This window comes from Rhodococcus ruber (genome assembly GCF_016804345.1).
In the GTDB taxonomy this organism is placed as follows: Bacteria; Actinomycetota; Actinomycetes; order Mycobacteriales; family Mycobacteriaceae; genus Rhodococcus; species Rhodococcus ruber.
Map to the genome: position 1 here is coordinate 115,344 of NZ_CP044212.1, position 50,050 is coordinate 165,393.

The 50,050-nt window shown below is 68.4% G+C and carries 45 protein-coding genes and 1 pseudogene (1 of these 46 running past the window's edge); 15 read left to right on the forward strand and 31 right to left on the reverse strand.

Features of this window, described 5'->3' with window-relative positions; translation table 11 throughout:
- The 3 genes in view from F1734_RS25745 to F1734_RS25755 are tightly spaced (at most 44 nt apart) and all read left to right on the forward strand, a layout consistent with a single transcriptional unit that may run on beyond the window.
- Positions 1 to 436, forward strand: partial view of a hypothetical protein gene (locus F1734_RS25745; RefSeq protein ID WP_203012023.1) — the 3' portion only. Its footprint begins 137 nt before the window's first position; the window shows 436 of its 573 coding nt (coding positions 138-573); its start codon lies off the left edge, out of view; the stop codon is at positions 434 to 436.
- 13 nt (positions 437 to 449) lie between these two features.
- On the forward strand, positions 450 to 1,019 hold the full coding sequence (locus F1734_RS25750; RefSeq protein ID WP_006553202.1) for an HNH endonuclease: 570 nt from the start codon (positions 450 to 452) through the stop codon (positions 1,017 to 1,019).
- A 44-nt stretch (positions 1,020 to 1,063) separates the two neighbouring features.
- Entirely contained in the window at positions 1,064 to 1,234 is a 171-nt protein-coding gene (locus F1734_RS25755) for a hypothetical protein (protein WP_017681369.1), read from the forward strand.
- 138 nt (positions 1,235 to 1,372) lie between these two features.
- On the opposite strand, the gene F1734_RS25760 is transcribed toward F1734_RS25755, so the two are convergent.
- The 5 genes from F1734_RS25760 to F1734_RS25780 all read right to left on the reverse strand — a co-directional run bounded on the left by F1734_RS25760 (position 1,373) and on the right by F1734_RS25780 (position 6,268).
- On the reverse strand, positions 1,373 to 2,371 hold the full coding sequence (locus tag F1734_RS25760) for a DUF4192 domain-containing protein (protein ID WP_006553201.1): 999 nt from the start codon (positions 2,369 to 2,371) through the stop codon (positions 1,373 to 1,375).
- 558 nt (positions 2,372 to 2,929) lie between these two features.
- Positions 2,930 to 3,547 (reverse strand): recombinase family protein, encoded by a 618-nt coding sequence (locus F1734_RS25765; protein ID WP_006553200.1) that lies wholly within the window; start codon positions 3,545 to 3,547, stop codon positions 2,930 to 2,932.
- A gap of 128 nt (positions 3,548 to 3,675) precedes the next feature.
- Entirely contained in the window at positions 3,676 to 4,212 is a 537-nt protein-coding gene (locus tag F1734_RS25770; protein ID WP_006553199.1) for a PaaI family thioesterase, read from the reverse strand.
- A 22-nt stretch (positions 4,213 to 4,234) separates the two neighbouring features.
- Positions 4,235 to 4,684 carry a universal stress protein gene (locus F1734_RS25775; protein ID WP_006553198.1) on the reverse strand — a complete coding sequence of 150 codons (450 nt, stop codon included), beginning with the start codon at positions 4,682 to 4,684 and terminating at the stop codon, positions 4,235 to 4,237.
- A 12-nt stretch (positions 4,685 to 4,696) separates the two neighbouring features.
- On the reverse strand, positions 4,697 to 6,268 hold the full coding sequence (locus tag F1734_RS25780; RefSeq protein ID WP_039583601.1) for an MFS transporter: 1,572 nt from the start codon (positions 6,266 to 6,268) through the stop codon (positions 4,697 to 4,699).
- A gap of 129 nt (positions 6,269 to 6,397) precedes the next feature.
- On the opposite strand from F1734_RS25780, the gene F1734_RS25785 reads away from it, so the two are divergent.
- Positions 6,398 to 7,066, forward strand: coding sequence for a TetR/AcrR family transcriptional regulator (locus F1734_RS25785; protein ID WP_006554624.1), 669 nt, complete (start codon positions 6,398 to 6,400; stop codon positions 7,064 to 7,066).
- A gap of 23 nt (positions 7,067 to 7,089) precedes the next feature.
- On the opposite strand, the pseudogene F1734_RS25790 reads toward F1734_RS25785, so the two are convergent.
- From F1734_RS25790 to F1734_RS25825, 8 genes and pseudogenes are all read right to left on the reverse strand, one after another.
- Positions 7,090 to 7,659: pseudogene (locus F1734_RS25790) on the reverse strand (Tn3 family transposase); the annotation flags it as partial.
- A 441-nt stretch (positions 7,660 to 8,100) separates the two neighbouring features.
- A complete protein-coding gene (locus tag F1734_RS25795) occupies positions 8,101 to 8,574 on the reverse strand; it encodes an ATP-binding protein (RefSeq protein ID WP_006554626.1) in 474 nt (157 codons plus the stop codon).
- Between the two features lie 208 nt (positions 8,575 to 8,782).
- Positions 8,783 to 9,877 (reverse strand): recombinase family protein, encoded by a 1,095-nt coding sequence (locus tag F1734_RS25800; RefSeq protein ID WP_006554627.1) that lies wholly within the window; start codon positions 9,875 to 9,877, stop codon positions 8,783 to 8,785.
- A gap of 182 nt (positions 9,878 to 10,059) precedes the next feature.
- Positions 10,060 to 11,421: a dihydrolipoyl dehydrogenase family protein gene (locus tag F1734_RS25805; protein ID WP_006554628.1), complete on the reverse strand. Its 1,362-nt coding sequence runs from the start codon at positions 11,419 to 11,421 to the stop codon at positions 10,060 to 10,062.
- A 78-nt stretch (positions 11,422 to 11,499) separates the two neighbouring features.
- Positions 11,500 to 12,492, reverse strand: a complete 993-nt coding sequence (locus tag F1734_RS25810; RefSeq protein ID WP_006554629.1) for a cytochrome c biogenesis CcdA family protein — start codon at positions 12,490 to 12,492, stop codon at positions 11,500 to 11,502.
- Positions 12,489 to 13,034 (reverse strand): TlpA family protein disulfide reductase, encoded by a 546-nt coding sequence (locus tag F1734_RS25815; protein WP_006554630.1) that lies wholly within the window; start codon positions 13,032 to 13,034, stop codon positions 12,489 to 12,491. Before F1734_RS25815 ends, F1734_RS25810 begins: the two co-directional genes overlap by 4 nt.
- Entirely contained in the window at positions 13,031 to 13,357 is a 327-nt protein-coding gene (locus tag F1734_RS25820) for a hypothetical protein (RefSeq protein ID WP_006554631.1), read from the reverse strand. Before F1734_RS25820 ends, F1734_RS25815 begins: the two co-directional genes overlap by 4 nt.
- 22 nt (positions 13,358 to 13,379) lie before the next feature.
- Positions 13,380 to 13,763 carry an ArsR/SmtB family transcription factor gene (locus F1734_RS25825; RefSeq protein ID WP_039958748.1) on the reverse strand — a complete coding sequence of 128 codons (384 nt, stop codon included), beginning with the start codon at positions 13,761 to 13,763 and terminating at the stop codon, positions 13,380 to 13,382.
- A 121-nt stretch (positions 13,764 to 13,884) separates the two neighbouring features.
- On the opposite strand from F1734_RS25825, the gene merA reads away from it, so the two are divergent.
- From merA to F1734_RS25845, 4 genes are all read left to right on the forward strand, one after another.
- Positions 13,885 to 15,321 carry a mercury(II) reductase gene (gene merA, locus F1734_RS25830; protein WP_006554633.1) on the forward strand — a complete coding sequence of 479 codons (1,437 nt, stop codon included), beginning with the start codon at positions 13,885 to 13,887 and terminating at the stop codon, positions 15,319 to 15,321.
- 45 nt (positions 15,322 to 15,366) lie between these two features.
- Positions 15,367 to 15,765, forward strand: coding sequence for a MerR family transcriptional regulator (locus F1734_RS25835; RefSeq protein ID WP_006554634.1), 399 nt, complete (start codon positions 15,367 to 15,369; stop codon positions 15,763 to 15,765).
- Between the two features lie 70 nt (positions 15,766 to 15,835).
- Positions 15,836 to 16,477 (forward strand): organomercurial lyase MerB, encoded by a 642-nt coding sequence (gene merB / locus F1734_RS25840; RefSeq protein WP_006554635.1) that lies wholly within the window; start codon positions 15,836 to 15,838, stop codon positions 16,475 to 16,477.
- 64 nt (positions 16,478 to 16,541) lie between these two features.
- Positions 16,542 to 16,904 carry a hypothetical protein gene (locus F1734_RS25845; protein WP_238424193.1) on the forward strand — a complete coding sequence of 121 codons (363 nt, stop codon included), beginning with the start codon at positions 16,542 to 16,544 and terminating at the stop codon, positions 16,902 to 16,904.
- Here F1734_RS25845 and F1734_RS25850 read toward each other — a convergent pair.
- The 3 genes from F1734_RS25850 to F1734_RS25860 all read right to left on the reverse strand — a co-directional run bounded on the left by F1734_RS25850 (position 16,873) and on the right by F1734_RS25860 (position 19,331).
- Positions 16,873 to 17,880: a tyrosine-type recombinase/integrase gene (locus tag F1734_RS25850; RefSeq protein WP_019290687.1), complete on the reverse strand. Its 1,008-nt coding sequence runs from the start codon at positions 17,878 to 17,880 to the stop codon at positions 16,873 to 16,875. The genes F1734_RS25845 and F1734_RS25850 overlap by 32 nt on opposite strands.
- 131 nt (positions 17,881 to 18,011) lie before the next feature.
- On the reverse strand, positions 18,012 to 18,362 hold the full coding sequence (locus tag F1734_RS25855; RefSeq protein ID WP_019290688.1) for a DUF3703 domain-containing protein: 351 nt from the start codon (positions 18,360 to 18,362) through the stop codon (positions 18,012 to 18,014).
- Between the two features lie 45 nt (positions 18,363 to 18,407).
- Complete coding sequence (locus F1734_RS25860) at positions 18,408 to 19,331, reverse strand: sterol desaturase family protein (protein WP_019290689.1); 924 nt, start codon at positions 19,329 to 19,331, stop codon at positions 18,408 to 18,410.
- 274 nt (positions 19,332 to 19,605) lie between these two features.
- On the opposite strand from F1734_RS25860, the gene F1734_RS25865 reads away from it, so the two are divergent.
- Positions 19,606 to 21,582, forward strand: a complete 1,977-nt coding sequence (locus F1734_RS25865) for an N-acetylmuramoyl-L-alanine amidase (protein ID WP_238424195.1) — start codon at positions 19,606 to 19,608, stop codon at positions 21,580 to 21,582.
- A 25-nt stretch (positions 21,583 to 21,607) separates the two neighbouring features.
- Here the strand turns inward: F1734_RS25865 and F1734_RS25870 are convergent, their stop codons facing one another.
- The 6 genes from F1734_RS25870 to F1734_RS25895 form a co-directional block, all read right to left on the reverse strand.
- Positions 21,608 to 22,294, reverse strand: a complete 687-nt coding sequence (locus F1734_RS25870) for a helix-turn-helix transcriptional regulator (RefSeq protein ID WP_050993551.1) — start codon at positions 22,292 to 22,294, stop codon at positions 21,608 to 21,610.
- A gap of 177 nt (positions 22,295 to 22,471) precedes the next feature.
- Entirely contained in the window at positions 22,472 to 23,062 is a 591-nt protein-coding gene (locus F1734_RS25875) for a cadmium resistance transporter (protein ID WP_019290692.1), read from the reverse strand.
- A 93-nt stretch (positions 23,063 to 23,155) separates the two neighbouring features.
- Positions 23,156 to 24,733, reverse strand: coding sequence for a DHA2 family efflux MFS transporter permease subunit (locus F1734_RS25880; protein ID WP_037217581.1), 1,578 nt, complete (start codon positions 24,731 to 24,733; stop codon positions 23,156 to 23,158).
- On the reverse strand, positions 24,684 to 25,214 hold the full coding sequence (gene lspA / locus F1734_RS25885; protein ID WP_019290694.1) for a signal peptidase II: 531 nt from the start codon (positions 25,212 to 25,214) through the stop codon (positions 24,684 to 24,686). Before lspA ends, F1734_RS25880 begins: the two co-directional genes overlap by 50 nt.
- On the reverse strand, positions 25,211 to 27,175 hold the full coding sequence (locus F1734_RS25890; RefSeq protein WP_019290695.1) for a heavy metal translocating P-type ATPase: 1,965 nt from the start codon (positions 27,173 to 27,175) through the stop codon (positions 25,211 to 25,213). The genes lspA and F1734_RS25890 overlap by 4 nt, the downstream gene beginning before the upstream one ends.
- The gene (locus F1734_RS25895; protein ID WP_019290696.1) at positions 27,172 to 27,561 is read right to left on the reverse strand and encodes an ArsR/SmtB family transcription factor; all 390 of its coding nucleotides are present in this window, start codon (positions 27,559 to 27,561) and stop codon (positions 27,172 to 27,174) included. Before F1734_RS25895 ends, F1734_RS25890 begins: the two co-directional genes overlap by 4 nt.
- Before the next feature lie 115 nt (positions 27,562 to 27,676).
- On the opposite strand from F1734_RS25895, the gene F1734_RS25900 reads away from it, so the two are divergent.
- The gene (locus F1734_RS25900) at positions 27,677 to 29,932 is read left to right on the forward strand and encodes an MMPL family transporter (protein ID WP_050993554.1); all 2,256 of its coding nucleotides are present in this window, start codon (positions 27,677 to 27,679) and stop codon (positions 29,930 to 29,932) included.
- Positions 29,933 to 30,220: 288 nt separating this feature from the next.
- On the opposite strand, the gene F1734_RS25905 is transcribed toward F1734_RS25900, so the two are convergent.
- A complete protein-coding gene (locus F1734_RS25905) occupies positions 30,221 to 33,232 on the reverse strand; it encodes a Tn3 family transposase (protein WP_039586110.1) in 3,012 nt (1,003 codons plus the stop codon).
- A 174-nt stretch (positions 33,233 to 33,406) separates the two neighbouring features.
- Positions 33,407 to 34,648 (reverse strand): LGFP repeat-containing protein, encoded by a 1,242-nt coding sequence (locus F1734_RS25910; RefSeq protein ID WP_238424196.1) that lies wholly within the window; start codon positions 34,646 to 34,648, stop codon positions 33,407 to 33,409.
- A 151-nt stretch (positions 34,649 to 34,799) separates the two neighbouring features.
- Between F1734_RS25910 and F1734_RS26625 the strand changes: the two genes are divergently transcribed.
- Both F1734_RS26625 and F1734_RS25920 read left to right on the forward strand, forming a co-directional pair.
- Positions 34,800 to 35,369, forward strand: a complete 570-nt coding sequence (locus F1734_RS26625) for a hypothetical protein (RefSeq protein WP_420803917.1) — start codon at positions 34,800 to 34,802, stop codon at positions 35,367 to 35,369.
- A 404-nt stretch (positions 35,370 to 35,773) separates the two neighbouring features.
- On the forward strand, positions 35,774 to 36,769 hold the full coding sequence (locus F1734_RS25920) for a hypothetical protein (RefSeq protein ID WP_155621928.1): 996 nt from the start codon (positions 35,774 to 35,776) through the stop codon (positions 36,767 to 36,769).
- Between the two features lie 103 nt (positions 36,770 to 36,872).
- Here the strand turns inward: F1734_RS25920 and F1734_RS25925 are convergent, their stop codons facing one another.
- The gene (locus F1734_RS25925; RefSeq protein ID WP_155621927.1) at positions 36,873 to 37,511 is read right to left on the reverse strand and encodes a hypothetical protein; all 639 of its coding nucleotides are present in this window, start codon (positions 37,509 to 37,511) and stop codon (positions 36,873 to 36,875) included.
- A 12-nt stretch (positions 37,512 to 37,523) separates the two neighbouring features.
- Positions 37,524 to 38,585: an LGFP repeat-containing protein gene (locus F1734_RS25930; protein WP_238424197.1), complete on the reverse strand. Its 1,062-nt coding sequence runs from the start codon at positions 38,583 to 38,585 to the stop codon at positions 37,524 to 37,526.
- 13 nt (positions 38,586 to 38,598) lie between these two features.
- On the opposite strand from F1734_RS25930, the gene F1734_RS26375 reads away from it, so the two are divergent.
- The gene (locus tag F1734_RS26375; RefSeq protein WP_238424198.1) at positions 38,599 to 39,045 is read left to right on the forward strand and encodes a hypothetical protein; all 447 of its coding nucleotides are present in this window, start codon (positions 38,599 to 38,601) and stop codon (positions 39,043 to 39,045) included.
- Between the two features lie 385 nt (positions 39,046 to 39,430).
- Entirely contained in the window at positions 39,431 to 40,072 is a 642-nt protein-coding gene (locus F1734_RS25935) for a ScbR family autoregulator-binding transcription factor (RefSeq protein ID WP_203012026.1), read from the forward strand.
- A gap of 728 nt (positions 40,073 to 40,800) precedes the next feature.
- On the opposite strand, the gene F1734_RS25940 is transcribed toward F1734_RS25935, so the two are convergent.
- Positions 40,801 to 41,430: a DUF6338 family protein gene (locus F1734_RS25940; protein WP_059175190.1), complete on the reverse strand. Its 630-nt coding sequence runs from the start codon at positions 41,428 to 41,430 to the stop codon at positions 40,801 to 40,803.
- 544 nt (positions 41,431 to 41,974) lie between these two features.
- Here F1734_RS25940 and F1734_RS25945 point away from each other — a divergent pair.
- Positions 41,975 to 43,195: a hypothetical protein gene (locus F1734_RS25945; RefSeq protein ID WP_059175191.1), complete on the forward strand. Its 1,221-nt coding sequence runs from the start codon at positions 41,975 to 41,977 to the stop codon at positions 43,193 to 43,195.
- Positions 43,196 to 43,992: 797 nt separating this feature from the next.
- Here F1734_RS25945 and F1734_RS25950 read toward each other — a convergent pair.
- The 4 genes from F1734_RS25950 to F1734_RS26385 all read right to left on the reverse strand — a co-directional run bounded on the left by F1734_RS25950 (position 43,993) and on the right by F1734_RS26385 (position 49,074).
- Positions 43,993 to 44,199, reverse strand: a complete 207-nt coding sequence (locus tag F1734_RS25950; RefSeq protein ID WP_059175192.1) for a hypothetical protein — start codon at positions 44,197 to 44,199, stop codon at positions 43,993 to 43,995.
- A gap of 113 nt (positions 44,200 to 44,312) precedes the next feature.
- Positions 44,313 to 44,561, reverse strand: a complete 249-nt coding sequence (locus tag F1734_RS25955) for a hypothetical protein (protein ID WP_203012043.1) — start codon at positions 44,559 to 44,561, stop codon at positions 44,313 to 44,315.
- 86 nt (positions 44,562 to 44,647) lie between these two features.
- Positions 44,648 to 45,679 carry a hypothetical protein gene (locus tag F1734_RS26380; RefSeq protein WP_238424199.1) on the reverse strand — a complete coding sequence of 344 codons (1,032 nt, stop codon included), beginning with the start codon at positions 45,677 to 45,679 and terminating at the stop codon, positions 44,648 to 44,650.
- Positions 45,673 to 49,074 carry a helicase-related protein gene (locus F1734_RS26385; protein WP_238424200.1) on the reverse strand — a complete coding sequence of 1,134 codons (3,402 nt, stop codon included), beginning with the start codon at positions 49,072 to 49,074 and terminating at the stop codon, positions 45,673 to 45,675. Before F1734_RS26385 ends, F1734_RS26380 begins: the two co-directional genes overlap by 7 nt.
- Positions 49,075 to 50,050: the final 976 nt, after the last annotated feature.

A 50,050-nucleotide genomic window follows, 5' to 3' on the forward strand; every position in this document is an offset into this window, starting at 1 on the left:
CAATGACGCTGCCGCGAAGCTGGCGAAGCTCGATGCGGTGCTCGAGTCCCGGGCGGCCACACCGCGGCGCAAGATCGAGCAGCTGGAGAAGGCACGCGATCGGCGCGTCGCGAAGATCCAGCAGGAGTACGCCGCCAAGATCGAGGCCGTGAAGGCGGAAGCAGAGTCGGCCGGCGTACACCTGACGCCGGAGGAACAGGCGCAGGAGTCGTCGTTGCTACGCGAGTACGCCCTCGCGATCGTGGAGTTCGGCAAGAACGCCTCGGCCGGTGAACTTGCCCCGCTGCTGGGTGTGAGCGCGCGGGAGGCGAAGAAGATCATCGAACAGGCGAAGAGCGACCTGGACACGCCCGACATCCCCGCCTCGCCTGCGGCGTCTGCGCCGGCCTCGGCACCTGGTGCCGGCGACACACAGCCGGTGACCGCAGCATCGTGACGCTGCGCCGGTCATGAGCACCGACAGCGAGCCGTCGCTCGACTTCGGGTTCCCCGAGTGCGACGTCGAATACGTCGCGCCGCAGTCGTCCGACCAACCGCGGCGGGTGCGCGTGGTCGACAACTCGCTCACTCCATCACGGGCGAACGTCGCGGCGTTCTGGGCGAAGGTCGTCAAGTCACCGACGTGCTGGTACTGGGTCGGTGCGATCAGTGCACCCGACGGATACGGGCGATTCAACTTCCAACGCGAGAACCGGCAACGCACGATGCTCGCGCACCGCTTCTCTGTGGAGCTGGTGCACGGGCCCCTCGACCCGAACGTGGTGTGCGAGCACAAGTGCAACGAACCGTTGTGCGTACGCGTCGGCCACGATCACCTCGTGCAGTCCACCCACAGCGAGAACGTGCGCTACGCGATCGCGCTCGGGCGGCTGTCGGGGCACTCACTGCTCGACGGTCAGGGGCGCTCACGCTACGAACGGTCGCTGGCGATCCGTGAGGCGTTGCGGGGCGGGTACGACGAAGATGCACTGTTTCACGCCAAGACCAACCCGGGTGACTGGCAGGGGACACTGTTCTGACAGCAGAGCCGGCCTCGACGGTCGGCGACGGAGAAAGGGCACCGATGGTCCAGCGGTCCGAGGTGGAGAAGCAGTTGTACGACGCGACGAAGCATCTGCACCGGCCGAGTGAGGGTGATCTCGACGCGATCGTCAACGGTGAATGCCCGACACGCCCGGTCCGCGATCGGATCGATGTGGGGTTTGCGACGGACACGGCCGGTGATGTGTGGTGACGGTACGCGCCCGGTTATGGTGGTCGCTGTGAGTCGTGCGTGAACGTCGTCCAGGCTCGATGCCTGAACGACGTTTCTGCGCAACGGGCGAGGCCCCCGGAACTACGGATTCCGGGGGCCTCGCTGTGTGTTGTGCCGTCAGAGCCAATCACTGCTCGGGGCGGGCAGCTCGACACCGAACTTCTCGCGGGCGATGCCGACTCCGGTGCCGGACAGCGTGCGCATCTGCCTCGGGTGCAGCCCCGTCGAGAGTGCCTGCTCGACCAGTCCGAGCAGACGCGTGTCGGACAGGGGATGCCGGGCGGCCTCCTCGCGGGCTGCCTCGAATGCGCACCCGGCGTCCGGTCCCTGGAAGTTCACGTACGCGAAGAACCCGGCGACCGTCAGGGCCGCCACCCGTTCGGCCCCGTACAACTTGCGGGCGACGGCCGCCATCGTCTCGGCCGCGGTGGCCGGGTCGATCACTGCCAGTCCGAGGATCGCATCACGCGCCGTGATGTCGGTGGTGACGAGCAACCCGACTCGCGCTGCGAGTGCGGCCGTCGGCTCCTGGCGCTCGCGGACGGCGTCGGCCAGCTCGCTGATGACGCTGCGCGGGAAGTTCTCCCCCATCACCTCCTTCGTCTTCCGTGCCCGGCGGCGGTCGGTCATCGTCGCGTCGTCACGCCGGTAGCGGGCCACGATCTCCTCGCGGGTGCGGGTGAACTGCTTGCCGGTGAAGACGGTCGCGGCGGCAGCCGCGGTCGTGGCCGGATCGACCACCGTGCCGGTCCCGAACGTCTGCATGTCGGTCCATGTCTGCCCGCCCTCGATACTCGGGGTGTAGTAGATCCCCTGCACCTCGACACCCAGCCCGAGCATCGTCGCGTTCACGCGGTCGCCCTCTGCGATCACCTCGCGGAAGGTGCGTCCCTTCGCCACGACGACGACGATCACTGCGTCGGACTCGCCGCTCCGGGCAATCGTCTCGGCCGTCAGTAGGCGCCCACCCGTCCCGAAGTCGGTGCGGACCATCCATGTGATGCGGCCCGCGCTCGAGAAGACCAGCACGATGGACTGCTCAGGTACGAACGACAGAACGGTTGGGACAGCAGCGATGAGTTCGCCGATTCCCTCGATGTGAATGCGGTCGGACATGGCCTCTCCTCACGGTCGCGGCGGACCTGCGCGGCCCGCCTGATCTTTTGCCCTTCTGGCATGGAGATAACGACCGGCCCAAGGACGCGGAGTGCAACCCCTGGGACGAAAAGTCTCGGGGGAGCGAAGCGGAGGAGAGAGTTTTCGGGCCGTCAGGCCGCGGAGCGCCCAGGGGTTGCGCGCAGCGGCCGGCCGGTCATGATCGGAAGGCCAGAAGGGGAAAGAGAGAGTTCTTTTCAGGGCGGAGCGCAGCGGAGCTCGATTCGGTGGACACCGAAGGTGGCCCGCGAAACCTCCGCGTTCCACCGTCGAGGGGGTAGCCGTAGCATTTGCCGAAAATCGGGCGGATATGGCGTAGTGCCCGGTCGGTGATCCGCTCGGCCTGTTGGGTCGAAACGATCGTCTGTCTCGCCACCGGCTCCTGGCGGGCGCGGCGTATCCGCCCAGCTCGCCGACGATCCGATTCGGGCCAGAACTCGTGTGGGACGTAAGGGCCCGCAACCCAAGGTTGTCAGGAAGTGCAAAGTAGCGGGATCCTGACGACAGGCTGGTGAATTCTCAGGCTCGTGGTGCAGCACTGCTGACGATGCGGTGGATGGTGGAGCGGCCGACGCTGTATTCCTCGGCCAGGTCCGCCAGGCTCGCGTCGTCGGCGGGGTCGTGGTAGCGGCGGTGGATTGTTTTCCGTGCCGTGAGAGGAAGTTTCGGCTGCTTGCCCTTGAGCCTGCCTTTCGCGCGGGCCTTGGCCATGCCCTCGCGGGTGCGTAGGTGGTTGAGGTTGGCCTCGAATTCGGCGACCATGGCCAAGGTTTGCAGGAAGAGCTTGCCGAACGGGTCGTTCCAGTCGTAGATCGAGCTCCCGAGTCCGAACAGCACCTCGCGCTCGCGCAGTTCGGTCAGGGTCTGGCCTGCTTCGGCCATGTTGCGTGCGAATCGGTCGAACTTCGGCGTGGTCAGCACTACCTGTCGCCCGTCGATGGCCGCCGCGGCGGAGGTGACGGCGGCGAGTGCGTTGTCGAGCCCGGCCCGGTTCTTGCGGGTGGTCCCGGAGAACCCTTTGTCGATGAAGATCCGCTCACGCGGCACTCCGAGCGCCAATAGCTGCTCGGTTTGGATCTCGACGTCTTGTTCGTCGGTGGAGCAGCGGCAGTATCCGACGCGGAACGGCTCACCCATGCCGAAAGTGTTCCAGATAGCGGGGGTTGACCGGCACAGTCAGCGGAACACCTCTACGGAACACCGGTGAGCTGGGCCGACGTTGGCTCTGCGTGGTGTTCCGGTGGCCGATCCGGTTACGGAACAGGTCAGGGGGTGTTATCGGTGTGTGGGGGTGTGTTGTGGGTGAGGAAGTGGTTGACGTCGACGGTGAGGAACAGGGCGGTGGCGGTGGTGATCACGTGGGCGTGGTCGTTTTCGATGGTGGCTTGCAGGTGGAGTTTGCGGCCGTCGCGGGCGTGGATGTGGGCGCGGAGGGTGTAAGGGGTGTCGAGCAGGATCGGGGCGAGGTAGTCGATGGCAAGGTGGCGGGTGACCGCGGGTTCCCCGACGGTGTAGAGCAAGAGTCCGAACAGTTCGTCGAGGACGGTGGCGACCGCGCCGCCGTGGGCGATCGCGGGGGCGCCGACGTGGCGAGAGTCGAAGCGGTGGTGGGCGTGGACGCCGTGTGCGTCGCGGCGGGCGCGTAGCTGGTGGCCGTGGGGGTTGGCCGGTCCGCAGCCGAGGCAGTGGTCGTGGTGGGGTGGCAGGTCGGCGGAGTCGGGTGCGAGCACAGGGAAGGCGGGAATCCAGTCCGGGACCTGTCGGGGCTCGGGTGTATGGGTGCTGGGTGTGTTCTCGGTCATGGGCGCTTTCTGTGGGGTGTGTCTACCGTGCGGTGGTGAAGAGGATGTCGCAGTGGGCTTTGCGGGCGAGCTCGATCGGTGGGGTAGTCAGCAGCCGGGCCAGCAGCGGTGGCCGGTGGGGATCGGCGGTGACAATGAGGTCGGCGCCGGTGGCGGCGGCCAGGTGCAGCAGCGCGTGCGGGGCGGGTTCGGACAGGATGTGGGTTTCGATGTCGGTGGCGCCGTGGGCGAGGGCGTGCTGGTGGGCGGTCCGCAGGATGGCCTCGGTGGGAGTGGTGCCGCGTAGCTGGTAGGCGTCGGGTCCGAGCCGGTCGAGGTCCGCCCCGAGCTCACGTGCGTCGATGTGGTGGCGGGCGCAGATGATCAGGAGCCGGGCGTGGGTGGCGTGGGCGAGTTCGGCGGCGTGGTCGACCACACGGTAGGAGCGGTCGGATCCGTCGGTGTCGACGATGATCGTGCGATAGGCCGTCATGACGGGCGTCTTTCACGAGAAGGGAGCGTGTTTTGCGGGGGAAATGGTCGAGATGTATCGGCGGCGTGGTGCGCGGCCGGGGGCCAGTACTGCCAGCACGATCGCCCCGACGGTGGTGAGGGCGGCCAGGGCGAGCGCGGCCTGGCCGCTGCCGTGCACGAACGCGGCCTTGGCGAACTCGGCCAGCGGTGCGGCCACCGGTCCGGCCTGGTCGGCGACCTGCAGCGCCGCGGCCAGGGAATCGGCGACCGGGCCGCGGGCGGGCTCGGGCAACTGGGGCAGGGCGGGCTGGATGCGGTGGGTGTAGCCGGCGGCCAGCACGCTGCCGGCCACGGCGATCCCGATCGCGGCGCCGATCTCGCGGGCGGCGTCGTTGACCGCGGCGGCGACCCCGTGTTTGGCCTCGGGGGTGTCGGCGACGATGGCATAGGTCGCCGGCGCGGTGCACAATCCCAGGCCCGCGCTCATGATCAGCAGCGGCCACAGCAGGTCGAGGTAGTGCGCGGCGAGTGTCAGCCGGCTCACCAGCACCAGCCCGGCGGCGATGGTGAGCAGGCCGGCCACGGTCATCACCCGTAACCCGACCAGGCTCGACAGCCACGGCGCGATCACCGAGATCACGACCAGCGGCACCACCATCGGCGCCAACGCCAGCGCCGAGGCCAGCGGCCCGTAACCGAAGACCAGCTGCAGGTACTGCACAAGCAGCAGGAATACCCCGAAGGTGACCAGGAACTGGATGGTCACCGACAGCGACCCGGCACCGAAACCACGGCGGGCGAACAACCGCACATCCAGCAGCGGCGCCGCCGAGCGCAGCTCGACGACCACGAAGGCCGCCGTCGCGGCCACGCCGACCCCGGCGGCGGCGGCGACGAGCGGGTCGGCCCAGCCGCGCGCGGGGAACTCGATCACGGCGAACACGATCGCCGCGACAGCGACCGCCACCGCCACCGCGCCCACCCAGTCCACCTGCGGATGCTCGCGCTGGCGGGACTCGGCGATGGTGCACGCCAACCCCGCCAGCACCGCCCCGGCCACGGTCAACCCTACGAACACCGATAGCCACGACCATCGTTCGAGCAGCACCCCGGCACCGAGAATCCCCAGTATCGCCCCGGATCCGGCGACCCCGGCCCATATCCCCACCGCCCGGCCGCGATGAGCGGGGGCGAACCCTGCAGTGAGGATCGACAGCGTCGAGGGCATCACCAGCGCGGCGCCTGCCCCGGCCAGCGCGCGCGTCGCGATCAACCAGGCCGGGTCGGACAGCAGCAGCGGCAGCGCCGAGGCGGCGGCGAACACCACCAACCCCACCACCAGCACCACGCGGCGCCCGTAACGGTCACCGACGGCGCCGGCGGGCAGCACCAGACACGCCAGCACCAGCGTGTAGCCGTCGACGATCCAGGTCAGCTGGGCTTGGGTGGCCCCGGTCGCAAGCGCGATCTGCGGCAACGCCGAATACAACGCCGCCATCGCCGCGACCACCAGCGCCACCGCCAGGCACGACACCGCCAGCATCCACCACTGGGCCCTGGTCCAGCGGGCGATCTCGACAGTGTCCGTTCCGGGTGTGGCCACCGGCACCTCCCCGACTTTGAAGACCAACGGTATCTGTACGAGACCATTCGTATCATAGTGGTTGGGGGGTGGGATAGAGTTCACCCATATCAAGAGTTCAACGACACGAATTCGGAGGAAGGCGCGTCCATGACCGACCCAGGCCCGGCGGCGACCGACCCGCTCGCCGCGGACGACGAGCAGGCCGATCCGCGACTGGCGCGCTCACGCAACCGGTTGCTCGACGCGGCCACCCATCTGCTGTCCACCGGCGGTGTCGAGGCGGTCACCGTCGAGGCGGTCACCCGCGTGTCGAAGGTCGCCCGCGCCACCCTCTACCGGCACTTCGGCAGCACCACCCAGCTGCTCGCGGCGACTTTCGAACGACTACTTCCCCAGGTCGACACACCGACCGGCACCGGGCCCGTGCGTGAGCGGCTCCTGGCGCTGCTCGCCAGCCAGGCCGACCTCATCGAACAGGCTCCGGTGCAGATGACCACCCTGGCCTGGCTGGCGATGGGTTCCATCGGCGAGGACCACCCCGACCCGGCCGCGGTCACCTCGCTGCGCGCGCGCGTCATCGAGCAGTACCGCCACCCGTTCGACCAGATCCTCACCAGTCCCGAGGCCCGCGCGATGCTCGGCGAGCTCGACACCACCTTCGCCATCATCGAACTCCTCGGCCCGATCGTGTTCGCCCGTCTCACCGGATTACGCAGCATCGACCACGACGACTGCACCCGGCTCGTCGACAACTTCCTCACCGCCCACCGAACACCCACGCCAGCAGACACCGCTATCGACATCGCCACGCCGTAACCACGGGCCCCGGTTCCGCGCGGTCAGAACAAGGTGTCGCGCACCCGCAGCGGCCGGTACCCGGTCGGGCCCAGCTGGGCCAGCTCGGCGTCGATGTCGACCTCGATCGCGCCGAAGAAGTTGATGTTGGCACTGTGGGCCGGGCTGATGTGGGCCAGGACCTCGTCATCGATACGCTGCCCGGTCCGGCGCATCTGCTCGACAGCGAACCCGTAATACTCTGTGGTCCAGGCGATCACAGCGTTGGTCGTCAAGGTCAGGCACCAGGCCTGCTCGGTCTGGTCCTCGAGGTGGCGCGCCCGGATCATCCCCTCATGGGCATAGAGCAGGTCGCGGCGCAGCGCGTGCAGCGACTCGCCCTTGTTGAGCTGCCGCGAGATCTTGCGCCGGTAGTCCGGATCGGAGAGGTATCTCGCGGCGTAAATGGTGCGCCGCAGCGCCCCGTACTCCTTGAGCGCCGCGGCCAGGGTGTTCTGCCGCCCCGACGCCGACAGCTTGCCGACCAACAGCGACGCGGTGGCGTGCCCGAACTTCAGCGATCCGGCCAACCGCAGCAGATCGTCCCAGTGCTCGGCGATCAAACCCAGGTTCGGCCTCGGGGAACAATGGAACAGCCGTTGGCGCTAAGGACTTGATCTTGGGCGAGGCCGGTCACGTCCGGGCCATCCAACGCAGGTAGATCGGGGGAACATCGGTACAGCGGTTAACGCCAAGCCGGTGATCTTGGTCCGGGGCTGACGGGTCGCCTGGCCGTGCTCGGAGCGTCCCGAAGGGAATCCGCCCAGGTGGTGTGGATGATGAGGCATGGCGTGCGACGAGGACCGTGGCTGGGCTGAGACCACCATCGCTGGGCTGCACGTTCGTGGTGACCGCGTCACCGGGATGCGGCTGCTGGGCTGGGAAGGTGTCCTGCCGCTCTCGGTGGTCAGGACGGTCGTGTCTGCCGACAGGGAAGGCCTTTCGACCTCCCCAGGTGCCATGGCCTTTCCCCGGTCGGCTCCGGATGGCTACCCGCTCGCTCCGGTCTCACGCCGTCATAGCTGACGGCCGGCGGCGTCTCCGCCGGGGTCGTCGGCCAGCACGATCGCGGTGGTGATCCGCTTGCCCACGGGTTCGCGGTGGATGGCGAAGCTCTGGCCGACGGCCATCACGATCTCCAGCCCATGCTGACCGATGCGGGTCGGGTCGGGCGCGAGGATCGCGGGCGGGGTGGGGTTGCTGTCCCAGACGGTCACCTCGATGGCGCCGCCGTTGATCTCCAGAGTGAGCAGGCAGGGGCCGGGCGCGTACTTGCGGGCGTTGGTGACCAGCTCGCTGACCACGAGCTGCACCATGCCCATCGCCCGTGCGGACACCGGCAGCCCGTGTACGGCCTGCACATCGGTGAGGAATCCACGGGCGAGGTCGCGGGCGACGGCGATGTCCTCGCTGCCCTCGAACGCGCCGGAGACCGAGATGACGTCCCCCAGCAGCGAGGGCCTGTCCTCGCCGTCTGCTGTCTGTTCCATGCCGCCCCGCCCCCCCCGTACTCAAACGCGCTGCGGCCCGTTTACCCCCGAACCTTCACATCAGGCGTGCGCGGGCTGGCCTGGGTGTCCCCGGGCGTGTCTGTCTCGTCGTCCTCGGTGCCGTCGGGCCAGCGGCCGAACGGCCCGGCCTGGCCGGGGCCTTGGGCGCCGAGTACGCCGGGCCCCTTCGTGCGGTGCGGCGTGCGGATCACGCGCCCTCCCCTTCGCGTCGGGCCTGCGCCAGCAGCGCCGCCACGACGTCGTCCGTCTGTTCCTCGCTCTGTTCAACGAGCGTGTCCAGCACGCCGTCGCCTTCGAGGACCTGCCGGGTGAGCCGTTCCATCAGCTCGGGGTCGGTGCCGCTGCCGGGGCCGGTGAGGTCCACCCGCATCGGGCGGCGCGGGGCGATGATCTCCGGCCCGGCCGGTTGGCCGGTCTCCTCGGCGTCGGCGAGCGCGCGGTAGACGGAGGCGACGGAGGGGTGCTGTCCGGCGTTCTTCCCGGTCTTGATGGTCAGCTTCTTGGCGATCTCGGGGACGGGCACGCCCTTGTCCTTGAGCGCGCGGGCGAACAGCAGCATGTCGTCGTCGATGACCTTCGGCCGTCCGCCGTGGTTGCCCTTGGTCGCGGCGGCGACCTGGCCTTCCAGGGTCTTCTCCCGGATGTAGTTGCGGTCGAGCTGGGCAGCGACGGCGAGGACGGCGAAGAACATGGCGCCCATGCCGTTGGGGTCGTAGATGCCGGTGAGGGGGCCGGTGAGGAGTTCGAGCTGGACGCCGGCCTTCTGGAGCTGGTTGGACAGGGTCATCAGCTCGGCGGCGTTGCGGGCCAGGCGCTTGAGCTCGTGGACGGTGAGGATGACCTCCTGGTCGGGGGCGGCCTCCTTGATGTCGTACGCCAGCTTCAGCGCCGCCTCCAGCTTTGGCCGCGTCTTCACGCGCGTGCTGATCTTCTCGGAGAAGATCCGCTTGCAGACCGGTTCGAGCGCATCCAGCTGGCTCTGCAACTCCTGCTGCGCGGTCGAGCAGCGCGCGTACCCGATCCGGATCGGCTTGGCCGCCGCGGCGGCCGGCAGAGCCTCGGCGGGCGGACCGGGCTTCCACGGCCGTCCCGGGCCGCGGTCCTCGGGCACGAGGACGTCGAGTTCCTCGCGGAGCGCGGGCACGAGGATGAAGCGGGCCGTGTGGTACTTCGTCGCGGTCTTCCCGCCGCGCGTGCGGCAGGCACTGCCCGCCGGGGCTTCACACTTCGGACAGTCGTTTCGTTCTACCGCGTTTGCGGCTTGATCGGGCGTCAGATCCACCCCGGAAGTCTGTCAGAACTGTCTCGCACAACGTGCGGGTTCTGAGAGGACTTCTGCGAACGGCGACCTGCGGAAACGTGATCCACTTCGGGCCTCTCGCAGAACTCTCGCAACTGTTCATTTATGAGAGACCCCCAGGGTGATCCTGCGCCGGCTGCCCAAGCCGAGCGCGGGCCGTCTCGCTATCGGGTGAGGTCACGGGTGAGGCGTTCGGCGGCTTGGGCGTACGCCTCGTTGTAGGTGGGGAACTGCGCGATGGACTCGGTGAGGGCCTCCAGGGGCAGGCGGTGGCGGATGGCCAGGGCTGCGGTGTGGATCCATTCGCCGGCCTGGGGTGCGATGGCCCAGGCGCCGATGAGGGTGCGGCGGTTGCGGTCGGCGATCAGCCCGAGGGTGCCGGAGGGGTCTTTCTGGTAGGTCCAGGGGCGGGCGATGGCGTCGGCGAGGGCGAGTTCGGTGGTGGCGGTGTCGATTTCTTGGTGGCGGGCCTGTTCGGTGGTGAGGCCGACGGCGGCGATCTCGGGTTCGGTGAAGATGACGCGGGGGACTGCGGTGTAGTCGGCGGGGCGAGGGGTGCCGAGGATGGCGTCGGTGACGATGCGGGCCTGGTACTTGGCGACGTGGGTGAACATCGCTACGCCGGTGACGTCGCCGAGCGCCCACAGTCCATCGGTCAGGCGGCCGTGTGCATCGACGGCGAGTTCACCGCGGGAGCCGGTCTGAACACCGGCATTTTCCAGGCCGAGTCCGCGGGTTCGGGGGGTGCGGCCGGCGCCGAGGACGATGACGTCGGTGCGCACGGTGGTGTTGTCGTCGAGTTCGACGACCGTGTCCGTGCCGTCGCGGCGGGCGGCGCGGGCCTGGGTGTTCAGGCGGATGTCGATGCCGTCCGCAGCCAGGTGCTCGGCGGCGATCTCGCCCAGGCGGGGCTCTTCGCGGCCCAGCAGCAGCGGGCCGCGCTGGACGACGGTGACCTGGGTACCCATGCGGGCGAGGAACTGGCCGAGTTCGGCGGCCACCGCGCTGCCGCCGATGATCAGGGCGCGCTGGGGTATGTCGGTAAGGGTGGTGGCCTCCCGGTTGGTCCACACCGGTACCGTCTCCAGGCCCTCGATGGGGGGCCGGGTGGCTTCGGAGCCGGTGGCAAGGATGATGTGTTCGGCAGTGAGCTGCCGGCCGTCGACGTCGACGTGGCCGGGGCCGGTCAGGCGGGCGGTGCCCTTGATGACCGTGGCGCCCTGCTTGCGGTAGCCGTCGGCCTGGGCGGAATCGTCCAGGTGGCGGATCATGTAGTCGCGGTAGTCGCGTACCTGCGGCCAGTTGAGGGCGGGCCGCTCGAGACCGGCGGTGTGGGTGGCTTCCGCGCGTGCCTCGGTGGGGCGGAGCAGGGTCTTGGAGGGGATGCAGGCCCAGTAGGCGCACTCTCCGCCGATCAGTTCCTGTTCGATGACGGCGACGCGCCGGTCTGCGGCCAGTAGCCGTGAGGCGGCTACCTCCCCGCCCGGCCCCATGCCGATCACAATGGCGTCGAAGTGCTCGCTCATGATCCTCCTCCGATCCGAGCGCCCGGCCCGGGTCTGGGCTGTGGTCCGTACGGTGGCGGCTTCCCGCCGGCGGGTGGGTCAGTGCCGGGTCCGGTGTTCAGCCTGGCCTGCTGTTTGCCGGGCCGCAGCCGGGAGGGTGCAGCAGGGTTCTTCGCCCGGGCGGCCGGCGGGCGCAGCGGCGGGGGCGGTGTCGTCGTTCGCCGTGCAGCAGCCGGAGGCGGGTTGTCGGGGTGCGGGGACGCGCCGGTGGTGGCGCCAGTAGGCGGTGATCACGGCCAGCACCGCGAGGGCGGCCAGGGTGGCCAGGATGGTGGTGTGGGCCTGGATGAAGACGGAGGCGGTGGCGGAGAAACCGGCCAGAGCGCCCGAGGTGGTGCTCATGGAGGTGCTGCCGGCGGTGGCGGGGGTCCACCAGTACCAGGTCAGATACGCGCCGGTCAGGACCAGGACGGCGGCGGTGACGCGAGGGCCGTAGCGGGCCAGCGCGGTGACCTTCCGGGTGAGGGCGGACCCCGCGGCCGCGGTGGTCAGGGAGATGAGCAGCAGGACGGTGGCGGATCCGGCGGCGTACACGGCGAAGAGCAGCAGGAGACCGGCGTAGCTGGCGGTGGCCTGGGCCTGGGCGATGACGGCGAGGAGCACGCCGAAGGTGCAGGACAGGGACGCGGCGGCGTAGCCGATTCCGAAGACGGCCATGCGGCGGGCGGTGGGCGGGCCTTCGGCCGCCCGGCCACCGGAGGCGGGCAGCCGGAGGGTCAGGGTCCGGCCGGTCAGCCCGGCCAGGCCGAGCAGCAGCAGGATGACGCCGGTGGCCAGCCCGAGCCAGGGGGCGGCGGAGATGAGGGCGCGGGCTCCGGCGCTGACGACGAGCCCGGCGGCGGCGAGCGTTCCGGCGAAGCCGAGGGTCAGCGCGACACCGGAGCGCAGCGCGCGGCCGAGGCGCACGGGCAGCGGTGAGGTGTCGGTGTCGCCGAGGGCAGAGGTGATCCAGGCGGGCAGCAGGGCGAACCCGCAGGGGTTGACCGGTGCGATCATCCCGGCGGCGAACGCGAGGGTGAGCAGGCCGTTCACTTGGCGCCCGCCTTCTCCAGGGCGGCCTGGATCGCCTCGGGGCCGGGGTCGGTGGCCCGGTAGGTGACCTTGCCGGCCGGGTCGACGACGATCAGCGTGGACAGCGCGGCGACCTGGTACCGCTGGGAGAGCGTGGCGTTCTTGTCGATGACCGCGGGCAGTTGGGGTGCCTTGATGTAGTCGAGGAACTGCCGGATGAGCTGGGGTGATTCGCCCGGGTCCATGTCCACCGCGAGGACGTTCGCCTTGCCGTTCAGCTCCTTGCCGGCCTTGGCCAGGGACTTGGCTCCTTCGGAGCATTCGCCGCAGCCGACGGAGAAGAAGAACACCGCGGTCGGCTTCTCGCCCGGCACCTGGATCTTCTCGTCGCTGATCGTGGTCACCTCGGTGCCGTCCTTGGACACCGACCCCTTGGCGGTGCCGCCTGCGGCGGTGGTCTTGGCCGGGGTGGTCCCGGTGCCGCAGGCGGTGGCGCCGGCCGCGAGGGCGGCAGTGGTGGCCAGGGCGAGGAGGGTGCGGCGGCGGGGCGGGAACATGGTCATCGGGAGCGGGGGCCTTTCTGGTCGGCCGGGGTGGGCGAGCGGTCCCGGTCGGCGGAGCGCGTGGTGGGCGGGCAGCAGGCACTGCGCCGTGCGCGGTGGCGGATGACGGCGGTCACGGCGGCGGCCAGGGCGAGGACCGCGGCGGCGATCACCCAGGGGTTGCCGAGGATGCCGCCGACCGCGCCGAGGGCGCCGGCGGCGATGAGGGCGGGCCCGGCGCAGCAGGCGATCATCAGCAGGGCGGCGCCGATCCCGGCGCCGGCCAGGCCGGCGCCGGAGGGCTCGGAGTTGTTCCGGCGTGGGGGCCGGTGGGTGGCGGGCATGGCGGTGGTGCTCCTTGCTGGGTCAGTCCTGGCTGTCGGGGATGCGGGTGCAGCAGGACAGGGCGGCGGCGTTGTCCGCGGCCAGCGAGCGGGCCAGGATGATCAGGTCGGCCACGCGCGGGTCGCCGACGGAGTAGCGCAGCTTCTTGCCGTCGCGGCGAGCGGTGACGTAGCCGCAGTCGGTGAGGCAGGACAGGTGCACCGAGACGCGGGGCTGGGAGATGCCGGCGTAGGCGACGCAGTCGGCGGAGGTCCGCTCGCCGCGAAGGATGTACTCCAGCAGCTTCAGCCGGGTGGGGTCCGACAGGGCGCGGAAGAACTTCGCCACCGTGTCCAGATGGGTACACGGCATCTCCTGCGGGCCCTCCTGAGTGGAAGGGGCGGGGGCAGTGACGCGGTCGGACATGCGGGCCTCCACAACTGGAATTATTCGCCTGGCCGCATAGTATGGTCGTGGTGAGCTATTCGGCAAGGCGCATAGAAGCGGTCCCGGTCACACGGGACCCGGGACGCGAGGAGGTGCTGCGGTGAACGCAGCGGACAACGGCTACGACCTGGCGGTCATCGGCTCCGGCGGCGGGGCGTTCGCCGCCGCGATCGCCGCCCGTCGCAAGGGCCGCTCGGTGGTGATGGTCGAGCGCGGCACGACCGGCGGGACGTGCGTGAACACCGGCTGTGTGCCGTCCAAAGCGCTGCTGGCCGCCGCCGAGGCCCGCCGCAGCGCGCTGGAGGGGCAGCGTTTCCCCGGCATCCGGACCGAGGCAGGGCCGGTGGCCTTCGACGCGCTGATCGACGGCAAGGACAAGCTGGTCCAGGAGATGCGGGCGGAGAAGTACACGGACCTGGCCGCCGAGTACGGCTGGGACATCCTTGAGGGCACCGCTCGCTTCACCGGCAGCCCGGACAGCCCCGCCCTGGACGTGGCGCTTGTCGGCGGCGGCAGCCGCCGGATCGAGGCCGCGCACTACTTGATCGCGACCGGATCCGCTCCGTGGGCGCCGCCCGTGGACGGCCTGGAGGAGGCCGGTTACCTGACCTCCACCACCGCCATGGACCTGGACGTACTGCCTAAGAGCCTGTTGGTCCTGGGTGCCGGGTATGTCGGGCTGGAGCAGGCTCAGCTGTTCGCCCGCCTGGGCGCCAAGGTCACCGTGGTGGCCCGCAGTCGTCTGACCTCCGGTGAGGAACCCGAGATCTCCGCCGCCCTGCAGGACGTCTTCGCGGACGAGGGCATCACCGTCCACACCCACACCCGCCTGACCGCGGTGCGCCGTGACTCGGGCGAGGTCGTGGCGACCGCCCGCACCGGCGACGGCCGCGAGGTTCAGCTGCGCGCCGACGAGCTGCTGGTGGCCACCGGCCGCCGTCCGGTCACCGACGGACTCGGCCTGGAGGCGGTTGGAGTGGGGACCGGCGAGCGGGGCGAAGTCGTCGTCGACGGGCATCTGCGTACGGCCAATCCGCGGATCTGGGCGGCCGGGGATGTCACCGGGCACCCCCAGTTCGTCTACGTCGCCTCCGCCCACGGCGCGCTGATCGCCGACAACGCGTTCGACGGTGCCGGGCGCACGGTGGACTACCGCCACCTGCCCAGGGTCACCTTCACCAGCCCGGCCATCGCCTCCGCCGGCCTGACCGACGCCGAGGCCGTCGCCCAGGGCTACACCTGCGACTGCCGCGTCCTGCCGCTCGAGTACGTGCCGCGCGCGCTGGTCAACCGCGACACCCGCGGCCTGATCAAGCTCGTCGCCGACGCCTCCACCGGCCGCCTGCTGGGCGCGCACGTCTTGGCCGACGGCGCCGGTGACGTCGTCGCCACCGCCGTCTACGCGCTGGCCAACCAGATGACGGTGCAGCAGATGGCCGACCTGTGGTGCCCCTACCTGACCATGGCCGAGGGCCTGAAGCTCGCCGCCCAGACCTACACCCGCGACGTCACCAAGCTGTCCTGCTGCGCCAGCTGAAACCGCCGGGAAGGATCGATCATGAGTGGGAGCCGGACGCGGCCGATGACGGTCGGCGAGCTGTCCCGCCGGACGGGGGTGCCGGTCAAGACGCTGCGCGAGTACACCGACCTCGGGCTGATCTACACCCTGGGCCGCAGCCCGGCCAACTACCGGCTCTACACCGCCGACGCGCTGTGGTGCGTGCGGTTCATCGGCGAGCTGCGTGGCCTGGGCCTGACCGTCGCCGAGATCCGGGAACTGACCACGGCGTATCTCGACGGCCCCCCCGGGCCGGTGGGTTCGCACCTGGCCGAGCTGCTGCACCGCTCCCGCGAACGGCTGCGCCAGCGTATCGCCGCCCAGCAGCAGATCCTGGACCGGATCGAGAAGTTCCAGGTCGAACACCGGGCGGACCTGGCGGAGGGCGACCTGTGCTGGGCCGGCGACCCGCAGCGCACTTGACCCTCACCCCGGGGGCAGACCCTACGGTCGGCACGCATCGGACCCATCCACCCAAGGAAGGAACGCGGTCGTGGACACCGACACCCAGGACTTCGCCCCCCGCTTCACCGACTCGCTCACCAGCGCTCCCGGCCTGGAACTGGCTCTGCTGCGGCCCCTGCTGACGCTGCTGGCGGCCGGTGAGCCGGTCACCGTCGACCAGCTCGCCGCCGAAACCGGCCGCACCCGTGAGGAGATCCGCCAGGCGCTCGCGGCCATGCCCGACACCGAGTACGACACTCAGGGCCGCGTCACCGGCTACGGCCTGACGCTCAACCCCACCCCGCACCGCTACGAGACCGACGGCCGCACCCTGTACACCTGGTGCGCGCTCGACACCCTGGTCTTCCCCGCCGTCCTGGGCCACACCGCCCAGGTGACCTCCCCCTGCCGCGCCACCGGGGAGCCGGTGCGGCTGACCGTGCCCCCGGACGGGCCCACCAGCGTGGAGCCAGCCGGTGCGGTCGTCTCCCTCGTCGCCTGCGAGACTCCGGCCTCCATCCGCACCAGCTTCTGCAACGAGATCCACTTCTTCACCAGCGCCGCGGCCGCCGAGGACTGGCTGGCCGGCCACCCCGGCTCCCGAGTGCTGCCCGTCGCCGACGCCTACGCCATCGAACAGCCGCTCATCCACCAGATCCTCACCGGCACCTCCTCGTCCGGCTGCTGCTGAGCACCCCCAGGGGTGGTCGCGGCCCGCGGCCACCCCGAAGGGGGCCGACAGGAAGGAGAGCACCATGAAGACCACTGCTGATCTGCTCACCGACGCCGTCATCGCCCCGGTCGCCGGGTACGCGGCGACGAAGGTGATGGAGCCGGTGAGCATGAAGCTCTACCAGCTCGAATCCGACGAGACCCGCCGGCGTGAGGACGCCGCCCGGCCCGGCTCCCCCTCTCAGATCGCCGCCGACAAGACCCTCGGCCTGCTCGGCATCCACCTCGACGACAAGGCGCGGGAGCGGGCCGGGACGGCGTTCCATTACGGGCTCGCCATCAGCTGGGCTCCGGTGTACGCGGGGGTCGCCGTAGTATTGGCCGAATTTCGGGCGGATATGGCGTCGCTGCTGGTCAGTGGGTGCGGGAAGTGCCGGGGCCGATGAGGCTGGTCAGTTCGCGCATGGCCTGGGGTGCGGGTTTGAAGTAGCGGCGCAGGTTCTCGGCCTTGCGGTGGCGTGACTTGGCCATGAGTTCGAGCAGGCTTGCGCCGGATTCGCCGAGGTGTGTGAGGCCGGAGTGGCGGAGTTCGTGGAGGTCCCATCCGGTGCCGGGGCCGTCGGTGGCGGTGGCGGCGTCGAGGAGGTCGCGGGCTTGGTCGTAGGACAGCCGCGCGTGTTCGGTGTCGGGGCACAGGTCGCGGTCGGCGAGGTATTTTCCGGGTCCGGGTCGGCGGTGGGTGAGGAATACCGGCCCGTGGGTGCGGCCGCGGAGCAGCCGGGGCAGGAGCCGGGCGGTGCCGGCGTCCCAGTACACGGTTTCCAGGACGTGTTCGTGGTGGGTGGCGCCGCGGCGGCGGGTGCGGGGTTTGGCGCCTTTGGATTTGACCCGGGCGCAGCGGCCGGCCAGGTCGAGGTCTTCGATGTTGAGCTGGAGCAGTTCCTCGGTGCGGGCGCAGGTTTCGTAGAGCATCCGCCACAGCGTCTTCTCCCGCAGGCCGATGTCGCGGCGGGAGATGAGCCGGTCGATCGCGGTCCGCGAGCGCACCGGTGTCTGCGAGTCCGGCGGGGTCGATCGGGCGGCCGAGGACGGGACTGCCGGGGCGGTCCAGCCTTGCTCGCGGCACCAGGACAGCCATTTCGCGACCGCGGCGCGGCGCGCGTTCCAGGTGTTGACCGCCGCTTGGCCCCACAACGCTTCCAGCACGGCGCCGATTTCGGCGTCGGTGACCGAGTCCAGAGCACGGCTGGCACCGATCAGCCCGTCGGGGCCCCGGCCGTCGATCGCGTCGACGGTCTTGACGATGGCGATGCCGTAGGCGCGGCGGGTGTTCGCCGAGCCGATCGTGTCGAGGAACGCCTCGGCGGCGGTGCGCAGGGTGCGCGTCGGCGCGGTGCGTAGCCGTGTCACCTTCGCGGCCATCGGTTCCCCGTTTCCGGCTTGCCCCGGATAACAGGGCTGCTTCGTGTAGGCGCGACGGTGGGTCCGCCGCAGGTCGAGTTTCACGCTACCCCGGATAACAGCCCGTTATCCGGGGCGAGCGAACCGGTGGGTTATGCGGCCGCCGGGTGCAGCAGGGCTGCGAGGTCGGGTGGTGTGGGCATGGTCTGGCGCAGCCCGACATGCGCGCGGCCGGTGTTGCCTTCGGGGGCGAGCCCGGCCAGGGAGCCGGGGGCGGCGACGATGATCCGGATGATCTGGCCGAGGGCTTCGCGGCGGTCGCGCTGGCGCACCGCCAGGGCGAGCATGGCGAGGTGGTTGGCGGTGTGTAGCCACGGGTCGGGCTGGGACAGGATGTGGGCACGTTCGAGGTGGGCCCAGCGCTGGGCGGGGTCGGGTGTGGTCTTGGCGGCGTGCATTTCGTCGTGGTAGCGGGCGCGGGCTGCGGGCGGGATGGTCGGCACGGCAGGTTCCTTTCGAATGGTCGATGTGTCCGGCGGAACGGGTGGTCAGGCTGTTGTGACCTGTTCGGCGGTCTCCGACGTGGGGGTGGTGTCGGGTGCGAAGTGGCAGGCGCCGTGTCGGGTGAAGGGTTCGGCGAGCTGGGCCAGGTAGCCGGTGGGGTAGTCGGGTTTGGCGGCCATGCCGAGGTCGGTGCTGGTGAACCGGCGTGCCGGGTCGTAGCTGTGGGTGCGCAGCAGGTGGTCCCAGATGAGGGTGAACAGCCCGAAGTTGACGTCGCCGATGCCGGCCCATTTCAGGTGGTGGAACCGGTGGCCCTCGTTGAGCGCCAGGACGTGTTTGAGGGGACCGATGCGGTAGTCGGCGTTGGAGTGCTGCAACAGCAGCTGCACCGCCACCGCCAGCGACAGTGCGGCGGCGACCGGGACCGGGATCCCGGCCAGCAGCAGCGGGGTGACCCCGGCGGTCATCTCGATGGTTTGGTGCAGGGGGTGTTTCATCAGGCCGTTGAGCCCGTAGAAGCGGGTGACGCTGTGGTGCACGGCGTGGAACCGCCACAGGATCCCGATCTTGTGGCTGGCGTAGTGGGCCAGGGTGATCCCGAGGTCGGCGACCAGGACCGCGATCAGCACCTGCATCACGAACGGCCAACCGTGCGGCCAGATCCCGTCGCCGGGAATGAGCGCGGCCAGAGCGGGGATGGCGGCGACGCTGGCCAGGATGAGGGTTTCGTTGACGAAGCCGTGGACGGTGTCGCGGCCGGTGTCGCCGTGAGAGGCATTCCAGGACACCTGATACGGCAGCACGCGTTCGGCGGTGAACGACACCGCGACCGCGACCCCGAGCAGGGCGATCAACCAGGCCTTGTGGGCGCCGCCGGCGGCCACGGCGATACCGACACCGTTGATACCGAGCAGCATGAACGGTGCGTAGCCGTAGCGGATGAGTGGGCGGGCGAGCAGCGTGGACATGGATTCAGCCTCGCGCTCAGGCGCGGAAGGGGCTTGAAGAAACCGGCTGACTTCGCCTCGCCGAGTGGCGGCCGAGGTGGAGGTCATCGCAGGGCAGGACCTGACCGGCGGCGGCCAATGGCCCGGGTGTCGCACCGAATGTCAGCTACACCCCGGCTACAGTCTCGAGTAACCCTTCATGCTTGGGGTGGTTGTGGTTGGTGTGATCGGTGGTGCGGTTCGGGTTGTGGAATGCGGACCGGCCGCCGCGGTTTCTACCGAGGTAGGAGTACTGGTGCCGAACTACGCCCGCAAACGAACCATAACGCTTCCCCTGGTCGCGGTCGCTGTGGTCGCGGCGCCGGTCGTGGCCGGTTTCCTCGGTGGAGGGGGTCAGTACCGGTTCTCCAACGACAGCGGTCCGGGCCAGCGTGCGCAGACCAGGACCGCTGTGGTCGCGCTGTCGGAGTTTCCGACGGCGGTGGTGGCGTTGCGTGAGCTGGCCGGGATGCCGTTGCCGGACCTGCGGGTCGGTGATCTTGCGGTGGTCCCGGGTGCGCCACCGCTACCGGAGGGTTCGCGGGTCGGGCCGATCGGTTTCATCGCCGGCGAGGGAGCCGCGCCGATCTCGGCCCGGACACCGGCGTTGGATGCCGGCGTGGTGCCCGAGCAGTTGGCCGATCGAATCGGAGCGCAGGTCACCGAGCTCACTCACCGGGGTCGTTTCAGCATGATCGGTTTGACAGCGCCGGACTTGGGGGGCATCACCACGATGGTGCGAGCCCGCCAACTCGATGGTTCCTGGGGTCCGTGGTTCCAGGCCGGGACCGACGACAGTGTTGCGGCCCGTCGCCCGGGCCCGGGACGCGTGCAGGGCAGTGAACCTGTCTATGTCGGCGACACTGACGCGGTGCAGATCCTGAGTACCCGCGGGCCTGCTGAGGCAGGTCTGTCCGAACCTCAGGGGCCGAGCGCGATCACGGGGCCCGAGCGACTCGGTTCCGCGACCACGCAGCTGTCGGCGGTGTTGCTCGATCCAGGCCGCGACGAGGGGGATCTGTCGGCGATTGCGGCACCGCTGGCAGGTGGCGGGCCCCGGGTGATCAGCCGGGAGCAGTGGGGCGCCGACGAGTCGCTGCGCTGTGAGGACCCGACCTACGACGACGGCCTGGGCGGGATCGTGGTGCACCACACCGCGGGACGCAACGACTACAGCAAGGCCGAGTCGGCGGCGATCGTGCGCGGCATCTACGCCTACCATGCCGAAACGCTGGGGTGGTGCGATATCGGCTACCACGCGCTGGTGGACAAATACGGTCAGATCTTCGAGGGGCATTTCGGCGGTTTGGACCGGCCCGTGCAGGGCGCGCACACCGGGGGGTTCAACGAGAACACCGCCGGGGTGGCGTTCATGGGTAACCACGAATCCGAAGAACCGTCCCAGGCGGCGATCACCGCGATGGGGCAGTTCATCGGGTGGCGCGCGCGTGTCGCGGGATTGGATCCCCGAGGGACCACCACCATGATCTCTGAGGGCACCGAATACACCCCGTACGGCGAGGGCGAACAGGTGCAGCTGCCGGTGGTGTTCTCCCACCGCGATGTCGGTAACACCACCTGCGCCGGTGATGCTGCGTATGCGCTCATGGATCGTATTCGTTCCATCGCGGCGGGTACGAGCCCGGGTGCGGGGCCCGGGCAAGCTCCGGGCGGCCCGGACTCGTCTGCGGTGCCCGATCCCGATGCTGATGCCGATGTGTCGACGTTGGCGGCGCTGACGGGCAAATTGTTGGATTTGGTCGACCGCAGTGTGCTGGCCCGGTACTGGGTCGATACCGGTGGACCGCAGGGGCGGCTGGGGCCGGCCGCCTCGGAGCTGGTGTTCACCGCCGACGGCGCACAGCAGGCCCGATTCGTCCACGGTTATCTGTTCCAGGCTCCCGACGGTCGGGTCTACGAAGTTGCCGGGCGCATCGGGCAACGGTTTGCCCAGCTCGGCGGGAGCGACGGCGTGCTGGGTGCGCCACGCAGCAACGAGTACCCCGTGCCCGGTGGTGTGCGGGTCGATTTCGATCGCGGATCGTTGGTGTTCAACCGGGAGACCGGTGTCGTCACCACGTTCGGACCACCCCAACCGGATCCCGATCATCCGACGCCCTCGACTACGTCCGCTGAAATTCCACCAGCACCTGCACCCGTAGCCGCGGAGGCTGTACCGGCACCGCCTCCAGCGTCCACCGGCTCGGCCGAAACTGCGCCGAGTCCACAGTGAGGTAGTCCGCACGTCGCGAGCAGCGCTATGCGGTGGTGGTTCGGTCACGCACTGGTGGCGGCCGCCATCCGGTGGCGGTCAGCGCTTCGGTCGGTGAGATGCCGATCAGGTCGCGGCAGGTGCGGGTGAGGTGGGCGCTGTCGGCGAATCCGGCTGTGTGCGCGGCCTGGGTCAGGGATCCGCCGTCACGCACCACGGTGAAGCCGAGCTGCAATCGTACCCACCGCCGCCACGCCACATAGGGCAGTCCGACCTGGGCGGTGAAAATGTGCGAGAGGCGACTCGCCGACATCCCGATGTCGGCGGCGAGTTCGCTCAGCGGGGGTGGCCCTCCCACCCACTCGGTTGCCCGGCGCAGTGCCTCGGCTACGACCGGATGCGAGGACCGGCGCGCCGGGACGCCGGCGGACGCAGGTGGCGCGGGTGCGGTGACGCTGACCCAGGTTGTGGATGCCTGGCGAGGTTGCTCGCCCAGTCGGGCCAGCGCTGCGTGAGCGGTCGTGCTGTCAGGGTCGAGGAAGGCGAGGAATCCGCTGGTGCCGGGTTCGGTGTGGACCTGGTGGACCACCCCGGGTGGGATGATCGCTGTGACAGCGGGGATGGTGTGTCCGGTCGCGTCGGTCAGGATTAATCGTCCGCGTGCGACGAAGAGGACTTGCACGGCGGCGTGGGCGTGGGCAGGCGCGTCGCCGATGTCGCCGGTGAATGTCATGAGCCCGGGAGTCAGGGACACCCCACCGGACCAGCGCTGCCCGGCAGCCCTCACCTCCGCACCGCCCGTTGATGGCGGCGTCGGAGCAGCGATCGGTAATTCGGGCGCGGGGTCAGGCAAGTCACGGTGCCGCCCTTCTGGCGTGGTGATCTGGTTTGTGCGGACACGGAGTGTGCGTCAGAGGCCGAAGGCGCCGCCGCTGACGAGGATGACGATTCCGAGAACGATCAGCACGAGCGGGAACAGGATGTGTTCCCACCGTTCCAAGATCTCGGCAATAGTGCTGCGGGTGGTGAGGAACTTCGCGGTGATCACCAGCACCCCGACCAAGAGCAGGAACACGACCGAGTAGGCGATGATCGCTGCGGTCCCGACGGTGGCGAAGACCGGGACGTAGACGCCGATGTTGTCGCCGCCGTTGGCGAAGGTCACCGCCGCCACCGTCCAGACCGCGACCTTCTTGCCCTCGAACCGGTCATCGTCGTCGCCGTTGTTGCGCCATGCTCTCCAGGCGGCGAGCAGACCGAGCAGCAGAGGAATGAGCCCGAAGTAGGCGATGGCTTCTTCGGGCAGCAGCGCCGTGACTCCGAGCGCTACGAGGACCGACGCGGCGAGGATCGCTCCGAAACCGAGATATTGTCCGGTCGCGATGGCGGCCGTTGTTCCGCGGGTTCCCGCGCCGCGGGCGAAAAACAGCGAAAGCACGATGATGTCGTCGATGTTGGTCACCAGGAAGAGTCCGATGGCCTGCAGGATCGAGGTAACCATTCCGGCGGATGCCCTTTCTCGGGGAGTGCACTGCTGTCCGGCTGCCACGCGGTTGTGTCGCGTGCCGCAGCCGCTGTCAAGGAAGTGGCTATTTCAGTTTCGATCACGCGCCGGTGATGTCGGCGCGGGCGCAGGAGTGTGGTTGGGGAGTTTGGCGGCGATGGCCGCGGCCAGTAGTGCGCTGATGGCGGCGCTGGCGAGGAACACTGCGGACATGGCGTGGCTGTAGGCGTGGGCGCTGGTCGCGGCCAGATCGGCGCCCGCTTGGCCGGGAATCCGGGTCGCGGCCAGTTGTGCTCCGGCGATGTTGTCACGCGCCGCGCTGACTACTGGTTCGGGCAGGCCGCTCAGGTGGGGGTCGAGGTCGCGGGTGTAGGTGACGGTGAGCAGGGTGCCCAGGATGGCCACGCTGAACGCCGCACCGACCTGTCGAATGTCCATCAGCAACCCAGCTCCTGCCGCGCTGCGGTGCTCGGGCAGGCTCGCCATGACCGCATCGACAGCTGGCGCCAACGCCAGCCCGGCACCTAGGCCCACGGTCGCCAGGCACGCCGCGACGAAGCCGTAGCCGGAGTCGACGGTGATGCGGGATGCGAGCACGAATCCTGCCGCGGCGATCACCATGCCGATGACGATCGGGATTTTGGCGCCGAGTCGGGTGACGATTTTGTCGACGGCGGCTGCGGCGATGATGATCGCCAGCACCAGAGGCACTAAGCGCAGGCCGGTGCCGAAGGCGTCGTGGTGGCGCAGGATCTGCAGGTATTGCGGCAGCACGAACAGCACGCCGACCAGGGTGAAGGTGCCTGCGGTTGCGGCCAGGGTAGGCCAGGTGAAGGCCGGATTGGTGAACAGTGCCAGATCGACCAAGGGGTCGCGGGCACGGCTTTCCCACACCAGAAATCCCGCGATCAGCCCCACACCGGCTGCCAGAGCCGCGAGCACGACGGGATCGGTCCACCCGTACGCGGGAACCTGGATGATGCCGAATACCAGCGACGCCGTACCGGGCACGGCGGTGAGGATCCCGAGCCGGTCCAGCGGCGGTGCGTGCGGGTCGACCGATTCGGGCAACAGCACCGCACAGGCGACCAGGGCGGCGACACCGACCGGGACGTTGATCAGAAACACCGAGCCCCACCAGAAATGCTGCAACAACCAGCCACCGACGATCGGCCCCAGCGGCAACCCGACACCCAACGCGCCGACCCACACCGCGATCGCGCGACGACGCTGGTCGGGGCCGAACAGGGTCGGCAGGATCCCCAGCGACAGCGGCACGATGATCGCCGCGCCGATGCCCATGACCGCGCGGGCGGCGATCAGCGAGCCGGTGGACCCGCTGAAAGCGGCCCAGGCCGAGGCGGCGACGAAGGCGACTAAACCTGCCAGCAGGAGCCGTTTGCGACCGTAGCGGTCACCGAAGCCGCCGGCGGGCAGCATGAGCGCGGCGAAGACCAGGGTGTAGGCGTTGACGATCCACTGCAACTGGGTGGTGCTCGCGCCGAGGTCTTGGGCCAGGGTGGGCAGGGCGACGTTGAGAACCATCAGGTCCAGCCCGACGGTGAGCAGGGCGACGACCAGCGCCGCCAGCCCTGCCCACCGACGTGATGAGCCCGGCTCAGTCCCGGTCGTCGGCGTGGTGTTCGGGTGAGAGTGGTTCTCGCTCATCGGAGTTTCCGATCAGAGTGGCGACGATGAGGGCGGTCGCGCCGAGCACAATGAAGGTGTCGGCGAGGTTGAAGGTGGGCCACCAGCCGGTGTGCAGGTAGTCGGTCACCACACCGTCGGGGAACCGGTCGATCACGTTGGCAACCGCGCCGCCCAGGATTGCGGCGAGCGCGACGCGAGTGAGCAGGTTCGCGCGCGGCGCGACCACCCATCCGCCGACCGCGACCGCGGTGGTGATCACCGTGGTGAGGGTGAGCATCACCCAACTGGGTGCGTCGGCGGCGATCGAGAACGCGGCGCCGGGGTTGAACGCCAACCTCAGGTCCACCGGACCCGCCTCGATCGGTGCCCCGGCCAGCGTGGTCTGCGCCCACGCTTTGAGCGCGAGGTCGATACCGGCCAGCGCGGCCGCGGCAGCCACCCACCGCAGTCGCCGCCCCCACCGCGACACGGTGGGAGCAGACGACGCGGTGGCGGTCACGCGGGCGCTCCGGCCAGTACCGGTGCGGGCTTGGCCGCCGAATCGGGCAGCGAGGCCAGGGGTTTGGTGCGTCCGGCGCGGACACCGTTGGCGATGACGACGATCTCGGCGAGTTCGTGCACCAGCACCACCGCCGCCAACCCGAGAACCCCGAACAGCGCGAGCGGGATCAAGATCGTGATCAACCCCAACGACAAACCGACGTTCTGCAACATGATCCGGCGAGCCCGACGAGCGTGCTCGAGAGCCCGCGGCAGGTGCCGCAGGTCCTCACCCATCAACGCCACATCCGCGGTTTCGATAGCGACATCGGTGCCCATCGCCCCCATCGCCACACCCAGGTCGGCAGTCGCCAGTGCGGGGGCGTCGTTGACGCCGTCGCCGACCATCGCGGTGAAACGCCCCTTGCGCAGGTCGGCGACGATGCGGGCCTTATCCTCCGGACGCAGATCCGCGTGCACGTCTTCGATCCCCGCCTCAGCGGCCAAAGCGGCGGCGGTGCGGACGTTGTCACCGGTGAGCATCGAGACCCGGATTCCCAGCGCGTGCAATCGGTCGATGACCTCGTGTGCCTCGGGCCGCAGTTCGTCGCGCACAGCGATCGCACCGATCACCTGGCCGTCGAGCTCGATCAGCACCGCGGTCGCCCCCGCGTGCTGCATCCGTTCCACATCGGCGGCCAGAACACCCGGTTCGATCCAACCCGGACGGCCCAGCCGCGCCCGACGCCCGTCGATGCGGCCGGTCAACCCGGCGCCGGTGACCGCCTCGACGTCGGTGGCGGGAGCGACGGTCTCGACGGCGGCGAGGATGGCGCGGGCGAGGGGATGTTCGCTACGCGATTCCAGCGCCGCGGCGACAGCGAGCACTGTGGCCTGCTCGGCGCCGGTGACGGCCGAGATCTCGACGACTGCAGGCTGGTTCGCGGTCAGCGTGCCTGTCTTGTCGAGCGCGACCTCACGCACCCGACCCATCGCCTCGAGTGCGGCACCGCCCTTGACCAGCACGCCCAGCTTGCTCGCCGCGCCGATGGCGGCGACGACGGTGACCGGCACCGAGATCGCCAGCGCGCACGGCGAGGCCGCGACCAGCACCACCAGCGCACGTTCGATCCAGGTGACCGGATCCCCGAAGAGCGCGCCGATCACCGCGATGGCGGCGGCGGCGATCATGATGCCGGGCACCAGCGGTTTGGCGATCTTGTCGGCCAAGCGTTGAGCGTCGCCCTTGCGGGCCTGCTCGGCCTCCACGATCCGCACGATCCGCGCCAGGGAGTTGTCCTCAGCGGTCGTGGTGACCTCGACGGTCAGCACACCGGTGCCGTTGATCGACCCGGCGAACACCTCCGCCCCCGGCCCGGCTTCCACCGGTACCGATTCGCCGGTGATCGCCGAAACATCCAGCGCGCTACGCCCGTCGACGATCACCCCGTCGGTCGCCACTCGCTCGCCGGGGCGCACGAGCATCTGGTCCCCGACGCGCAGCTCCGCTGGGCTGATCACCATTTCGGTGCCCTCGCGTAGCACGGTGGCCCGGTCCGGTACCAGGTTCAACAGCGCGCGCAGCCCGCGGCGGGTGCGCGCGACCGCGTACTCCTCGAGGCCCTCGCTGATGGAAAACAGAAACGCCAGCATGGCGGCTTCGCCGACCTCGCCGAGGATCACCGCGCCGATCGCGGCGATCGTCATCAGCGTGCCGACCCCGATCTTGCCCTTGGCCAACCGTTTGAGCGTGGATGGGACGAAGGTGTAGGCACCGACGAGGAGCGCGGCGATCTCCAACCCCAACTCGACGGCGCGCGGGCCGCCGGTCCAGCCGACGATCAGTGCCGCGACCAGCAGCACTCCGGCGACCGCGGCGGCGCGCAGTTCGCTGACTTCCCAGAGCTTTTCGGGTTCGCGTTCCTCGGCCTCGCCGTCACCGGCGGGTTCGTCGTGGCCGCAGCCGCATGCGTCGCTCATGCTCGCACCTCCGCGCTCTCCGTCTCGGTGGTGGAGTCGGTGCCGTAGTTCGGGCACAACGCCACCGCATTGCCTGTCGCCGCGAGCAAGGTCTCTGCCGAGGCGAGTAGGTCCATCAACTCCGGGCGGGCCAGGCTGTAGAACACCTGCCGCCCTTGCGGACGCCCCACGACCAGCCCGCAGTCGCGCAGGCACGCCACATGCGCCGACACCGTCGACTGAGCCAGTCCGAGCCCGGCCATCAGGTCCGAGACCCGCGCTTCCCCGCACGCCAACCGGTGCACGATCGCCAACCGTGTCGCATCGGAGAGGCTGTGGAACAGTGCCACCGCCGGATCCAACCCCTGCGTCTCGACGAGGCAACCCCCGCCATCATTAATCGCCATAAAGCGATGATAGCTGCGAAACCTATTGATATCGAGTGAGAGTGTGATTAATCTCGTTTCAACGATTACATCGCGATATGGCGATCAATTCGTGGTCGCTACCGAGGGAGAACGCGTGAACCAGCAGAAGTCCGCCGTCGTCGAGAACTCGCCTCAGCAACCATCGCCGCCGGGCTCGCCCGGAGTGCTGTATCGGTGGGGCGTTCTGATGGCCCGGCGCAGACGTGCGGTCCTGGCGGTCTGGGGACTGCTGCTGGTGGTGTGCGCGGTGGCCTACCCGCTGCTCGAGAACCGGCTCGGTGCGATGGACTTCGGTGTCGAGGGCTCGGAGTCCACCGAGGTGGATCGCCTGGTTGCCCGGCACTTCCCGCAGTTCGGTACGGAACAGGCGGTCATCGTGCTGCAATCTGGCGCGGTCACCGCCACCGACGCCGAGTTCCGTGCAGCGGTGGCTCGCACGATCACCGTCGCCACCGCGGTCGAGGGCGTGGTCGAGGTCGTCGGCCCCTACGACGGGCTGCCCGGATCCCAGATCTCGGCCGACGGTCACGTCGCGATCGCGCTCGCCGGCATGGACGGCGACATGGCCGAACGCGCGAGAGTCGCGCGCGACCTGCAAGACGCCATCGCCACCACCGGCGACGATTCCATCGACGTGGGGGTCACCGGGTACTCGGCGGTACAGAACGCGGCCACCGAACTGCAGAACGCCGACCTGGCCCGCGCCGAGGCAATCGGCATCCCGGTCGCGCTGGTCCTGCTCGTCCTCGCGCTCGGCGCCCTGGCCGCGGCGGCGGTCCCGATCGCAGTGGCCATCGCCGGGATGCTGACCGCGATCGGAGTGTTGTTCACCCTCACCACTGTGACCGCGTTCGATTCGCTGACCGTGGCCATGGCCACCATGGTCGGCCTCGGCGTCGGTATCGACTACGCGATGTTCATCGTCAGCCGCTTCCGCGAAGAACTCACCCACCACACCGTCGCCGACCACGCCGCGATCTCCGGCGCCGTCGGCCGCTCCCTCGCCACAGCAGGCAAAACGATTCTGGTCTCGGGCCTGGTGGTGATGATCTCGCTGTGCGCGTTGATCATCATCCAGGCACCGATCTTCCGTGGCATCGCCATCGGCGTCGCCACCGCCGTCACCAGCATGCTCGCCGTCGCCGTCACCCTGCTACCCGCCCTGCTCGCAGCTTTGGGCCCGGCTGTCAACCGCGGCAGTCTCCCGGCCCGCTGGCGCCCTGCCGACAGCGCCACCGACACTTCGGGCGTTGTCGGTGGTCGCTGGGCGCGCTGGGCGTATCTCGTCATGCGCCGACCCGTCCTCTTCGGCACCGCGGCCGCAGCGGTGCTGGTCCTCGCCGCGCTGCCGGTATTCGGGATCCGCTACGGCCTCGACATGGGTACCACCGCCCTCGACGGCACCCCGACCGGACGCGCCAGCACCGCATTGACCACCAACTTCTCGCCCGGAGCACTCTCCCCGGTCGAGATCATCGCCACCGGCCCCGGCGACACCCCACTCACCGCAGACGCCGCAGCACGGGTCAACCGATTCTTGACCGAGATCGACGGCGACGCCCGCATCGACACCGTCCTGCCCGCCCAGCTCAATGACGGTCGAATGCTGGCGATGGCGATCCCCTCGGTCACCTTCGACTCGATGGCCGCCACCGACCTCATCCGCGACCTGCGCACCACAGCCGCCGACGCGACCGAAGCCGAGATCCGCATCGGCGGCAGCACCGCCGAATTCGTCGACCTCTCCGACGAAATGACCACCAAACTGCCGCTGGTCGTAGCCTTGGTGCTGACCGCCTCGCTGGTCTTCCTCATCGCCGCTTTCCGCAGTATCGCCTTGCCCCTCAAGGCCATCGCGATGAACCTGCTCGCCACGGGCGCCGCCCTCGGTATCACCGTCGCGGTGTTCCAGTGGGGTCTGGGCGAGAACGTCCTCGACTTCACTAGCCCCGGATTCGTGCAGGTCTACCTACCCACCGTGGTGTTCGCGCTACTGTTCGGGCTCTCGATGGACTACGAGGTGTTCCTGATTCGTCGCATCCGCGAATACTGGGACGCCAGCGGCGACAACCAGCGCGCCGTCGCGGCGGGGCTCACTCACACCGCGCGGCCGATCACCGCGGCCGCCGCGATCATGATCGCCATCTTCGCCAGCTTCGTCACCGCCGACATCCTCGAACTCAAACAACTCGGACTCGCCCTCGCGGTTGCGGTAGCCATCGACGCCGTCCTGATCCGCCTCGTACTCGTCCCGGCCCTCATGCGCCTGCTCGGCAAGTGGAACTGGTGGCTGCCCACCCCCGGCGTCCGGTTTACCACCGACACCCATGCAATCGAGGAACGCCGCTGAACCACGCGGCGATCACGATCTGACACGGCGATCACGACAGGTTGTATGCAGGCACTGGCCGCCCACCGAACCCGCACCGCCCAGGCACCATCCCCAGCGACAACGATCAGTGCCCGCGTCACCTACCGCAATCCGCAAAGGGCTCCGGCCGTCCCATCGCCCATGAGCACCGCCGATCCCAACACGGCGGGGATGACCATGCAGCCCGTCGCCGACGCCTACACCAGCTCACACGCCCCCTGCCGACGCCCTCGTCGACCCCCGCAACCGAGGCACCGTGCTGCTGACTCAGAACAGGGTGTCGCGTACCCGCAGCGGCCGGTACCCGGTCGGGCCGAGCGCGGCGAGTTCGGCGTCGATGTCGACCTCGATCGCGCCGAAGAAGTTGATGTTCTCGCTGTGGGCGGGGCTGATATGGGCCAGCACCTCGTCATCGATGCGGCGCCCGGCACGGCGCATCTGCTCGACCGCGAGCCCGTAATACTCGGTGGTCCAGGCGATCACGGCGTTGGTGGCCAAGGTCAGGCACCACGCCTGCTCGGTCTGGTCGTCGAGCTGGCGGGCGCGGATCATGCCCTCGTGCGCATAGAGCAGGTCGCGGCGCAGCGCGTGCAGGGACTCGCCCTTGTTGAGCTGGCGGGAGATCTTGCGTCGATAGTCCGGATCCGACAGATACTTCGCGGCGTAGACGGTGCGCCGGACCGCGCCGTACTCCTTGAGCGCGGTGGCCAGGGTGTTCTGCCGCCCGGACGCGGACAGCTTGCCGACCAGCAGCGAGGCGGTGGCGTGCCCGAACTTCAGCGACCCCGCCAGCCGCAGCAGATCGTCCCAGTGCTCGGCGATCAACTCCAGATTCGCTTTGCGGGTCATCAGCGGTCCGGCGTGCGGGAACCGGGCCTCGGTCTCGCGGCGGGGGCCGGGCCGGTACAGGGTGATCCGGCCCAGGTCCCGGATCCGGGGTGAGAGCTGCATCCCGAGCAGGTCGAACAACCCGAAATTCACCAGAGTCACCCCGTGGGTGTCGGTGGCGTGTTCGGTGATCGGCAGATCCGTGGCGTTGCCGAGGATTTCATCGAGCACGTAGTGCGCTTCGCGTTTGGTGGCGACGATGATCTTCGTGCCGTAGGTGGCGTGCTGATCGGTGACATGGGTGTAGGTCGACAGCACCCGGCCGCCGTGGATGACCATCTCCCGCGCCGAAGTCGACTTACCGCGCACCGGGAACCGCTGCCCGTCGCTGGATGACAGCGTGCCCGCACCGAACACCGTGGTCAGCGGCAACCTTTGGTGGTAGTCGATGATCGCCAGGTTCGCCGCCCGCAGCGTCTCCTCGCGGACATACCATTCCGCCGTCCACGCGAGGATGTCGTAGGAGATGCCGCAGGCCTCCGCCATCCGGGTCAAACCCAGGTTCGTCGAATACGCCAGCAGCACCGCGATGAGGTTGCGTTTCAGCTCCGGGGTGCGGGTCTGCTTGCCCGAGGCGTGAGTGAAACAGTCCAGGTAGCCGGTGCGTTTGTCCAGCTCGATCAGCAACGACACGATCGGCGCGAACGGCAGCATCTCCGTCAGCTCCGCCTTCAACGACTTCGCCTCCTCGGGGACCTCTTCGGCGGTCAACGGCGAGATCACCAGACCCCCGCCCTCGTCCACACGGACCGGGCCGTCCCCGCCGGCCAGCACCGCCTCCAGCCCTTCGACCGCCTCGTGCAGCTCATCGACTACCGCCGCCAACCCTTCGCCGGGGTCGGCGGGTTTGCCGACCAGGCGGCAGAACTCGGCCCGCTGCGGCGCCCACTGCCCGGTAGTGAGCAGGTAGGCGGCCGGATCGGCGTAGCGGCGCGACCCCGGCACGAACACATCCCCGCTACGCAAACCGTCCCGCAACCCCAGCAGCACACACAGCTCCCAATAGTGCCGATACGCGGTGACACTGCCCGATTTCCGGGCCTCGTCGAGATAGCCGCGCCACTTGACCGGCACGAACCCCGCCGGTGCCTCGTCGAACACCTTCCGACGTCCGGTGGCGTTCAGCTCGCGCAGCATGTCCACCGCAACCAGCAGCTCCGTCGCCGCGGTGCCGCCGGCGAACCGCACCGCCGACAACACCGCCGGAGTGAACTGCCGCAGATAGCTATACGACGAATCCAGTGCGGCCAGATGCCCGTGATCACGCGGCAGCCGCGGTTTGGCCGCCGCGATCGCCGCCCGCAACCGCTCCCACCCGATCGCATCGCCCCGGACCAGACCGCCAACGTCTTCGTCGGGGATCTGCGGGTCATTGATGATCGCCAGCAACTCATCGAGGAGGGCCTGGCGATCCTCTCCCGTTTTGCCGCGTTCGGCCAACTGCTGCTGCATGCGCCGCTCGGCCTGGCCGAACTTCGCCGAGATCGCCTGATCGAACAGCGCCACCACCTCATCGAGCACATCGGTCGCCGACTGCGCCAGCACCGTCAACAAGATCGGATACCGGCGTTGCGGCTCTCGACGTTCGAGGGCCTGCGGGGTCAGACGCCGGCCCATCGTGGCCAGAAACCGGCGCCGCTCGGCGGGCAGCACCGACATGTCGAGGCGGTCCGCGCCCATCCCGCGCAGGAACCCCAGCTTCTCGACCTCGGCGCGCACCGCCTGCGCCGACGCCTCCACCGGAGGCGTCGACAGCCACCGCAGCCGCGACACCCCTAGCGAGGGATCGGTGACCAGCAACGAATCCAGCTCCGTGCACCGTTCGGGTGTGAACTCGTGCGCGAGCCGGTCATAGGTTTCGGTCTGCGCCTGGTGACGGGCGTGGGCGACTCGCTCCACCACCGTGACCGGGCCCGGCCGGATCACCCGCGCCGAGATCAGGTACTCGCACGCCAGCCGGAACAGCAGCGTCGGGGAATCATGCTCCATCGCCCGCGCCAGCAAGAACTCGTCCAGCTCCTTCGACTCCAACGCCCCGGCCGCCCGCCAGCCCAGATACTGCGCGGCCAAACGTGCGTGCTCGGTGCGGGTCTTGGCGCGCCTGCCGTACGAACCGATCCCCACCGCATCCACCCGCAACTGCTCAGCCAGCCGGGCCACCGCCACCGGCGGCGCCGTAGTCAACCGGTCCGGCACAAAACCCAGCCACGGCAGAGTGCACAACGCCACCGCCAAACCCAACCGGTCCGCCGGACCCCGGCCACGACCCGGATCCACAAACGCCAGATCAGCCGGAGTCAACGTGAAAAACCGGAACAACTCCTCACGGCTGATCTCCGGGAACCCCCGCAGACGCTCCAACTCCTCGTCCGCGAACACCCGCGTCGCCACGAACCCCAACCTCCAGCACGCCGATCAACCCTCATCGGCAGCCAAGCCAAGCACCAACCACCCCACCGTGCACCCCGAACACGAAAACCCTGCTCTATCAGCCCACTACGCCATATCCGCCCGAAATTCGGCCGATACTACGGCGACCCCGTGAAGTGGGTGGAAATCCGATAGTCACCGTTTCGACACGGCATCTCGGGAGTTTCGTACCCCCCTCCTCGGAATTGTCTCCAATGATCGAACGTTGGCCGTCTGCCCGTCGCCCTTGCTATACGAGAACTCCTCTTTTCCTATCACACTTCCGCAACCAAACACACCTTCACAGTCCGGATACCACCACATGGTGACGTGCGCCTCGATCTTCACCCGGTCGGAATCACAGGTAACCGACGCAATACCCGAAACTGTCAAATCTTCATGGTGAGAATGATGCGGCCATTGTTGGTTAAAAGTGCAGCCTTGGATTGTCTCCTTCGCCTCGGTAAGGAGGGAGAATGATATGATTCCGTTTTGGAATGGTTGTTTGCTGTATTGACCTTCGTCATAGGGGGCTCCGGTTGGATATCCCCACTTTCCAGCCTCGTATCCATCGGCAGCCCAAATCGACTCGATACTTCCGTAAACCTCCCATGCCCCGACGCTAGGGTGCCAGTAGATGACGCCGCGTTCGAAGCGGTCCATCTGGCCTTGCCCGTCGGGCAGGCCGATCTGGTCCTGGATGGGGTAGCCGAGGAGGCTGCCGGGGGTTTCGGCGCCGACGCTGTTCCACTTGTCGCGTAGGGGCCCGTTGCGGATGGCGGAGCCGATGGCGTTCTGGAACGCGACATAGATGGCGCCGTTCTGGAATTCCTGATGCCGGCCGACGGCGTCGGCGTGCACGATCTCGTCGGTGGTGGGGTAGCCGAGCCAGCCGGCTTCGTAGCCGTGGATGCCCCAGCGGTTGAGGAAGCTGTTGACCACCGGGTGCGCGCCGGTGGCGGCGGACCAGTAGATCGGGCCGTTGGCGAAGGTCACCCGCTCGCCGGTGCCTCCGGGGTTGATGATGTTACCGCTGGTGGGGTAGGACAGGAAACTCGCCGGCCCACCGAGGGCGTTGTACTTGTCCCTGATCGCGCCGCACACCTGGAACCACGAGGGCCAGTAGACCTGGCAGCTCGAAGCGGTCAGGCTGCGGGAGGACCTCAGGCGTGCCTCGGCGATCTCGGCCTTGTCGGCGTCCTCCTTGGTGAACGGGGCCGGGACCTCTTCCCGGTCCGAGCGCATCTGCCCGGGCACCCGTGTGGATTTGGGGTTCTCGGTGGGGTGCCAGTCCGGGTCCGGTTCGGCGGTCTTGGACGAGCGGGCCGGATCGTCCGGCGGCACGGGCTGGTCGGCGGCCGGCGGGGCCGGCCGCAGCTCGGCCGGCAGCGGCGGCACCGTCTCCGCCGGCGGGACCGTCGGTGCCTGTACCGGGGCAGGGGCGGGTGCCGTCTCGGGTCGGGCTGTCTCCCGGCCTTGTGCGGGCGCCGACTCCGCGGTCGAGGCCGGCGTCGGCGCGGGGCCGACCGGTTCGGGCACGGTCGGTGGTGTGGTCTCGCACGGCGAGTCCGGCGCCGCAGTGGTGGTGGGAGCCGGGGTGGTCGTAGCCGCGGGTGTGGTGGTGGGGGCTGCGCACGGATCCACGGCGGCCGAGGGTGCGAAGTCCGGGACGTTCGCCGGGGCCGAGGGCGTCGTGGTGGCAGGGGCGGCGGGAGGGATGGTGGGTTGGGCCAGCACCGTCGTGGGGCCGGTGGCGACCAGGAGGGCGGTCGTGCCGGCGAGCACACAGCGGGCGACCCACCGGCGTCCGGGCGTGCGCGGGGCACGGCGATGGAGCGATTCCCTTCGAGACCTACCGTCTTTCGCAGGAACAAGGCAGGTCGCCGCGTGGATCCAGGGGCATTGGCGGATCGAGAACCGGCCGCACTGGGTGCGCGATGTCACCTTCGACGAAGACCGGTCGACCATCCGCACCGGCTCCGGACCGCAGGTCATGGCCACTTTCCGCAACACCGTGATCGGATGGTTCCGGCTCACCGGAATCACCAACATCGCCGCCGCGCTACGCCATCACGGCCGAGATCCGCATCGCCCCATCGACCTGCTCTTGAGCATTTGACATGGGATTACGCGACTTTGCCGACACCCTGCCCATTGAGTAGATCAGATGCAACGAGAGAGCGGTTTCCCTGCGCTGGCAGTGCGGAATCTCCCATCCACGGCCGGAGCGGCTTGATCCGCCGGTAGGGAAGTCGGCCGGTTGATTCCGCCTCATGTCTCGATGAACACCAGAGGCACCGGACCTCACGATGCTCCTCCCCCGCCGTCACTTCTTCCCGCAATGCGCCGGTAGATCTCTCCAGCCGCTCGCCCGCACCCGACCAAAATCAAGATCAAAAAGCCCGCCATGCGGGCGGAGGCCAACCGACCTGCGCGAAGAAAACTATCCACATCCACTCCTTATTAGGCGACTTCCTCCAGCATGCATAGCATCTTCACCGCTTTTTCTGGCACAATTCCTCCATGACTAAGAGTCGCGAGGAAATCCTGCATTTGATCGAAGCACTGAGCGGTGACCAGGTCGCAGCCTTGCGCAACACTGTACTTGGTGCGGTCCGTGTCATATCGGATGGAGGAACCCTGAGCAATGCAAGCGGATTGCTTAACAAGTCAGTTAAACTAATACGGGTCCCAAGTGTGGAAATCCAAGGTGCCGAACTGACGATTGGAGCCCAGATATCAGATGCTGCCAGCCTCGGCACTTTTGATGCCTCCAAAGAATTCTTCGTAGTCAATATTGGAATAAATGGATATTCAACAAATTCCTCGCTTCCGGAGAGGCTTCGGCGCCTCACCATCCCCCATTGCGAGCAAGTAGAATGGGTCCGCGCCACACTCGGTGAGAAACTGTCGGATTATGCATATCGCGCGATCGGTGTTCTGGAGACCATAGAACCCCGTCCGTCATTTCACATCGTCATCATCGATCAGCATGGACAGCCATACCTTGCCCCGAAAGATTTTGACTGGAACAGGATCGGTAGCGGCGGACATTCAGTGCGGCCGATAAAGTCCCCTCCGGCAGCCAATAATACTGAATTGAGAGCAATTCTCAAGTCTCACGGAGACCTTGTCCCGATCGAAGAGATTCCACAGAAGGGATCCCGTCTCGGCGACCCCGAGTGGTTGGAATCGGTATTCTCATACATCATTGTCGAGGTTACGAGCCCGTCGTACAAGCAGCGAGAAGTGGCAACGTTCACCTTCGACAATCTGCAGATGCAGGAAGGCCGCGAAATAGCTGTACAATTTTCCTTCTTCGATGAAGAATTGAAGGAACTTCGGCGCCATGGACTACGTGTGGACGGGCCTTCATACCGCAGCATGCTCAGGAGTCGAGATGGCGACGACCGACCCCGTTTCGCGGCATCAAGGCTGACTTCTTCAATTTCCTCGATGGCCTTGTCGTATCGCGATGTTCCACTCATCGATGGAGTGCACTGGGTGACATCGCCCTGACCTTTTGGACACCGACTCGGTCCGAGGCAGCGGACCCCGAGCCGAAGTTAACGGGAACCTCGGAGGCGGCAGATACTGGTCCGCTTCCGAGCTTCCCCTTAGCTCAAGCGAATGCCTGACCGGTACCTGGCCCTCCTTCCATGAAGGTCCAGTAGTTGACCTCGTCTGGGCACTTCCCCGGGTATCCGTTGCAGAACGCCGTCAGCAATCCTACTGGCTTGTCGTCGTTCAAACTTGCTGGCCAACTGTAGTAGTAGTCCGAATAATCCGTCTCGACGACCACGTGAATCTCATAGGGACCTTGCCAACCCCCACCATCCCCAGCATACTCGCATATCGGGAGATCGCCGTATGGATTTGGAACGCAGTTCATTGTACTCACGAAAGATTTGAACAGAACGCTTGAGTAATTAACTCGGTCTTCACTCATCTGACTGTTGCCATTGGTGTTGTTTATGACAAACTGCATGAGGTTCAGATTGACGAAATTGTGTTTGTGTTCAGCTTTGTCGGTTCCAAATCCTTCACCTTTTTCAGGAGGGGTAGTAGTCGAATATCTGTTGTCGATCTCCGGATCCCAGAACCCGCGCCGTAATGGAATTTCCCCACGGTTGTTGTGTACGATGAGTTGCTTTATTTGGTCCGTCGGGTAACCACTGGGCGGCTGCGCCGCCAATGCCGTAGGCGGCGTGACGAACAGCAATGCGATAGCGCTTGTTAATACGAGAAGACTTCTCAACATTGTAAGTCCTTGCTAGTTGTAGACGGTAATCGCTTTTCCATTGGGAGCAATAGCGGCAAGACCATTTTCAAATCGTTGCCGTACGAAGTTCCCCTCGGTTGCGCCAATGATGTCAGGACCTGCGATGGGATAACCTAGTTGACCGGCTTCGTAACTGAGAACAGCCCACGCTCCGAGGATTTCCAGCGGTACAAACCACGTCCCAAGGAGGGGGTGAGAGTAGATTGATCCCTTGTTCTCAAAAGCCACGTAGTGGCCGATACCGTCAGGTGCTACTTGTTCGTCGGTCTTCGGATATCCCAGTTCACCGTCTTCTCTTCCACGTGCGGCCCATTCATCGCGTACTCCGAGATAAAGGACGCGAGCTCCTGTCTGGCCGGACCAGGTGATGGTGCCGTTGAGGAAGTTGTTGTAGCGGCCGTTGTACTTGTTGACGACGATCTCGTCGCTGCTGGGGTAGCCGAGGGGGCCGGTTTCGGCGCCGAGGGCGTGGTATTTGTCGCGGATGGCGCCACCGATGGCGCCGAGGGAGACCGGGCTCCAGTAGATGGAGCCGCCTTGGAAGTCCTGGCGCCGGCCGTTCTGCAGCACGATCTCGTCGGTGATGGGATAGCCGAGGAAGCCGGCTTCCCAGTTGTGCTGGCCCCACTTCATCATGAAGTGGTTGACCACGGGGTGCGCCCCGGCGTTGGGGTGCCAGTAGATCGGTCCGTTGGCGAAGGTTTGGCGGCGTCCGACCTGGTCGGGGTTGACCAGTTCGTTGCTGGTGGGCCAGAGCAGGAAGCTGTTCGGTCCGCCGAGGGAGTCGTACTTGACGCGGATCTCCCCGCAGACGACGTACTGCCACGCGGGGAAGTAGACCATGCAGTCCGTGGGAGCGGCGGCGGCGACGGCGTTGGTGGTGGTGCTGCTGCGGGCGTTGCGGGACCGGGAGGCCGCGAGGAGTTTCGCCTCGGCGATCTCGGCCTTGTCGGCATCTTCCTTGGTGAAGCCTTCGGGGAGTTCTTGGCGGTCCGAGCGCATCTTGCCGGGCATGATCGTGGAATTGGGGTTCTGTGTCGGTGTCCACTCCACCCAGGGTTCCTTCTTGCCCGGCGCCGTCTCCGGTCTCGCCGGCGCCGGTCTCGCCGGCGCCGGTGTCGTCGGCTCGGCGCTCGGAGGAGCCGGGGTCTCGGTGACCGGCGGCACCGGCAGCCGCGTCGTCATCGGTACCGACGAGGCCGACGGCGCCTCGGTCATCTCAGTGGTGTCCGGTGTCGACTGTTCGGGCGCCGGTGCCTCGGCCGAAGACGTGGTGATGCCGGCGCTCGGTGGTGGCGTCGAGGTGATGATCGGGGCGGTGGGCGTGGCCGTGGGCTGGGCCAGCACGGTGGAGCTGCCGTGGGTGATCAACAATGTGGTCGCGGCGGCGAGCACGCAGCGACTCACCCACCGGCGGTGGGACGTGCCCAGGGCACGGCGACGGAGCGATTCCATTCGAGACTTACCGTCTTTCGCAGGAACAAGGACCAGCGGTGGCGCCATCGCTGCCTGAAACCTAACCGCTTTCCCACCAACCACACCCGTATCCGGTAACACTTCCATCACGGAAACCATCCGTCCGGTATCTTCATGGAAGGTCGGTCGATTCCGGCATTTCGGTACTACACCCGAAGGGCTGCCCGTCCCGCGGCGGCGGTCTGGTGGTGCGCAGGGAAGTGCTCTGCTTCCGGGAAGAAGTGCGGGATGAGTGTGACGAGGATGTCCGGTGCGGTGCGGCGGCTCGGCGCCGGGGTGGTCGGGGCCAGGCCCCCGGGGTCTCGGCGGCGAGGGCGCAAGGTGCGCTGCCTCGGTGCCCGTAGGCTGTCCGGGCGGTCGTTCCCGGGACCGATACCGATTCGGAGGGGACGGCAATGTAAGGCGAGCGGGAAGGAGGGGTGGTGGGGACCACGCAGCACCGGGGCCGGGTCACCCGGTTCCACTTCGTCACCGTCGCGGCCGAGTTGTTCGCCGCCGCCGGGTATCACGGGGTCAGCACCGGCGAGATCGTCGCCGCGGCCGGCTCGAACAAGGGCGCGCTGTACTACCACTTCCGCTCCAAGGATGACCTCGTCGCGGCGATCATCGACGAACAGCACCGCCGCTCGATCGCCCTCGTCCAACGCGTCACCGCCACCGACACCGCGGCGCTCGAGCAGATCGTCATGCTCAGCCACGCCCTCGGCGAGCAACTACAGGAGAGCGTGCTGGTGCGGGCCGGGCTGCGCCTGTCCACCGAACTCACCGACCGCACCTCCGCCCACCCGTACCGGGACTGGATCGGTGCCTGCCGGGTGCTGCTCGACCGCGCCGCCGACGACGGCGATCTGCGCGCCGGTCTGGACCTGGATGCGGTGGCCCGGTTCGTGATCGGGGCGTTCACCGGCCTCCAACAGCTGTCCGGGCTGCTCACCGACCGCTCCGACCTGTCCCGGCGGATCGACGAGCTGTGGGCGCTGGTGCTGCCGACCCTGGTCGCCGACCCCGGCCGGCGCGAGGCGGTGCGCCGCGCCCGCTGGACACCCCCGGTCCCCGTCGCCTGACCGGGGTCCACCCCACCGGGACCGCCCCGCCCGTCCCCTCGGGGACGCGCTCCGCCGACCGCCGCGGCCGTAGGTCTCATCGGCGGACACCGCAGGCACCGTCTCGGTGAGCGACACAATCACCCCGGCCCACGACCGGGCGGCCCGGACCGGCGGCCGGTGACCTCGGCAACGTCGAACGCGGGAAGGGGACGAGGGGTGTAGCGGCCACGAGCACGAAGATTGCCGGTGCCGGAACCCTACCGTCTCGGAACGGCCTAAGGGACGGGTCCGGGATCAGTGCTTCTTCGGTGGCTGAACACCGCCGCCGCCCGAGGGTGGGGCCGGTCTCGGGCGCGGCGGGGGCGGGTGGGGCACCCGCCCGGTGGCCGGTCGGATGCCACCCTTCTTCTCGGTGTCCCGCGGATCGAGCGCCCCGTGCTGCGGCCGGGGGCGGGCCCTACCGGTGGGGTCACTCATCGTCGCCCTCGGTCCTGTGGGCCCGGAGGTTGCCGACCCCGCCGCCCCCGCGGGGGGGTTCCACCGGTGTGCGGGCCGGCTTGACGATCACCCGTTCTCCGGGCACGTACCCCCCGGCTCGGGGGGGCAGCCAGCCCCTCGGCTTCTTGCGTGTCTGTGCAGTGGTCACGACCGGTAGTCCTCCTCACGCCCGTCTTCTTCGAGTATCCCTGCCGCCTGCGCCTCGCGCTCGTGCTGCGCAGGTGAAGCAGAGGCAGGACCCGGCGGGGTCAGTCCGCCAGGAACTGGACGAGCTGGACGTCGTCGCACCGGACCCACACCCCGACCGTGCCGTTGCCGACCACCGGCGCCTCGAACGTCCCGTCGTCCGCCATCTGCCACGCCTCCTGCAGGTACACCTCCCGCGGCTCGGGATAACTGGTCAGAAACGAGTCCGCCCCGGCGTACCCACCCACCCAGGCCCCGTCCTTGGTCAAGATCCGCACGAACCCCGGGCCGGACCGGCTGGAGGCGAAATCCCAGGCCGTCGGGGTCGGGTCGTACACCCGGAACCGCTCGGACCACGACATGCTCGGGTAGGCGCGCCAGGTCGTCCAGGCGTGCACCGCCACCGCCAGCGTCGCCGGCAGCACCACGACCAGGACGAACGCCACCCAGGCTGCGCTGCGGGGGTGCTCGAGCGAGGAGGCGGGCCGAGAGAGCGCGTCGGTGAGCGTCGACCCCAGCACCCCGAGCAAGGCCAACGCCCTCGACCACGCCAGCGCCCGCACCACCCGCACGCCCAGCTCACGATCGTCCGGTGTCGGCCCCCGCAGGCGAGCCCGCAGACCCTGATACAGAAATCCCGGCACCACCGCCAGCAGCACCGTGACGGCCTGCTGCCATCCACTGACCAGCACCAGAACCTCTCCTTCCCCGCACCGGCCGAGCCCGGATCCTCCGGACCGGCCACACCGCACCCCGGGACCGGGTCGGGCCGCTCAGGATCTTCGCAGAACTTACCGGCGCCGGTCGTCGCCCGCACCGGGTCGCACCGGAGAGCGGGTTCGCCGTCGCCGGCCACGCCCGCCGCGAAGCCGACACCGCGCGCCCGCCCGGGGGTGTCGCGGGGGTCCCACCGGGTTCTCGCCGACGAACGGGTGGGCGGCCGTGGCCCCTGTCCGGCGCGTCGAGGGACCCCCGCGGCGGACGGACGCCCCGATCCGGTCCGGAGCGAGGGCCGCCGCCGTTCGACGTCGACCCGTGCGGCCACGGAACCCACGACATCGACGCTCCGCCACAGTCGGCCCACGCTCCGCATCCCCGCGGAGGACGGTCACCGCTCGGGACACCGGCGAGGCCACCGCCGCTGTGGCGGAGAAGCTCGGCGTCTGCCTTCGGTCGTGACCTGGGAGACTCACCTTTTCGACCGGACGCGAGGGAGGGAGAACGAGGGTGACCCGGATGGACGAGACCCAACATCGACTGGTGGCATGGACCGAGGGCCAGGAGTCCGAGCGGCTCGCCGCCCAGATCCTGGCCGATCAGGGATTTCAGGACATCGACCCGTCGCACCCCTACGGTGGCCGGGACGGTGGCCGCGACATCGTGTGCAGCCGCGACGGCAACCCCTGGATCGGGGCGGTGTATTTTCCCCGGGGACAGAGGTCGCTCACCGAGATCACGGCCAAACTGACCGACGACCTGGCGGCGGCACGCAAGCACAGCCCGTACGGACTGGCGTTCGTCACCAACCAGGAGTTGAAGCTGGCCGAACGCCGCGAGCTCAGGAAGCTGGCCGACGACATCGAGATCGACATCTTCCACATGGAACGAGTCGCTTTCGTCCTGAATCAACCGCACATGCACCGGGTGCGCAAGCAGTACCTCGACATCGACGCAGGCCCCGTCCCTCTCGACATTCACCTCTCCATCGACGGTGCGGCGCACTACTTCACGGACAGCCATGTACTCCGGGACCACCTCATCGACACGGAGGCTCGAGGCATCCGCGAACGCGCAGCGAACAACCGCAACCTCTCGTCAGCCGAGCGCGCTCAGCTGAACATGCTCGCCCGAACGATGGGTCGCGGAGAAGTCGGCGCCCCGCGGACCGAGGAGCAAACCGAGGCGGAGGTGACCGAACTGCGTCGGCGAGTGGAACACAACTGGCCGCGCAGCGAGCAGTGGCTCGGAGCACGCGGCTGGGACGGTCTTCGGTTCACCGTCACCAACAACGCCGAGTCGTTCCTCACGCGAGTGGAGTTGGTCATTACTTTCCACGGCGTGCAGGGGTTCGAGAAGGACTATCTACCCGACCGAGTCGAGCTCTTCCCATGCCTCCTCGACCCGGACCGGGAGCCCACCGACTGGCATGCAGCGTCGGCGTTCGTTCCTCGGCTCGCCCATCGGCAGGTGCAGTGGGACAATGACGACGGCGATCTGCGGGTGATAATCACGCTCGAGGAGTTGCGGCCGAAACCTGCCGTGTGGCGAAGCGAGCCCGACGAAGTGATCGTGATGGTGCCGCCCACCGAGACCCCCATCGACGTCACCTGGTTCGCCACCGCTCACGGGCACGGCACCGCATTCCTCGGCGATCCGATCGCGCTGCCTGTCGTCGCGGCATCGTTCCGGGACGCACTGAGTCGGACGCTTGACGGCGCAGACGTCGCCGACTCGTGAGAGGGTGCTACTCCGCGACGGGCGGTCGATGCCAACACCCTCACCGACTCGTCCCTCGCCGGCGACGGCGAGGATGTACCAACCCGGCAGAGACCAACGAAGGGAACGAGCGCCAGACGGTATCCTCGAGCTTGTCCGCCCTCGTGGACGAGCGGCTATCGGGATCCGCGGCCGTGAGGTCTCCAGCGGACTCGCGATCAAAGGCGAGCCGGCGGGGTGGCCGCGACCGTAGAGCACGTCATCGGTAGGGCCTTTCGCGCGGGCACGATCGGGCGGCGGTCCGTCCTGTGGGGCGGTCGCCGAACAGCACGGTCGCTACCATGAGGTATGGAGCGCTACGTTCGATCGGAGCCAATTCCTGATACGGGGATCGTTGAAGGGCCGAGGGCTCGATCGCGAGTTAGATGGCTGATCCGAAAGCTGAGCCTTCGCCACCTCATGGATGATCAAAGGCCCAGTGGATACTCGAGCATCGCGCCACGGCGGCCGGACGGCACGCGTGGACCGATCTTTCCCTTCAACTCGAGCGGTGGCGGTGCCGGCCCGGGTGGCGCCTAGATCGGCGCTTGGGGTTTGTCCGGGTCTGGCTTGGCCGAGATGCGGATCATGTGAGCAAGCGACCGTAGTTCCTCGAGCGATCGGATGCCGTCCGGGGCGCTGCCGTCTCCGGGCGGCCACCCACCGCGATAGCAGGCGTGGAAGCTACGGACGCCGGCTTCATCCATCGCATCACCGAGATCTTGGGCTGCGGCGATCGTAGTGGCCGGCACGTCGGTGGAGCCGTTCGGCAGTGCATATCAGCGGTGGCTGAGGTATTCGAACCAGCCGAGGAGCCAGCCGCGTTCGTACTCGGTGGCCGCGTCGTCGTCGAGCTGTTCACCCGGCGGCATCGCGAACCACACGGCGCCCTGCTCGGCGTCCTCGGCGGTGACGTCACCGGCGTGTTCGCGGCCCAAGGCTGCCCGGTAGCCGGCGGCGTGGCCGCGGTCGTAGGCAGTAGTCACCGTGGGGTCCTTTCCGGTGGCGGACGAATACGGTCGGTCCGGGACGGATGCGGTGCGCTACGGGTGGTTCCGGCGCGGCCTACCGCGCTGCGCGGCCCGCTCCCCGCCCGCGGCTACAGCTCGAACAAGCAGAACTGGTCGGCGCGGGCCCGGGCCTCGGTATCGGCTTCGTAGCGGCGGGCCATGGCCCGGGCGACGGTTTCGTCGCAGCCGAGTCTCTTCGAATGTCTTGTGTTCCCCGGATCAGATCGACCAACAATTCCTTGTCGCCGTCGCTCATCTGGCGACCCTTCGATCGCCATGATCAGTTCCATCGCGGCAATATTTGAGCGGGCTTCGGCTTCGGTGATGTGTGGTTCCACGGTCGCCTTCCGGTGGGTGTGCGGCGGAGGGGGCGGGACCGGGATCGGTCCCGCCCCATCTGTGGTGTCGAGTGCGACGGCGGTGGTCAGACGGCGCGTCCGTCGTCGTAGCCGCCCTCGTATCCGGTCTCGTACTGCCGCATCGGGTGGGTGTACTGCGGGTGCTCCGGTGCGGTGCTGCGTGGATCGATGGGGCGCAGCGGGCGTATGTCGCTGGCTGCCGTCAGTCCCTTCTCTAGCGTCTCGTCGAGCACGAAGGTGTCCTCGGTGGCGGTCACCGCGTCGGTCGGTGCCACCACGGCATCGACCGGCTCGATCACCGCCTCGGTCGGCTCGATGACAGCATCGACTTCCTCGGGGACACCCAGGGGCGTCACGTCGTCAACCACGGTTCCCTGTTCGGTAACCGTGGTGGTTTCGGTGCTGGTGACCGCTGTGGCGTCGCGGCGGGTGAGGCTGGCCTGGTGGATCGCCTCGCGGCCGATGTTCTGCTCGGCGGACTTCTCGACGGTCCGTGCGGCGATACCGAATGCCTCGCTGCGGGTGTTCGCGGCGTCGCGTTCGACGCGGCCGTTGCCGTCCCAGGCTTCGAGGTGCCATTGCCGGTCGTCCCAGTACACCCGTGCCCCGGGTCGGCCGGCGTCGGAGTCGAAGCCGTACTGCCAGAGCGCTTCGGTCTCGTCGAGAGCCACCCACGGGTCGGCCTTGCGACCCGCTTCGCGCTGCTCGGCGCCGTCGAGCCATTCCTGCCGGGCGGCGGCCATGCGGGCCGGCACCGAGGCGATGAGGTCGGCCTTGCTCATGCCGCGGTGTTCGGCCCACGCATCGGTGGGGTTCAGATCGAGGGTCCACTGCGGGTACTGCCCGTCCGCGGCCCGGCGCTCGCGGTCTTCGCGGGCTCGACGTAGTGCCTCGGGGGAGTTCTCGCGGGCGTTGACCTCGAGCCGCAGCTCTTCGGCCCGCAGTTTCGCGGCCTCGAGTTCGGCTGTCTCGGTGAACTCGAGTTCCGGTTCGGCCTCGGCGTCGGCGAGCCGGCCCCGGTTGTGCTCGATCCGCGCTTCGATGACCGGCACCTGCCGGGTGGCCTTCTCGGCGAGATTGCGGAGGGTGGTCAGCATCCCCTGCGCCCACTGGCTTTCTCGACCGCGTTGAGGAACCGATCGCGGTCGTACCAGGCGATCTCCTCGCCGACACAGACGTAGAACTGGCCCAGAACCTGGGTGTAGCCGAGTTTCAGCGGCACGCCGCCTATGGCCCCGAAGACCACCTCGTCGTTGCTGCGGGTCACCTCGTCCTTGAGCCGGATCAACGATCCTCGCAGCGCGTCGGCCAGATCGGCGGTTTCCGAGTCGGGGATCGCTGTGTGGGGGAAGTGCCAGATCTTCGTGGCGCGGTCGTCGATGCTGTTCCAGGCGGCGAGCTTGTCGACCATCGCCCGGACGTCGGGCAGCCGGGTCTCGTCGGTGGAAATGGACTTGCTCAAGGCCCGGATCGCGGCGCTGCGGGCGGCATTGGCGTTGAGGACGGCGTCGCGGCGAGCTTCGAGTTCGGCGACCTTCTGGTCGGCCTCGACCTGCGCGACGAAGACCGGATCGCCGGTGGCGGCGGCCTTGCTCTGCGCCCACGAGACCGTCAGGTCGCCGCCGAGGTCTTCCATCGTGGGCGGCACGTCGGCCTTGCGGATCATGGCGACGAAGTTCGATTTGCGGGCCACGTACTGGTACATCATCGCGTCGAAGGAGCGGCGGGCGACCATGTTGACCACGCGGACGCTCTCGTGGACGTTGCCCTGGCGGATGATGCGGCCGAGGCGTTGTTCCATGTCGGCGGCGGTCCACGCCGGGTCGAGGTTGATCATCTGTTTGAGCGCCCGCTGGACGTTCAGGCCGGTGCCGCCCTTCTTGGTGGAGGTGAGCAGCACCCGGATTCGTCCGTCGGTGCACGCTTCGACCAGCCTCGCTTTGGCTTTGGGGCCCTCGTAGTCGTGCATGAACGCGATTTCGTCGGGTTTCATGCCCCGAGCGGCCAGGGCGTCGCGCAGCTCGGTGTAGAGATTGCGGGCCCGGGGGCCGGCGCCGGCCTTGGGGGTGCCGCGGTCGCAGAACACCAGCTGGAACACCCCGGTCATCTCGGGGCCGTACTTGTCGGCGGGGATGTGCAGGTCGGCGTGGTCGGTGTGGACCTGCCAGATCAGCTCGGCGGCGTGTTCGATGCGGCTGTGCTCCGGCTCGGGAGGGGCGAGGTTCGCCAGCGAGGGGTGCATGGTGAGGTTGCGCCCGTCGGTGGCGATCTTGAGGCTGTTGTCCAGGTCCATCCGATCGCCCTGGATCATGCCCATGCGCACATCCAGGTCGGCCATCGCGTCGACGGCGTCGGGGCCCATGTCGAACTCGACGATCTGCGGGGTGCCGCCGTCGAGGGTGGGCAGGCGCACCGGGATCTGATCGGCGGTCACCACGTCGCGGAACTGGTCGAACATCGCCACCAGCTGGGGGACGTTGGCGTATTCGGCCATGCGGGTGCGCATCTGGATGCGGGTGGCGGTGGCGTTCATCTCCGCCACCGACACCGGCTTGGCGAAGGTGCCCGCCCAGTTGTCGATGCGCCCGAGACCGGCCTCGTGCAGCAGGTCCGGGCGCAGGTACTTGGTCATCACCCAGATCTCCGACAGCGAGTTGGTGATCGGGGTGCCGGTGGCGAACGCGATCGCCTTGGCCGGGGCGTGCGGCATGCCCTGCTCGACGCCCCGGGCGCGGGCCTGCTCGCGCAGGTACTTGGCTTTCATCTCCAGGTCGGTGGCGCGCTGGGAGCCGGTCGGCACCGACAGGTCGGCGCTGTTGGACGGGCGGGTGAGGTTCTTGTAGTCGTGGGCCTCGTCGATGAACAAAAAGTCGGCCCCGGACTGTTCGAAGGTCAGCCCGTCGTCGGTGGCCTTGGCGTCGATGATCTTCTCGATGCGTCCTTCGGCGGCCTTGATCGCGTTCTCGATCTGCTTGACCGTGAACTCCGCTCCTTGGGTGTTGGCGGCGTCGAGGGCCTGCCGTAGTTCGGCGAGTTCGCTTTCGAGGTAGTCGATCTGCGCTTCGCGGCGCATGGCGATCTTGCCGAACACCGACTGCGGCACGATCACCAGATCCCAGTCGCCGACGGCGCTCTGCCCGACGAAGCGTTGCCGGTCATCGCGCCCGTCGAGTTCGGCGGCGACGAGGATGTTGGCGTTCGGGTAGGCGTCGCGGGCCTCGACCGCCCACTGCCCGAGCAGGTGATTGGGCACCACGATCCAGGGCTGGCGGACCTGTCCGAGGCGTTTGGCTTCTATGCACGAGGCGGTGATCGTCAGGGTCTTGCCGGCTCCGACCACGTGGTCGAGCAGGATCGTCTCGTCGTGCAGGAACCGCTGCACCGCTGCGGCCTGGTAGTCGTAGGGCGTGTATTTCGGGTTCAGGCCGGGGAAGGTCTTGCTGCGTCCGTCGTGGACCGGTTTGACGAACGAGTTGTAGCGCTCGTTGAAGATGCGGGCCAGGCGCAGATAGCGGTCGCCGTCCTCCCACAGCCACTTCTCGAACCGCTCCTGCAAGGCCGCGGCCGAGGCTTGCGCCTGCTCGGTGAGCTTGACGTGGAACCGCGGCTTGGGGGAGCGGTCGAGCTCGTCGGCGGTCTTGGTGACCTGGATCGGTTTGTTGTTGGCGAGCAGCTCGAACATCTTCACCCCGGGCAGCCGGCCGGTGCCGTACTTGTCGGGATAGCCGCTGGAGAACTCGTGGCGGCTTTTCTGGTCGGTGGAGATCTCCCAGCTGCCGCTGATCGCGTCGTGCTCGACGGTGAGCCGGTCCGGGCGCAGCCCGAACTCCTGGATCAGGAACGCGCGGTAGTCCTCGATCGGCACCCAGGTCGCGCCGATGCGCACCCCGATGTCGGCGGGGTCCACATCCGCCGGCACCACCGATTCGAGGGCCTGCACCAGCGGGGCGTAGCGGGGATCGGTGGCCGCTTTGACCCGGGCGAGGGTGAGTTTGTCGCGGACCTGCCCGGACAGCGCGACGGTGGCGAGTTCCCACTGGTCGTCGGCGTGCAGGGACGGAAAGATCCGACCCTGGGCCTGGTCGAGGGTGTCCTCGACGGACAGGTTCAGCAGCTCGGCGACCCGGTGCGGGGCGATGTGTCCGAGTTCGTCGAAGCAGATCGTCAACGCCTCGTCGAGGTCGGCGGCGCCGGTGGCCTTGTCCTTGAACGGGGTGGTGTCCTCGGTGAAGATCGCCGTCTTGGTCGCCACCGCCTCGGTGCCGTCGAAGCGCGACTGGAAGTTCTCGATCGCCAGCACCATGCCCAGGCGCGGATCGCGAGCGATCGCGCCCTGCAGATGCGCGGAATGCCGCCGCGGCTGCGGCTGCTCGGCCGCCTTCTCGCGCAGCTCCTCGAGTACCTCGTCGGGAATCGACCCGGTGTACGGTCCGGCCTGCGTCGGGTCGAGACCGTCGCAATAGCCTCGTCGCGGCCGGTCTTGAGCCGCCACTCGGTGATCGCCTTGTCCAGGCGAGCGGCGATCTTCTCGTCGACAGCGGGTCGGGTCGGTGAGCTTGAACCGTTCAGCCCGCCCACCTGCGCACGTAACGTCGTCGAGCGAGTTCAGCCGGCCCCGGATCACGTCACGGTCGGCGACGGTATGCGTGCGGGAGCGGCTGCCTCGGACAGCTCCATCACCGTCTCTCACCGAGAGCGATGAGCACCTTCCACTGCCGCGCCAGGTCCTTGCGCGGCAGCCGGCCTCGGCCCAGCCGCGGCCGAGGGTGAACTGCTCGAAGCGATTCTCGGTCTGTGGAATCGCATCGCACCGGGCAGCACCTCGTTCGAGTCGAGACCTGTTCCGGTGCGCAGCCCCGGCGTGGTGAACGCTTCGACCCCGCCGGATCGGGGGCCGGGCGGTGAACCCGAGCCGCGGGCGACGGCCGGTCGATGAGCGGATCGAGCTGGGTGCGCAGCTGCTCGACAGGGCGCCCGGTGTGCGCGGTGACCCGCAGCGAGCCCCCGGCATACATGCCGCCCCGACGGTGAGGGTGCCAGCAGCCGCCCCCGGGTACTTCGCGAAGTAGGGGTTGATCCAGGTCCGCTGGTCTCGCCGGGTCTTGGCGTCGATCGCGGCGACCTGCACGGCGGGCTGCCCATTCGAGGGTGTCCTCGGTGGGGGTGGCTCCGTCTTCGCGGCGGCGGAAGATGAGCACGTCGGTGACCACGTCGGTGCCGGCTGCCGGTCGAACGCGCCGGTGGCAGACGCACCGCACGATCAGATCACCTGTCGCGGTGATCGCGGCGCGTTGTTTCGGGGCGTTTGGCGTCCGAGGTGAACATGCTGGTCACCACGGCGACGTAGCCCCGGGGCGGTCAGGGCGAGGATTTTGGCGATGAAGTGGTTGTGGATCGCCAACCCGCCGGGTTGTGGATCGGATCGACGGGCGCAACTTGCCGAACGGACGTTGCCGATCGCCCCGGTG

Excerpts from the sequence above, each read along its gene's own strand:
- F1734_RS25750 (WP_006553202.1), top strand. The coding sequence starts at position 450 with ATGAGCACCGACAGCGAGCCGTCGCTCGACTTCGGGTTCCCCGAGTGC.
- F1734_RS25755 (WP_017681369.1), top strand. The coding sequence starts at position 1,064 with ATGGTCCAGCGGTCCGAGGTGGAGAAGCAGTTGTACGACGCGACGAAG.
- F1734_RS25760 (WP_006553201.1), bottom strand. The coding sequence starts at position 2,371 with ATGTCCGACCGCATTCACATCGAGGGAATCGGCGAACTCATCGCTGCT.
- F1734_RS25765 (WP_006553200.1), bottom strand. The coding sequence starts at position 3,547 with ATGGGTGAGCCGTTCCGCGTCGGATACTGCCGCTGCTCCACCGACGAA.
- F1734_RS25770 (WP_006553199.1), bottom strand. The coding sequence starts at position 4,212 with ATGACCGAGAACACACCCAGCACCCATACACCCGAGCCCCGACAGGTC.
- F1734_RS25775 (WP_006553198.1), bottom strand. The coding sequence starts at position 4,684 with ATGACGGCCTATCGCACGATCATCGTCGACACCGACGGATCCGACCGC.
- F1734_RS25785 (WP_006554624.1), top strand. The coding sequence starts at position 6,398 with ATGACCGACCCAGGCCCGGCGGCGACCGACCCGCTCGCCGCGGACGAC.
- F1734_RS25795 (WP_006554626.1), bottom strand. The coding sequence starts at position 8,574 with ATGGAACAGACAGCAGACGGCGAGGACAGGCCCTCGCTGCTGGGGGAC.
- F1734_RS25805 (WP_006554628.1), bottom strand. The coding sequence starts at position 11,421 with ATGAGCGAGCACTTCGACGCCATTGTGATCGGCATGGGGCCGGGCGGG.
- F1734_RS25815 (WP_006554630.1), bottom strand. The coding sequence starts at position 13,034 with ATGACCATGTTCCCGCCCCGCCGCCGCACCCTCCTCGCCCTGGCCACC.
- F1734_RS25820 (WP_006554631.1), bottom strand. The coding sequence starts at position 13,357 with ATGCCCGCCACCCACCGGCCCCCACGCCGGAACAACTCCGAGCCCTCC.
- F1734_RS25825 (WP_039958748.1), bottom strand. The coding sequence starts at position 13,763 with ATGTCCGACCGCGTCACTGCCCCCGCCCCTTCCACTCAGGAGGGCCCG.
- F1734_RS25835 (WP_006554634.1), top strand. The coding sequence starts at position 15,367 with ATGACGGTCGGCGAGCTGTCCCGCCGGACGGGGGTGCCGGTCAAGACG.
- F1734_RS25845 (WP_238424193.1), top strand. The coding sequence starts at position 16,542 with ATGAAGACCACTGCTGATCTGCTCACCGACGCCGTCATCGCCCCGGTC.
- F1734_RS25850 (WP_019290687.1), bottom strand. The coding sequence starts at position 17,880 with ATGGCCGCGAAGGTGACACGGCTACGCACCGCGCCGACGCGCACCCTG.
- F1734_RS25860 (WP_019290689.1), bottom strand. The coding sequence starts at position 19,331 with ATGTCCACGCTGCTCGCCCGCCCACTCATCCGCTACGGCTACGCACCG.
- F1734_RS25870 (WP_050993551.1), bottom strand. The coding sequence starts at position 22,294 with ATGACATTCACCGGCGACATCGGCGACGCGCCTGCCCACGCCCACGCC.
- F1734_RS25875 (WP_019290692.1), bottom strand. The coding sequence starts at position 23,062 with ATGGTTACCTCGATCCTGCAGGCCATCGGACTCTTCCTGGTGACCAAC.
- F1734_RS25880 (WP_037217581.1), bottom strand. The coding sequence starts at position 24,733 with ATGAGCGAGAACCACTCTCACCCGAACACCACGCCGACGACCGGGACT.
- F1734_RS25890 (WP_019290695.1), bottom strand. The coding sequence starts at position 27,175 with ATGAGCGACGCATGCGGCTGCGGCCACGACGAACCCGCCGGTGACGGC.
- F1734_RS25895 (WP_019290696.1), bottom strand. The coding sequence starts at position 27,561 with ATGGCGATTAATGATGGCGGGGGTTGCCTCGTCGAGACGCAGGGGTTG.
- F1734_RS25920 (WP_155621928.1), top strand. The coding sequence starts at position 35,774 with ATGACTAAGAGTCGCGAGGAAATCCTGCATTTGATCGAAGCACTGAGC.
- F1734_RS25925 (WP_155621927.1), bottom strand. The coding sequence starts at position 37,511 with ATGTTGAGAAGTCTTCTCGTATTAACAAGCGCTATCGCATTGCTGTTC.
- F1734_RS25945 (WP_059175191.1), top strand. The coding sequence starts at position 41,975 with ATGGACGAGACCCAACATCGACTGGTGGCATGGACCGAGGGCCAGGAG.
- F1734_RS26380 (WP_238424199.1), bottom strand. The coding sequence starts at position 45,679 with ATGCTGACCACCCTCCGCAATCTCGCCGAGAAGGCCACCCGGCAGGTG.